This window comes from Lysinibacillus sp. DFXJR4 (assembly GCF_057196045.1).
In genome coordinates, this window is record NZ_JBXUNW010000010.1 from 57,002 (window position 1) to 114,495 (window position 57,494).

Below are 57,494 nucleotides of genomic sequence, written 5' to 3' on the forward strand. Positions count from 1 at the left end.
AATAAAGGTAATGTGCATCGACAAATAGTCAATAATAGTAAAATATTCAAATTAAGAGAAATAATGGGGGGAGTTGCGATGAGAGAACAACTGATTAAAGCTATGCAGCGCAAACAATTAGTGAACATGATGTATGTAGCAAAAGATGGTTCCATAACAAAAAGGCGTGTAAAAGTCATTAAAATTGTTGGTGATTCATTTCAAGCATTTTGTTTTACCAGACATGCCAAACGTACTTTTTTGATCAGTAACGTTCTAGCCGTTATTCCTTTTGTTAGTAGGGGACGTGAAGTTGTATGAATTATGAGAGTATGCCCAACAGACCTATTATGTGTATCGATATGAAATGCTTTTACGCCAGCATCGTAGCGATGTTACATGGGCTAGATGTTTTAAAGACTCCAGTTGCAGTAGTAGCCAATTTTGAACAACCAGGTAGCGTAGTGCTTGCTGCATCCCCCTTAATGAAAGAAAAATTTAGTATCAAAACTGGTAGTCGTCGTTATGAAATACCTAAACATCCTGATATTAGATTGTTTGAGCCTAAAATGGGTTTTTTTATTCAAATGTCGATGACGATTACAAAATTGATCTCTAATTACGTCCCAGTTGATGCTATACATGTGTATAGTGTAGACGAAAGTTTTGTTGATTTAACCGGCACTGAAAAGCTTTGGGGTTCACCTGAAGAAACGGCTAAGGAAATACAAAGGGCTATTCTTGACCAATTTAATATACCTAGTGCAGTAGGTATGGGACCAAATATGTTAATAGCCAAACTAGCCTTAGACCTTGATGCAAAGAAAACTGGTTTTGCCCAATGGACTTATGGGGATATTCCAAAGAAATTATGGCCTGTACGACCTCTATCCGAAATGTGGGGCATAGGAAAACGAATGGAAGCCAATCTAAATGCTATGGGGATACAAACAGTTGGTGGTTTGGCTAATGCTGATCTAAAAGAATTAGAAAAGCGCTTTGGTGTCATGGGCAATCAACTCTATCACCATGCATGGGGAATAGATCTATCCATATTAGGGGAGCCGTTAATAACAAACGGAGCTTTAAGTTTTGGGAAGGGTCAAATGCTGATGGGGGATTATCACACACGAAAAGAAATCTCGGTAGTGCTCCTTGAAATGTGTGAGGACGTAATGAAGCGAACGCGGGACGCAGGTTATGTTGGCCGTACAATTAGTATGGGTCTTTCTTATAGTCATAATGCCATGACCAAAGGATTCCATCGATCTAAAACGATTGCCGTACCAACAAGCGAAACACTTGTGATGTATAAAATTTGTCTTGAATTACTGGATAAACATTTTGCAGGTGAACCAGCTCGGCAGTTATCTGTCCGAATATCCAACCTGGAAAGAGAGCATAGTATCCAATTAGATTTATTCGATGATCGTAAGCCACAGCGTCAAATAATCGGCCCTACAATGGATGCAATACGCAACAGGTTTGGAGCTACCTCCATATTAAGAGCCGTTTCTTTCACAAAAGCTGGTACAGCTATTAATCGAGATCGCTTAGTTGGTGGTCATTTGGCATAGGAGTGATTTATGAATGATACAAGACAGAGGTAATATTAAATGGGCATCGATGATGTTACCGGAGCATTTAGAGCTTCTTAGAGAATATAAACAACAAGAACGTACAGAACAGCCGAGAGAATTGACTGAGTGGGAACTGGAAGAACTACAAAAAACAATTGATCAAGCTTTTAATCAGCAATTGGACATAAAATTAGACGTGTGGAAGGACTACAAAATCACACAATGGACTGGAATAATTAAATCGATGAATACTAATGAACTCATACTTGAAACACTACTTAAAACAAAAAGTATTCCAATCCAAAGTATTCAATCAGCTCAACTGGACGCTGATTACTATGATTAAAGCCGACGAAAGACAATTACTTCATAAGTATCTTTTGTTAGAACTAGCAATTAAATCATTGCAGGTTGACTATCATAAATTAGAACAGTTTAAAATGAAAACTGTATTTCTCCCAATGATGGATTCATTGCTAAAGAATCTAAGACAAGAATATTTTAACCTCAAAAGAGAACTTGCACAAAAACGTATACGAGTAGTAGGTTGGCAGCCAGTAGATGAATACTTTAGTGACGTGCAAGTTGCCACTGCAGGTAATGATGTAGTACTTCGTTATGCAAATCAGGCTCTTAAATCACAGGTGGAAAAGTTGTTGATTAATCATATAAGTGTAGCTTTAGAATAAAGACTGATTAAAAAATTTTATTTCCATATTTATCAACAAATGAAAAAACACTCCATTTTGAAAAAGATTGATCAAAATGGAGTTAATCGTTCCAACTAAGTATGAGATGTTTAGAAAGAAATTTGATCAATTAAATGAGCCTAATTCAACTAAGCACCCCAATTAGTTTAAGGTGAACTTATTAAACAATCCCGCTCTATTTTTGAAGGACACAAAATTATTAAAAAGTAACGACTGCATACATACGTTTTTAATGAGTAAACTAATAAAGTACAAATGATTCGTTTAGTTTCATTCTTCAATAAATGTTGGGTAATTTGGATATATAAGGGAGTTATTATTAAGAAAAGAAGGGGAGGTACGAGATGTTCGATCAAGTTGCGTATTTTATTTTTAGAGCCCTATTAATTCTAACGGTTTTGGTTGTTGTGGTTGGAATTCCTCTTGGGGATACACTGATTAGAAAAAAATAAGACTGCATCTAAATGGATGCAGTCTAGGTTTTTGATTTTAGATCTTATTACGCTTATATAATTTTGAGGAAAAATCTTTTCACAAATTGATATTTCTTTTCATTGCTTCAGATATCCCTCTAGTTTGTTCATCCTTAATTTTTCCTCTTCATTCTATCCAGAACTTCCAGAACAGCAATTAATAAGATAAGAACAGTAGATAATAATCACCTTGTTTCTTAGTTTAAGGTACAATTCTTCCCAAGGTAAAAATCATCAAGACATTAAGTATTAAAAAATCACCTCTGAGCAAGCATCAAAAACGATTCAACAAGCGATTTACGAGCAATTTTGCATCCCCTTCGCAATCGGTATGGGATCCAATATGCTAATGCCTAAATTAGCATTAGATTTAGAGGCTAAAAAATCTAGTTTTGCTACAAGTACGGCAATCATACGAAATTGCTTAGTAGGTGGACATTTAGCATAAGGAATGAACGAGATGATGTGGGATAGCAGAACAATGAATGGATGGCGATGATGTTTCCAGAGCATCTGAAAGAATGGAAGCAATGAGTTGCCACGTAAATTTGCTGAATGGGAGCTGGAAGAATTACAGCAAAACATAGAGCGCGTTTTGGTACAAAATAAAAATATTATGTTAACTAAAGCTAACTATTTGCAGTGGACCATTCAAGCCATTGATGAGGAGCATCAAGAGCTATTATTAGAAACAATTACAAACACAAAGCCTATTCCTTTACGTCAAATTTATGCCGCACGTATAGAAGATAATTATAATATTAACAGCGAAGTTTACTGCAGCAATATCTATGCTGGATTTAGCAGTAAAATCATAGGGCAGAGTACTTTAAAATGAGGCTTGTTTTGTGCCTTTAATGGATGCCTTGATAAAGAATTTACGAAAGGATTATTTCCAGTTAAAGCGTTAGCTAGCCCATCAGCAAATACGAGTAGTGGGCTGGCATTGCATCGATGAATAGTTTAGTGATGTGCCAATTGCGTACTGCGCTATACCAATCAAGCATTAAAACGTAAGTTGAAGAACGATCGCTGCAGTGATTACAAAATCACTCATTTAAGCTTACATAATGAGTGATTTTGTAAAATTAGTGTTGGATAATGAATTCAGACGAATCACTATGCCAAGAACTCCATAATCCATTCATATAAATTCGAAAACGACTAAATATGTAATTTCATCACTATTTGCTCACCAATAGGTCCCATTTTTCTTTCCCCATGATCAACAAAGCCCACTTTTAAATACAAGTTTTGAGCAGGAATATTTTTATGGTTCACCACTAAAACGACTTCATCACATTCCTTAAATTCCCTTTTAATAAAGTTAGACAGTGCCAGCATGCCCTTTTTGGCGTATCCCTTTCCTTGTTGCTTATGGTCAATGGAAAATGCTGTAAGTAACATAGCGTTTGGATTGCTAGAGTACTCTTTCACTCTCTCTGTTGAATGAAGAACAAAAAATCCAACTGGTATATTGTCACTTAAAATAATAATTGGGTACTGTCCAACCATTTCTATAGAAATATCCTTTGGAAGGGCCGTAAATTGAGATTGCTCATCTGGAAGATCAAAGTCATGTAAAACATCTACATAATCTTTTGAGAAATGTACTAATTCAAGTGTGTTTATAGCTTGCATAAAAATGACCTCCTTTTTTCGTATTCTAATACAGGAACAAACGTTCGTCAACAGGGGGGATCTAAAGGAAGTGTACCTTAATAAAAAAATCACTCAAAACAATAAGGGAAAGGGGGTCACTTGGACAAAAGTAACCCATACCATTTCCTATCTATTTAAGGATTTTTATAAATCATCTAATTTTACAAGTTCGCCATTCGTAGCATTGACTGAAAATCCACAATCTAATTTTCCGCACAAAATATATTGTGCTAATCGTTTATCGTAGACATAAATAGGTGTAAGCTCAAGATGATTTTTCAATTTATCAAAAGCTTGATTTTCGGTAACTGTCCTTTTTTTGACGGTAGTATAAGCTTCAAATGTGTTTAACATAAATTGATTATCCATACTATTGATTGCTTGTAAATTTTCCGCATCAATAATAACAAGTAGCTTTCGTTTGAAAATAAAATGGGAATGCTCATTATATTTTAATGTTGCATAAATATAGTTATCCTGACGATAAAGTGTTTTTAATATCCACTTCCCTGTATCATTCGGATATTCTTGACGTAAAAAATCAGAAACGGTGCTTATACACTGTTCTTTTTCAGAATTTGTAATTGGTAGTAAATTCGGATGACGCTCCTTAGATATAACTTGTTCTATCGTGATATTATTGGCAAATGTAAGGGAAGTTTTTTCGAATGATTGATTGGTCGGTGAATCCCAATAAATAATTTTATCGATTGCCAGTTGTATCTTATCATTTACAAAAAATTCATAGGGGATTGTCCTTGTTAAATCATTTGTTATGTAAATTTCCTCTAAGCCATAAAAGGGAAGAACTTGCTTCTGCTTCTCTAAAGGAAACTCGATAAGCTTTATTTGTTTTTTTGACAAATCAGCAACTTTTTCTAAGGATAGTGCAGGAACGTCTTGTTTAAATTTATTTTTGGGAGGAAATTGACCTATAGCTGAAAAAAGGGTCAGCTGACCATCCTGATTATATTTAATCTCAATAGAGCCAGATGGTGACACAGGAATACCCATAAAACATTCTTTAAAAAATAATCTTCCATTTCCTTCTTCCACTAATTGGAACTGCTCATTATAGGTAAGTCCAGTTTCCTCCTCAATCCATTGAATAATATCCTTTGTGGAAGTGCTGACAATTATGTTTTTTTCAGCAAAAGATTTGTTATCAACGAACAAGATACTTTTAAGCTGACCGGTATGCACATTTATATCGATAATTGCAGTTCCTGGTGGATTTAAATCATCCTCCTCAACCTTTTTAGCATGAGAAGGAAGCCATTCTGTAGTGAGTATATAGGTTGTATCTTCAAATATATCTAAGCTTCTACGGAATGAAGAGGTATGTAAATAATAATTAGTTAATCCGAATTTTTCTTTTGTTGCAGTGATTAATGCCTGTATTTTTTGTTCCATATAATAACGCTCCTCGTAATAATCTTTTCAATCGTTATACGATAGTGCTATTGGAAAAGTTTCGAAATATAAAGAACAAAAATGCGTAATCATCAAAAAAGCTGTAGCGTACGGTAGCGCTACAGCTTCAAGTGACCTATTTAGGTTAGTCAGTAAAGGCATTATAACATATAGTTCGAAAAACAAACAATAACAAAGCTAGGAGACTTCTGTATCTGCCGCTATGCTTTCAATACAAAAACATTTGTTGTTGTTGTTGTTGTTGTTGTTGCTGTCGCTACGCTTTCGCACAGTAAAGAATTGCTGAATGAAGATAATTTACAAAAGGTAGTAAAATTATCTAATAATACTCTTGCCAAAATAGGAATGCTTGTTCTAATATATTGACAAACGAATGTTCTTATTCAAAGGAGAGGTGAACGGGACTATGGCAATGTTACAATTAAAAAAAGTGCATTTAGAGCGAGATGAATTTGAGCTTGAGGAAATAGCGTATGCATTAAGTGAGGCAAAGGAAGAAGGTAAAATTAAAGTTTTTATAGTCCATCAATAGCAAGAACCTTTAACAGGTATGGTGATGAAAATGGATGCAAACACCAAGTTAATTCATATTCAAAATGAAGCTGGGGACGTTTATAAGGTACACTTTTTGGATATTTTAGAGGTTTTGAGTGCTGAATAGAAATATATTTTCAGAGACAATTGAAAACAGTCATTGACTGTCCATTTATATGTAGAGCAAAAGTTACCTTAACATGATAATGTAGAGAAAGTGTACCGATAAAAGGGTCACTTGACCAAAGTGACCCAAGCCAACAAACCAGGAAGTGCAAAGCTAATTTGCTTTACACTACTATTAATATGTTTAATAGCTTTTTGTATCTAGTGAATTGCCTGAAAATTGAATAATAAAAATAGTAGAGACTACAAAAATGAATCAAATAAATATAAAGCCGGGTACATGTAAATAAGTATCCGGCCCTTTAAGCTATTCTTTAATTGTTTCATCAAACTTTTTTCGACCTGGATTTACTTTATTGACATAAATAGTGAGCTTACTAATAGAATCTTCTGTTAAAGGTATTTTCCCATTGCTCTCATATTTTTTCCACGCTTTAACGTTTTTACGATATAGTTTTTCAGATAAACGGAAAATGTCTATATCCTGTTTTAAGCCCTCTCGATAGGTTGTTAATATATCTTTTTTTACTTGCTGTTTAATTTTTTTTCGAATTTCATTTCCAGAAACTTTTGTTTTAAAGCCATTTACAGTAGCATTAAATTTCACATTCACTTCAAAAGTGACTTGATTATTTTGAACAATTGGCTTTACGTCAAGACTTATTTTTTCTAGATCTACTGTTAGGTAATCTCCTTCCTCGTCTAATTGAAAGGTAACGTCTCCTCGATTTTTTTGATCATGCATCCATTGAAGCCCTCTCGCAGCCTTCCCATTAATAAAGCCTTTAAATCCATCTTTTGAAAGTACGCCAACACCAGTAAAGGCAGTTTCCATTGTCTGTCCATTTGTAGTGCTCCAATTTCTGTTGATTGAAACAAAAGGAATACTTATTTCATGGCCAGGTTCATTTAAATTGATCACTAATGTCCGTAAATCAACAGGTTCTATCATTGTTTCTAATTCAATTGTATACAATGGATTACTTAGTTTGGAAGCCGTAAGAGATTTGTTGAATATTGGTGTAATTAGGAGAACTTCCTCAATAGGTTCTTTGGTAACGTAGGTCAATATTTGATATCTTGTTTCCCTATGCCGCAAAAAGCTGTCAATAATAGAGATGGCATTTTCGCTTTTCATAGCATCCTCAGAGAAAAGAATATAAGACATATGTCCCCAGAATACTTTTTGGTCAATGGAACGATATAAGTTAAAAAAGGCCTCTTCCATCGTTTCCCCTTTCGCACGACCAATTTCCGCTTGTATCCCTTTAGGAGCAGGATTCTCTGACTTGGCAACATTGGCGAAGTTAATTAATTGCATATAAATTTCATATTGATCATCTTTAAAATCAACACCAATGCCGAGAACATAGTACATTCTTTGAGGCTCGGAAACATCCCAGCAGCCAGAAAGCAGTAATGTAGCAACTAAACTTGATAGTAAAATAATTTTCTTCATGTATTCATCCCATTTTTTGAGGTACTCATACTTTTATGATACGTTTTTAGTTTAGACAAAAAATGTGAGGGTTATAAGCCTAGAAAAGTATTGTACGGATGGAGGGAAAATTACGATTCAAATCTTTTTCGGGTAATTGATTTCCTAAAGGGAGAAAAAAAGAATCTATTTTGAATAAAGACAATCAAAATAGATTCCAATATTTTAGTTTGTTTTTGAACTACATTTGTGGGGCTTCCATACCAAACTTTGCCCATTCCTCTTTTGCTGGACCATAAATACCTGGAACAGTTAATCCTGCCTGTCGCATAAGGACAGTTAATTGTCCTCTATGGTGACTTTGATGTTGAAGTAAGAACAACAATAGTGATCCATTTGGCATTTGTTGACCGATGAATTCAATACATTCTTCCATTGTTTGGTCAGACCATTGTGATTTTAAAGCCTGCACAAGTGCATTGCTTGCCTGTTGATAGCTGTCCGCGATAAATTGAGCCGAGGAGGGAACAGGAAAATCTTTAGCTGGCGCCTCAAATATTAAATTTGTATTGGAAGTTATGACCCGAATAGCCGTAACAATATGCCAAGCAATTCGACCTAATGTCCAATTTTGTGAAGTAATTTCCTGCTGAAGTGATTCATCCGTTAGATTATTGAGTAATTTTTGCGTGGCACCGGCTTCAAACTCCCAAGATTGCAAAAAATGATCTACTGTTTGGAACATAAAAATCCTCCCTTAAGTTAAACGTTATCTTTAATTATACTCTCTCTTGAGTGGAATGGAATTGTATTTTTTGCAAATTTTATTTATTATTCCTCTTTAATCACAAAAAAAACACCACTAAAAATTAACATTGTACCAAGCCAAAATGAAAATCCAATTGTTTCATCTAACAGTAGCCAACCTAAAAAGGTTCCGACAATTGGCTGGAAGAAAAAGAATAATCCGCCACTAGAAGCATTCATTAATTGAAGCCCTTTGTTCCACAATAAAAAACCACCAGCAGTAGAAACAATACCTAAATAAATTAATCCGCCTGAAATTGTTGGCTGCAAAATACTAGATATATCTAAATATTTTAATCTAGGAACAACAACAGGAGTTAGTGAACACACAGCCACCAAAGATGTATAAGTAGTAGTAACAATCTGTGAATATTGCTGTGGAATTTTCTTCACTAAAACGGACATGAGTGCCCAAGTCAACGCGGCAACTAATAAGTGATATCCACCTAATTGCTGGCTAACATCGATTTGTCCATTTCCAACAATAATGCCAACGCCAATTGTTGCTAGTACAATGGAAAGACATTTTTGGAAGGTTATTTTTTCTTTCAAAATAAAGCGTGCAAACAGGACCATAAAAGCAGGTGTAGTGGATGTAATAATAGCACCCATTTGAGCAGTAGAAAGCATTGTACCTATTTCCTGTGTGACAATCGAGATCGTATTACCAATCAAACCAACAAGGAAAATCATTAACCAATCTCTTTTAGCTATAGCCCATGATTGCTTCATACAGATACCAATAGTAGCCAGTGTAATGACAGCAATCACATAACGAATCCACACAAGTTCCAAAGGTGGAATAACCTCTACAACTACTTTTACGACAACATACATTGCCCCCCAAATACTTGCTGCAAACGATAAAAAAAGGGCACCTATTATTTTATTATTCATGTTTTTTCCTCCGTTTTTCATAGAAATCTATGTCCTTAACGGAGAAAAACTCTTCTACCGTTAAGGAAGAAGAATTGTTGGTACATCCTGTTCAAATAACGGAGAAAACATCATGTAAATCAACTCCAATCTATTTATATTTTGGTTAATTATAAATTAAATGAACGAGTTTGAACAGAATTAGCAAATGACAATTAGATGCGAGTACTTGGATTTTTTGCGTATTTTATTAAATATTTTAAGCATCCTATGATATAGATAGGAGTGAAAAAATGAAAGATGTAGGCTACTTACAAATAGCTATTGAAACCATGATAACCTTTTTTGTTCTTCTAGCCTTGACTCGTTTCTTAGGTAAAAAACAATTAAGTCAGCTGACTTTTTTTAATTATGTTACAGGGATAACAATAGGCTCCATTGCTGCAAACATGATTGTTCTAAGTACAAAAGATTATTTGAAAGATTTACTCAGTCTTGTAATTTGGTGTTTACTCACTATACTTATTGGTTATATCAGTCTTAAGTCAGGAAAAATTAGAGTAGTTCTAGATGGTCAGCCTACAATTGTAATAAAACACGGAAAGATAGACAGAAAGGCATTAAAAAGAACAGGCATTAATATTGATGACTTAACAATGATGACTAGACAATATCAAATTTTTTCTATCGCCGAAATAGATTATGCTATTTTAGAACCTAATGGGACACTTAGCATTCTCAGAAAACCAGAGTTTCAAGGAGTACAAAAAAGAGATTTTAAAATTTATCCTACAGCTCCAGCTTTTATACCTATAGAAATCATAACAGATGGAAAATTATTATTGAGAAATTTATTAGAGGTTGGCAAAAGTATAGATTGGTTAAATAATGAATTAAAAAAGGCTAATATAAAAGAAATTGAAGAGGTATTTTTTGCTGAAATACAATCAGATGGAAGTTTATTTATACAGAAATTTTAGATCAGGATTCACTAGTTAATTAAATTCTGGTCATTTTAATATCGATAATGTTTTGTAGGCTATAAACTACATAAATCTATTTGTTAATCCCCAAATATTGCATGTGTAACAAGTATAAATCACTCTAAAAGGGAAAAAGTATAAATTGGAGGTGATTATTTTGACTGACAAAAAGCAAAAACAAAGAGCATTAAATCAAGAAGAATTTACAGAGGATTTGAGTCCTGATGATTTAGATGTACGTGAGGAGAATAATCTTACAAAAGAACAAAGTAAGAATTCAAATCAAGAGCAATATTCCAAACAAAAAGAATAGAATAATGATTGCTATACATTTTTAAGTAGTTCATGATGAAGTGACTATCAAGTTGCTTCGTCATGATTTTTGGATTGAAAATTAATAATTTTCAAAAAAGTATTGACTAAAGGGGGAGTTGCGAGTAGGATGAAATATATGTATTCTTATTGATTTAATAAGAATTAAAAAAGGAGAGATGTAAAATGGCGGTCACAACATTTAAGGCAAGTACATATTTAAAAGATAAAGTATTAGTAGAGGCCAATGTAAGGGGACATAAAATTATAATAGATGAACCAAAAGAATTAGGTGGAGATGACCAAGGGGCAAATCCTGTAGAACTTGTTCTTTCTGCATTAGGTGCGTGTCAATCCATAGTCGCAAGAATTTACGCAAATAAATTGAAGATAGATCTAAGAAATTTTTGGGTTGAATTAGAGGGAGACCTTGATATAGATGGATTTTTAGGAAAATCTGATGTAAGACCTGGCTTTTTAACGATTCGCTACACTTTTCATATAGAAACGAGTGCACCAGAAGAAAAGGTGGAAGAATTTAAAAAAATTATTGAAGCACATTGCCCAGTGGGTGATACGATTGCAAATACTGTTAATCTTGTTTCTTCAGGCATTGTTATTGAAAATACGATCGCTTGATGGCTTCTTTGATATATAAACTTAGACTATTTTTCTATAGCTCTTGTCTCATTTAGGGACGAGGGCTTTTTATAAGGTCTTGAAAAGCGAAGAAGAAGTTGATATCAGCGGAATCAAGGAATCTGAAATAGAAAATCACTCATTAAAAATAATGAGTGATTTTTTATTGTACTCGGCAAAAAAAATTCTAAAAACCGTTTCTCTCCCACATAAGCACATAACAAAATTCATATAAATAAAAATAAAATCTAAAAAATTTAGTAGTTATAGCTAGCCTATTCGCTTGACGAGTAAATCATGCTAAAAATTAAGAAATTCTTCAGATTCTACTAAGGAAAAATTTAAGATTACCTTTTTATACTTATAATATAAGGAAATTAACGAAACCATTTGAAGATTTAAAACGTATTGGTAGTAGTAAAGAATATTGAAGTAGGTGAGGAAATGTCATACACCATTTACATAGTACTAACAAAAACAGGTACATTATTATCGAAGGCTATCGGGATGTACACTGGAAAAGAAATGAATCATGCATCCATAGCGTTTGATGAAGAACTTTTTGAAATGTATAGCTTTGGGCGAAGGCAACTAAATAATCCGTTAAGTGGTGGTTTTTTGCGGGAAAATGCAGAAAGAGGACTATTTGAGACAGCAGATTGTGTCGTCTATCGTTGCAGAGTCTCGCATTATCAATACTTAGAAATGATGAAGATCGTCCGTTATATGTATTGGAATCGAGATCGCTATAAATATAATTTTATTGGCCTCTTTGGCGTGATGATGCAAAAAGAGGTTCGCAGAGAGCGTGCTTATTTTTGCTCGCAGTTTGTAGCAATGCTATTAAAGGTGGGAGGTTTAAAGATATATCAAAACCCTGCTTTAATGACGCCACATTGTATCGCTCAATTACCGTATTTAGAAGAAGTTTATGCTGGAAAGCTTGCAGACTATTTACATAATGTGCGAACGCCAGCTATGTTGTATGGCTAAAGAAAAATAATTGCCTAGCTATTTCTCATGATTCAGCGGGCATACAACTGCTCATTGAGCCGTGGGAATACCACGGCAAAGGGTTTAGATTATAAAGGAGCTTTTGGAATGAGCTAAAAAAATTGGGATGCCATTAACTAGATCGTAATTGATTACTATAAATCATTAACTAAATTATCCCCTCAGGCAATGTTGATTTGCCTGAGGTTTTTTTAGTAATATTTACCTCACCTAGAATGAAAATAAACCTAGATACTGGAAAGCTGAAAATGAGTCCTATTCCTGTTATAGAGCTATCATAATATTGGTATTATAAAATACTAGATTAGTATGTTCTTATATTGAAACAACACCGAGGAGGATGGGTAGATGAGTGAAGAGGTTACAGCAGTAGGTTGGGATGCGATTGATCAAGCACTATTACAGGTGTACGGTGAGCAGGAGCCAAGCCATTATGGAACAATGATTCCATATTCACTAGGTGGAGAAGATCCTTTGGATGGGATTAGTGTCTATAAAAGTGAAACACCAATTCCGCATTGGCATTTTATTACATATGGGTTTTCGGAATTATATGAAAAAGAATTTGAAAATAAGGAGTACAGCGGTTATGGATTTGAATTGACATTTCGATTGGCGCGTAACGAGAACGAGGAGGAGCCACCTGCTTGGGCCTTAAATTTACTACAAAATATGGGCAGATATGTTTTTAATAGTGGCAATGTTTTTAGAGCAGGAGATTATTTAGATGCAAATGGTCCTATTTGTCTTGATGCCGATACGCAATTAACCGCGCTGGCCTTCACACATGATCTAGAGCTTGCTGAAATTGATACGCCAAATGGTAAGATGGAGTTTATCCAAATGGTAGGTATTACAGAGGATGAGTTAGAAGCGATGCAGACGTGGAATACACTTGGTATGCTAGAGGCGGGCATCCAACAAATACCAAACTATATCACTGATTTATCACGAGCTTCTTTGTTACAAAATCCACAAATTGCAGAGGTCGCTGAACAGGGAATGGAAAAAGAGGGCTCCAATACGGGCTTTCTTTTTGTAAGTCAACTGGCATGGCAAGTGGAGAAAAAGGGTTGGTTTAACAAACAATCTCATGTCATTCAGTTAGGGGCAAAGCAAGCAGATGTCATAAGTAAATTACTACGTGGACGAATTTTAAAAGACAGAAATCTTAGCTTAGTTGGTCAAAATATAACGATTATATTTAAAGCAGCTGATCAAGTAGGCTATCATGAGGACGAACAGGAAATTACGATTACATTGAACAGGGCAGCGGTGGATGAGCTAAGTAGAAAGCTAGTGCCGCAAGAGAGTCAATTTGAATTAACGTCTTTAGCTGGTGTCAGCTTTCAAATTTTGAAAACGCATATTAAAAATCAAGAAGGAGAGGTTGTGAAAACAATCGGATAAGATTGATCTCTTGCTAAAACTATCGTTTTTAGCGAGAGATTTTTCTCTAGGTTTGGAAAAAAGTTTGTGTGATTTGTAGCAGCATGTAGAGCATTTCAATAGCTAGTTCACACTGGAACGGGCGGTGTTCGCTTTGGAGAGGGAAGGAGGCCATTCGCTAGAGAAGATGAAGTTCTGTTTTAGCTCCTACTTGTAAAAAAGGAGCAAAATTCTGATGGACTGAAGCCGTGTCTACGGTTTCATTAAACATCATAAATAAGGGAGGAGCAATAAAGTGGGAGCATGGGGCTACAAAGCTTTGGAAAGTGATGAGGGATTAGATGTAGCTGGTTTTTTACAGGACTATATTGAAAATCAAATAAATTCAAATCATTTATTGTTAACTGACATTATCAAGGCGATGAAAAATGATGGCTTTTTTGGAGAAACCTTTAACGACATAGATTTTTTTTATGATGTTAGTGCCATGGCATTAGCAGAAATCTATATCACCTACCTCGATACAGGGTATTTTCTGAGTGATGAAAGTAAATGTGGAAATGTGCAATCTTTAACTTTGATAGCTGATGAGGATGCTTTGATATTTATCATAAGATATTTGACTGATATTAGAGATGAGGTGCCAGATAAGCAAGGTAGTAGAGAGATTGTAGAATTATGGCGCGAGTCTAAAAGTTGGCATGCGTGGCAATCAAACCTAAACAATCTTATTCTTAGAATTGAACAAGAAATTAGCCATTTGCATTAAAAAAATAGATTAAATAAACAATTAATGCACATTTTTTATAAGAAAGTGCGTTACCTAAAAAGAGCATTAACTGATGAGGATAAGATAAATATTCAATTTAAAAATAATATTGAGGAGATAAAATTAAAAGATTTATATGATTTCAAGATTGATTAGAGAAATATCATTTTTTTCTATATGATAATTGTAAGATTATGTTCGTTACGAGGAGTTTTACAAGGCACTACAAGAAGAACGCTATCCTCATGAAGATATAGGAGCAGCAAATGAGAGAGTATGTACTGGTAAAAATTAAAAAATAATGGATTCGTGCCAAAGGACCACGAATCCATATAACAGAAATCATATAAAAAAGCTAAGTAAGGAAAATAAGATGGAGATGCCGAGAATAGGACCAACGATTTTCATATGTCTTTTTCGCCCCATCACAACAATGGCAACATATTCGCGAATCATCGCGTTTGGCCAATAATAAAAGGCCGTTTTCGCACCAATGCCCTGACTGTTTAAGCCAGCAAGTCTTGCATAGATACCTGCACGAAATAAATGGAAATTATTTGTCGCGAAGATACTATTATAGGCCTCACCTTGTTTACTATCATCCATAATCTGTTTTGAAAATAACATATTTTGATATGTATTAACAGATTGCTTCTCTTGCAATGTATGCTCCATGGGAATACCTTTTTCAATTGCGAATTTTTGCATTGCCTCGGCTTCTGGGAGGCCCTCATCAGGACCTTGTCCACCAGAAAAGATAATTGTTGGTGGTGAGGTAACTGCGGCCTGCTTATGATAGAAATCAATTGCCTTCTGAATTCTGCTAGCTAAAAGTGGTGGAACCTTGTCATTAATTAAGCCACTACCTAGTACAATAATATAATCTTGATTTAACCTTGGTCGATTGAATTGGTATAGAAAATAGGCTGATAAAAAATTAGACAAGTGAATAAAAAAATAAAATGTGATAAGAGAGATCCCTCCAAAAATCGGTTGGAGGTGGCTTGAAAATAAGCTTGCTGGATAGATAATTGGTAATAATATAAATAATAAAATACCCAGCGCCACAAGTAATGTTAAAGAATTAGCCAAACGTCTTCCCTCTCGTTTCATTAACACTCTTGCATTTAAAAATAAACCAAACATTAAAGCAATAATTGCAAAGGGAATAAGGACAATTAGGGCGATAAGTGGAATGATGACAATCATCCTTAATAAATATTGATCAGATGCTAAGGATGCAAAAACGCAGAATAACAGAAAAGAACAAATAAAAATATTAAATAGCAGACCGTTGATGATTTTTCTTGGGTCTTTCAAATAAGAAATGAGAAAAATGATGAAAAGGATAAGCGGAATAATTCCAAAATACATAAAAACATGCACCTCAATGATGTAATGGGTTAATGGTATCTTTATATTATAAGTATTTATTGGATGAAATCAACTACTGACAAAATGAAAAGGAGTATCCTGGATATACTCCTTCCATGTTGTTAGTTTCTATTTTTTGTGAGAATTAACATAATTGATATACTCATTGCGAGTAAGTCCACCAGTTTGACGATTAAATTCATCATACGTGATGTTTGCTGGAAAGCCAAATTCAGCTAATACTTGCTGGCGTTCTTTTTGATATTGTGGGTGATCCAGTGATCCAAATTCATCATCCTCTCTTGACTTCAGCCAATCATTAGAAACTCCTACACAAACGCCGTGATTAGTAGTTTTAAGCGAGGTTATGGACTCTGGCTTACTAATGGTTCCAGTGCCCCATGAAAGGCGGTATCGAGGCTCCTTGCCATGATCAATAGTCAAACCATACCCAATGGGGAATACAATATCAGATTCAGTTAATGCTTTGTGTCCGACCTTTTCATAGCATCCTCGCATAAAATGATCATCCATCACAATTCGCGTTTGTGCGGCTAAAGGAGCGGATATGATTTCATCGAGATGAGGGGAACGCTCTGTTGTTGTATGCAAATAAGGTCGGATAAATAATGGCATTGTCATGACGTCATGCCAAATACTATCCTGGGCAAATAGATTATCCTTTTGCATTTGACGCAAATCCCCCACCACAAGGACATAGCCATCTACGAACAAATCTATCTCTACACGAAAAATATCTCCTGGAACAGCTTTATAACGTAAACTTTTCATACCTGTTAATTTTTTAAGCTTGTCTGAATAATCCGTTGGTAGCTGCAAAGGAAAACGGTCTAGCCATTCTTTGACGTCAGCCTTAGTTGTTAGGTGTTCAAAGCCAGTTAGTGGAAGCTGGTAATAGGTTTTGGCATTTCGAACCATGATATTACAACATATATGGTTTTGATTGCCTAGATTAGCAGAGAAGACAACACCTGTTGCTTTTACTGCGGAAATATTTGTGTAATTTAATTTCTTTTCTTTTCCTCGAGCAGTTTGAGGGACTATAACCTCACGATTACGTGTTAAAATATTTACATCTGCTTCTTGAAAGTTATACTCATTGATGAATATTCTTTTTTTTATGAGATCACCTTCAAGACAAATAAAATAATCCTCTCGAATTTGAAGCGTGTCCCAATGATCTTCAATGATATGTAGTCCAAAATAAGGGCGCAATGAATTCGTTAACCAACTTGTAAATGCTGACAATTGGATTTCCTCCTACTTTGAGTGATGATGTCAAGTATACTGAAATCCCATTGTTACGAAAATAGCAGAATTGAAAAATGGCTAAAATAGTCCTATTAGTACAGGAAGGCTAATTGCTTTAGAAGCAGATAAAATACAAGGATTGATTCTATGGGACCTGACGTAGGAAACACTATCGCATGTTAATTTTGTTATAATTTAACGATAGAGGTGAGATGAAAAATGAAAATTATGACGATTGAAGGTGTACCTTATGAGTGGATCTACCAATTACAGGAAATACATGCGCATGTCTTTGATGGTGCTAATTTGCCAGTAGAAAAGTTAGAGAGAAAAGAGGGCCTACTTTGTCTATTGGCGATTGAGGCTAAACGTATTATTGGCTTTAAACTGGGCTATATCCATCCAGATGGTGTTTTTTATAGCTGGCTAGGCGGTGTTCATGCAGCAAAGCGTGGTCAGGGAATTGCTAGTTTGCTTATGCGTCAGCAGCATACATGTATATTGGCAATGGGCTTTAAAAAAGTTCGTACATATGGTAGAAATGAGCGAAAGGCAATGCTTATCACAAATCTTAAACACGGATTTGATATTGTTTCAACATTTGTTGATGACAAAGGTCGACATAAAATAGTATTTGAAAAATTATTGGAATAGGAGTTTTAACATGAAGGCATACTTAGCAAATGGATTATTTTCATTAGGAGATCGTTTAGTAAATGAGCAACTAGCTGTGGCTATAAGAGACGCAATATCAAGTATTGAATTGTATGTACCACAGGAGAATGATGCCATTAATGATAAAACAGCCTATGCGGATAGTTTAGCCATTGCACAAGCAGATTTAGAGATGCTACAAAAAAGTGATGTGCTTGTAGCTGTTTTAGATGGTGTGGAGATTGATTCTGGTGTGGCGGCTGAAATTGGTGCATTTGCAATGCTGAATCGACCAATTATCGGTGTCTTTACAGATGTTCGCCAACAGGGAAGAGATAACATGCAAAAAATAGAGGCACTTGTAAGGGATGGCATTGAAAACCAGTTTGTATATCGTAATTTATTTGTAGTAGGCTTGATAAAACGCAATGGAATCATTACAACTTCCATTGAAGAAGCTGTCAAAGCCATTCAAAAATTTAACAAATAGGAGGCAATTTGTATGCTACTCTCAACAACAGATGCTGTAGCAGGGAAGGAAATTGTAGAAACAATTGGCTTAGTAAAAGGTAATTCTGTACAATCAAGAAATATTGGTCGTGATATGGTGGCAGGACTTCGTCATATTGTTGGTGGAGAAATGAAGGAGTATGTAGAAATGCTCGTCCGTTCTCGAGAAATAGCAACTGGTGCAATGGAGGAAGAAGCCAAAAAACTAGGCGCAGATGCCGTTGTAGGGGTAAGATTTTCGACATCCTCTGTAATGGAAGGTACCTCAGAGGTATTAGCGTATGGAACAGCCGTAAAATTAAAGAAATAAATAATGAAGGGCTTCAATCAACGAGATTGGAGTCCTTTTTATCTTCATTAGCAATTCAATTCTTTACTGTGCGAAAGCGAAGCGACAGCAACAAGGTTTTATCTGTGCGAAAGCGAAGCGACAGCAACATGGTTTTAACTGTGCGAAAGCGTAGCGACAGCAACATGGTTTTAACTGTGCGAAAGCGTAGCGACAGCAACAACAACAATAAAAGTTTTTTGTATCGAAAGTAGCAGCAGATGTTTTATGCGCGTAAGTCAAGGTGTAATTTATTGTAAAAATATCCTTAATTATGACAAAAATATAGTTTGTTTAGTCTGTTGTATGACGAATTTTCGTTAAATTAGTATAGTACCAATTATATCAATAATATAGAAATTTTATAGTGAAAAGGACTAATAGTGTCCAACTCAATTTGTATAATAGAGAGGTAATGATGAAGAAAGAGTGGGATATATGGTAGATTCACAACAAAATAAAGGCTATCGCGTTATTTCTATGTTTGATAGATTGATGGATGGTCAAGGAATAAACAAAAAACAAGAGGCATTTACACATCAAGTTGGTGAAAAAACCATACAACGCGATCTGGATCAAATTCGAGCGTATATTGAAAAGGCTAAATTGAACTGTCATTTAGAATATGTGCGAGCAGAAAAGGTCTATAAGCTAACAAATATCGGAGAAAATATTTTATCGAAAGAGCAAGTTTTAGCGATAGTCAAAATTCTTATTGAATCAAGAGCGTTTTTAAAATCTGAAATGAGTGAGATTATAGATAAGCTTATTTCGATTGTTGCGGCTGATAAACAAGAGTTTATCCATAATATTATCTTAAACGAAAAGCATTTATATGTAGATTTAAATCATCGGAAGTCTTTACTTCAGGTAATTTGGAATCTTTCAGAGGTCATTCAAAAAAAGAAAACAATTCAAATTGATTATTTGTGTGAGGGAGAAACAATCCCTGTGGTAAAAATAGTAAAACCACTTGCTGTTATTTTCTCTGAGTACTATTTTTATTTAATTGCCTATGATAGTAAGCATGAGAAGGATTTGCCGATTGTCTACCGCGTCGACCGTATACAGCATCTGTTGGAGCTTGATAAAAAATTTAAAATACCCTATGCTGAACGTTTTCAGGAGGGGGAATTCCGCAAGCGTATTCAATTTATGCATGCTGGTGAGCTTATGCATATTAAATTTATTTTTAATGGCTCATCTCCGCAGGCTGTATTAGATCGTCTACCAACAGCTAAAATATTTTCCAATAAAGATGGACACTATTTATTTGAGGCTGAGGTTTTTGGACGTGGCATTAAAATGTGGCTGCTTAGTCAAGGCGCGAATATTGAAGTAATAGAGCCAATTGAGCTAAGAGAGGAAATGATTGAAACCATTCGTTCAATGCAGCAAAATTATCGTTATATATAATTCAACACTCATCGAAAGGAAAAAATCCGCTAAATCTTCTAAAAGACGAAGCGGATTTAGATATTTACAATAATTATTGAAATAGTTCTTCAATAAAATTTAACTGTAAATCCCCTAAAAATTTGTAATCTTTCATATAGTTTTCTTCATATAAATAAACAAGTAAATTCTTCGAATTATCTAAGCGTAAGCCTATTTCACGTTCATCATTTATGTGTAACGTTAACCAATATACCTCGTCATCTTCAGCTTTATTGAAGCGTATTTTACGAAGTGATTGGCCGTTAAATTGCTCCATAATTTGATGAATAAGAGAGGCATCGGTTATCGTAATGGTTTTTTCATCTGAGCCACGAATAATTTCGATTTCATTTACTTGCTCAATATCAAGTCGTTCTATTACCTCCTTATCAAAAGTTGAATCTCGTGTTATGAATAATGTTGAAACGAAGAGGATGATAAGAGGTAGAAGGATACCAATTAGTAGTTTATATCTTTTTTTCATGTAAAAACTCCTTAAATTCAAAAAATTCACACATATGTATACTTTTCCACGCTATAATTGAGCATATACTGAATTGATAAAGGATGGCAATAAAATGACACATAATTATGAAGAAAAAGAGCTATTTTATCCTGACGGCACTGTAATGTATCGTGGTGGTGTGAAAAAAAACGATTTTGGACATGACATTTATGATGGTAAGGGGACATTATTCGATCAAGACGGGGAACTATTATTCGAGGGTGAATTTGCCAATCACATGAAGCAGGGAAATGGCATTATGTATTTAAAAGGTCAAATGATTTACCAAGGTGAATTTATTCAAAACAAAAAACAAGGAAATGGCATTTTATATAAAGATGGACATATTTATTACGAGGGTCATTTTCGTAATGATTTAATGGATGGTTATGGAATTTTATATTATGAGGAAGATTTGATTGCGCCGTTTCTGGAGTTACGAGCACAGTATCCCCATTTAGATCAGCCGCAATATGAAGGTGATTTTGTCCATGGCATGAAGAAAGGAAAAGGAAAACAGTATTATCCAAACGGCTTTTTACAATATGAAGGTGATTTTATATGGAATCATATGCAGGGGGCAGGAAAGCTTTATTATGCACCTGAGACTCCAAGTGCAGAGGAGCTGGTGAGTGGGGTATCTACACTTCAATACGAAGGGTATTTCTTTGAGGATACAAAGCATGGCAAGGGAAAGATTTACTCAAGACTAGGTGTGCTTGAGGCGGAGGGCCAATTTAAAGAGGATGCTATGACAGGGCATGGTACTCTTTATTATGGTAGTGGACAGGCGTGCTATATCGGTGAGCTTGTAAATGGAGAAAAGCATGGCCGCGGAGATTATTTTAATGAAAATGGCAAGATTATTTATAGCGGTGAGTTTATTAATGGTGAACGGTTACGGATAACACCGGAAATTGAGCGAGAAATTGAGAAATTACAACAGCAATTAGATAATCTTGTTGGACTTCCAAATGCTAAGAAGGAATTACATAACCTCATTAACTTTATTAAAATTCAAAGCTTACGTGTCGATCATGGATTAACAAGCTTCCCAATAACTTATCATCTTGTCTTCTCTGGTAATCCCGGTACAGGGAAAACAACAGTTGCTCGAATTATTGGTCAAATCTATAAGCATCTCGGCGTTCTTTCAAGCGGCCATTTTGTAGAAACAGATCGCGCGGGCTTAGTTGCAGGTTATGTTGGTCAGACAGCTCTAAAGGTACAGGAAGTAGTCAATAAGGCAAAAGGCGGCGTGCTTTTTATCGATGAGGCCTATTCACTGGTTAATGATAAACAAGATGCATTTGGGAAGGAAGCCATTGATAGCCTATTAAAGGCAATGGAGGATCTACGGGATGATTTAGTCGTTATTGTAGCGGGATATACAGAGCTGATGGAGGAATTTCTATTAGCTAACCCAGGCTTTAAATCACGCTTTAATCATTTTGTACAATTTGATAATTTTAGCACAGAGGAACTTTATGATATTTTTGCTATGCTATGTAAAAACAATGATTATCAATATGAAGAAGCATTTGCAAACCATATGAGAGATCAACTTCACAAAATTCCGATTGAGTCGATTCCTAATTTTTCAAATGGGCGATATATTCGAAATTTATTCGAAAAGCTAGTAACTATCCAATCAAATCGTCTAATTCAGCAAAACAATATTACCAAGCAAGAGCTTATGACATTTGCAGAGGATGATATTTTACTCGGTATTACAGAAAATCTATTTGATAATACATTTTAATAATGATAAGGACCAAAGTAGCTTATAGTAAGGTACTTTGGTCATTTAAACTAAAAAAGGGGATGACAAATGAAAAAGCTTGTGACAATTATTTTAGTAGGTGCTTGTATTTTGCCAAGGGTATTAACTATCAATATTACAGTCAGTAATAGTATAAAAATTCTCAAAAACAAACCAACTGAATAATTGACAAGTAATAAGAAAAGTAGTAATCTAACACAAAACATACGCTATCGTATTTTTATGGAGAAATGACTATGCAATTAACAAGGGAAGATTGGATTAAGGCTGGATTACAACAACTAGCTGATGCAGGAATACATAAAGTTCGAATCGAAGCACTTGCCCGCTTACTTAAGATTAGCAAAGGTAGCTTTTACCATTATTTTCGTGATCATCAAGAGCTGTTGGATGCAATGCTCGATTATTGGGAAATACATGCAACAAAGCAGATTGTTCAAAGTATGGAGCAGGAGCAGGCTACGTTGGAACAGCTGCTACGTATTAGCTTTAGCAGAGATAAAAAAATAGAGATTGGCATTTATGCATGGGCTAAATATGATTTGGCTGTTGCAGCAAGATTAGTCGAGATTGAAGAGCAGAGAATTGCTTGTGTGGCAAAATTATATCGGAAAATAGGCATGGATGATGTTGAATCATTAGATCGGGCAAGATTAGCCTATTTGACGTATGTGGGGTGGATGACAAGGTTTGAAGCAAATCCCCATTTTGAGATAGAAAAAATGCTAAGATTATTAATGCATATTCACTAAGGTCCCTAATATGGTGTAAACCCTTATTAGGGACTACTTTTACACTATAACATACGGTAGTGTATGTTTTGTTAAGTTATGATGGAAAAGAGGAAGGCAACCATGACAACAGTAATAACATTTATAGCAATTGGTCTTCTGTGGTTTATCAGTGTGCTTCATATTTATTGGGCTTTTGGAGGTCGATGGGGAACAGCAGCAGTCATTCCGATAAAAAAGGGAGAACAACAGCCTATTTTTAAGCCAAGAAAGCTTGGGACCATACTTGTTGCTGTTCTTATTTTGCTGGCTAGTTTCATGTTAATTTTTCAAGCAGGTTACTTAGAGAGCCTTCAGACAAGTGCTCTTACTAAGATTGGAAGTATCGTATGTGCTACCGTTTTTATGATTCGAGCTATTGGTGATTTTAACTATCTAGGATTTTTTAAGAAAATAAAGCATTCTCAGTTTGCTCGATATGATACTTGGATATACAGTCCTTTATGCTTGTTCTTGGGCTTAACCTATATTATTCTGTTATTTTGAGAATACATAGGAGGAAATCAGAATGAGTCAAACGATTTACCTATTTCGCCATGGTGAAACAGAATTTAATTTACAGGGTCGTTACCAAGGTGAGCTTGATTCACCTTTAACTGAAGCTGGCATTCAGCAAGTACAGCAAAATGCATGTATGCTAAAAAGTATCATTGGCAATCCTCAAGAGTGGAAAATTGTATCGAGCCCATTGGGAAGAGCCATGCAAAGTGCTGCGATTATCTGTGAAACAATAGGATATGATGTTCAAAATGTTCAGCAGGACAAACGATTAGCTGAAGTTGCTGTCGGTCAATGGGCAGGACTAACAACGTCTGAAATTGAAAGTACTTGGCCAAAACGCTTTCACAAAGGAGACATTTATAGCTGGTATTTTCATGCACCAGATGGGGAAACCTATGAAGCTGTTACAAGTAGAATAAGTGATTGGCTAGAGGAGATACAGCGCGAACCAAAAGTAATCGCGATTTCACATGGCTTAACAGGACGAATTTTACGTGGGCTTTATGCTGGCTTAGGAAGGGAAGATGCCTTAAAGCTAACAGTATCACAGGATATGTTCTTTAAATTATCAAATAACACCATTACCACGATCTATTCAGATTTTGATGATTTTTATCTTCATTAAGCAGAAGACTCCCACCTCTACAGGTGGTAAGATGAATGCGGTTTGGGTTCCTTTTCAGTGGGTGTCCAAGCACCTACTGAAATAGCGGAACTCGGTCTAAATCCGGACGCAATTACGCCAAGGCGAAATTGATTAGGTCGTATCTTAAGAAATTCTTCATAAATTACCTACAGGAATATTCAGAATTGCCCCCTATTATAATGTGTGGGGGGCGTTTTTTTATGAAAAAATTTGTCTTATTTTGTTGTATCTGTGTGGCAGCTTTCCTTTTTTATTATCTTGATAACACTTCGGAAAATGCACAAATAGAGCTACCTACATTACATAGTAAAAATGCTTTGCTGCTGAACGAAAAAGGGGATGTCCTATATGAAAAAAATGCAGATGCCATTATATATCCAGCCTCATTAACGAAAATTATGACAGCAATTGTGGCTATTGAGGGGAGTGTCAATCTTCAAAAGCAAACCATTGTTGAACCACAAACCATTACAAAATTTACTGCACAAAATGCTTCTATGGCTGGTTTTAAGGCAGGTGATTTTGTAACGATGGAGGATTTATTATATGGTACCCTGCTAGCCTCTGGAGCAGATGCTACAGGAACATTGGCAGATGCTATTGCAGGCAGTGAGGAAGCTTTTGTGACACTTATGAATAATAAGGCACTGGAATTGGGGATGGATAATACACATTTTGTTAATGCAAGCGGACTACATGATGACGCCCATGTTTCAAGTGTGCGTGATCTTAGTAAATTATTTCGTTATGCTATTGAAAATCCAACCTTTTATCAAATTTTAACCTCTAAAAGCTATATAACACATGTTCCAAATGAACTGACAATATCAAGTTCGCTTTTTATGAAAATAGCTGGAGCTGATGGGGCAATCGTTGGAGGGAAAACGGGCTACACGCCTGAAGCGGGTCTTTGTTTAGCATCTATTATCGAAAAAAATGGTAAGCGTTATCTCTTCATTACAACGAATGCAGCAGGGCAAGCATGGACGCCACCACAGCATATTGAAGATGCCCTAACAGCCTATGAAGCAATATAGGAGGAAAAAAACATGAAAAAATTAGCAACTTTTTTAGTCCTAACAATCGTCTTATTAGTAGGATGCACCACACAGGCACCGGAAAAAGAGAAGGCTGCTTGGGAGCCTTTTATCGGCACATATGTGGGGGATCATATGAAGGTCAGTAAAATAGCAAATACTGTATTCATGCATGGGGATACAGTTGACCATTTTGATTTAAGAGGGGAGGTATTACGTGTCATTTATCGAAATGACAATGAGGCTTTAAATAGTTGGTTTTCTTCTTCCACATCAAAAGAGAAAGCATTGGTTTATAATGCAATGATGGGTGCAATTTTAGTTCCAAATGCACAGGGCTATGGCTTTGAAATCGATGGAGAATTATATGAGGTTCCTAGAGATGAGCTGATAACTGAAATGGAGTCTCTTTTCCCGACGTTACCACATGGAAATGATTTTTTTGAGGAAGAAATCGTTGAAGAATTTTTAACAAAACATGAACAAACTATTCAACAATATGCAGTTGATCCCAGCTACCAAAGCATATTGATGAAGAAATTTTTAATTACAAAAACTAGTTGATTTTTACTATTTTTTGGTATAATCTATTATTCTATCATGTAAGTAGAAATCTCTATTTTTCAGAACAAACACGCATGTGAAATGACATCTATGATAATATAGGACGGTGGAGAACAATGAAAAAGCTTTTACCCTATGCTATTTTTTTGACATTTTTAATTAGCTTTCTATTTGTAGCAGATGCAAATGCGGAGGGTGCATCACCAATCCAGCAAATAACCAAAGACTCAGCTGTATATGTTGAACCTTCTGTAGATAGTGCCGTAATCGGTCAGATAGCAAAGGGTAGCTATGTAAAAGTTGTATCTATAAGTGGGGAATGGGCATCCATTAAAGGGCAACAGCTGGAGGGCTACGTAGAAAAGACAGCATTAGCAAGTCTGACATCTGAAAAGTATATAGTAGCTAATAAGGGTGGAACATCTTTATTTACATATCCTAGTCCTAGTTCACAAAAAACAGGGCAGCTTTATGAAAATAGCCTAATTTATGTATACGGATCAGCACCCGGAGGTTGGTCCTTTGTCCAATATGGTCAGGAAATGGGCTATGTAGCAACGAATTCTTTAAAGAAGCCAGTTGTAATTAAAAAGCAATTAAATGTTAAAAATGGAGCTACCCTTCGTTTAACAGCTAGTCCTAGTGGTGAAGTGCTTGGTACAATTGCAAATAAAACAGAAGTGCAGCAATATACAATACTTGCTGGCTGGGCCTATGTAGAAACAGATACACTAAAAGGTTATGTCAAGGCTTCAGAGCTAGTGGACATTAAAAAGCTAGATAATAAAGTCTATAATAAAGGTGTTCAAGTAGCAAAAGGGGAAAAGAAACGAGTAGCATTAACATTTGATGATGGTCCAGATGCAAAGGTTACGCCACAAATTTTAGCAATACTAAAAAAATACGATGCTCATGCAACCTTTTTTATGGTTGGTAAAAACGTTACTAAAAATGCTGCATTAGTGGAAAAAATATATGATGCAGGACATGAAGTAGGGAATCATACATGGAATCATTCTAAATTAACCAACTTATCAGCAGGAAGTGTCAAGCAAGAGGTGGATCGAACAAGTAATGCTATTTATGCAGCAATTGGTCAGTACCCAACAGTTTTCCGTCCACCTTATGGTGCCACGAATGAGCAAGTTCGTTCTGTAATAACAATGCCCTCCATTTTATGGTCAATCGATACACTTGATTGGAAGCATCGCAACGCTGATAAGATTTTAGCGTATGTTAAAGCATCAGTGAAAGATGGAAGCATTATTTTAATGCATGATATTCATCAATCAACAGCAAACGGTCTCGAAAACGTTATTCTTTACTTGCAAAAGCAAGGCTACGAATTTGTTACTGTTAGTGAAATATTACAATAATAAAAGCCCAATAAAAGAGCCGTGCAATCTGTCAAAATAGACGATTGCACGGCTCTTTCATTATTTAAATAAATTAATCGTTGTGATAATGATTGGTATACCAAAGACATCGATTAAAAATGCCCCAACGATTGGTACAACAAGAAATGCTTTTTTCGATGGACCGAAGCGTTGGACAACAGCTGACATATTAGCCATTGCATTTGGTGTTGCTCCTAAACCATGACCTGCAAAGCCTGCAACCATAACCGCCGCATCGTAATTTTTCCCAAGTAATTTAAATAATACAAAAGTACTGAATACAACGATAAAGAAGACTTGTGCGAACACAATAATAAATAGTGGAAGTGCTAAATCGGCAATTTCCCATAATTTAATGCTCATGAGTGCCATTGAAAGGAAAATACCTAATGTCACATCACCGATTAAAGAAATGCTTTTCATGTTAATCGCTGCTGGCTTTACTTTATCCATAATATTACGTACGATTACCGCAACAAACATGGCACCTACATAGCCCGGTAATACAAAGCCTGTCGCCTCTGAGAACAATGTTCCAACATACGTACCTACAGCCATACAAAATGTAATGATTATTACCTGTGAAAAGAATGAATTAGATGTAATTTGCTCATGTTTATTTTCATAATCTATTTCTTCTGTTTCTTGTTCATCAGGAGTTAAATTATACTTACCGACTAAGTACTTCACAATAGGGCCACCAATTAAGCCACCAGCAACTAATCCACATGTAGCTGCTGCTGCACCAATTGTCATGGCAGAAGAAATACCTAAGTCTTCTAATGTTTGTCCAAACGCTGCCGCTGCACCATGCCCACCTTCCATGGAGACAGCACCCGCCATCATACCAATTAATGGATGGATGCCCATTAGGGATGCAAGAGATACACCAATCACATTTTGCATCAGTGCAAGGAAGCCACACGCTAACCAGTAGATTATCAATAACTTACCACCTAGCTTCACTAGTTTAAAGCTTGCGCCTAAGCCGATTGTTGTGAAGAAGGTAATCATGAATAGGCTTTGCAAAGATGTATCAAGAGAAATTTCTAAGGTACCAGTTGTCTTTAAAATAGTTGCTAATGCGGCAAATAATAAGCCCCCAACAACTGGTGCTGGAATGCAAAAACGTTTTAAAAAGCTGATTCTGCTTATTAGCCAGCTACCTAAACCTAATAGGGCAGCTGCTAAAAAGATAGTTGTAATTTGATTAAATTCGATCATGAACCTTGCCCCTTCAGTAAGTTATTTAGTGCTTCATAGACAAAATAAGCACCTAATTTAACTGTGCGTCCGTTCTCATCAAGAGAAGGATTTACCTCACAAATATCAAAAGAATGTGTCTTTGGATGTGATGTTACCTTTTGCAGTATTGTGCGTACAGTCGTTGTGTCAAGCCCAAACGGAGAGGGCGCACTAACACCTGGTGCAAAGGCAGCATTTAGCACATCCATACATAGCGTTAACAGCACATAATCATGATTATCCATGTAGTGCTGAAGATCATTGAGAATTTGCACTTTATTTTCAGCTGTCATATTTTCTTCTAATATATATTTCACATGTAATTCATCTGCTTTTTCAAATAGCTCATTAGTATTGCCATAGCGCTGAATGCCAAGGACCAAATAATCAGTATATGGATCCTGCTCTAAAATTTGACGGAACATGGTACCAGAAGATGGCTGTTCATCATAAGGTCGTAAGTCAAAATGTGCATCGATATTGACGATGCCGATTTTGGCATCCTTTGGCAATGCTGCACGAACTCCTAAATAGTGACCATATAATGTCTCATGCCCACCACCAAGCACAACACATTGACATTTTTTAGTGAGTAGTGTTTGAACAATTCCACCTAGTTCACTTTGTGCATCCTCTAATGCATGATTGAGGCACAGAATATTGCCTACATCAATTACTTGCTGTTCCTCAGTGAAAGTCCAAGGTAGGCTAGCTAATGCGGAACGTAAAGCGTTTGGTCCACTTGCCGCCCCTATTTGACCTTGGTTGCGGCGTACACCCTCATCACAAATAAAGCCAACAATAGCAGCATGCTGATAATCTGAAGCGCTTACATCATTAATCGGAATTCTTTTTACCTTTTGATGTAAACGAAAACTACTCGTATTAGTAGTGGAATCTATACGGCCTTCCCATTGTTTTTGATCTGTCATTGCATACATAACCTTTTAACCCCATTTCCAATATTATTGTAGTGTAAATAATGTTGTAAATTTATTATATATTCACATAATTATAATTACTAATATATAATTATTATTAATCTATAGCTTTTAACTATAAATAGGAGTGATTTTATGTTGGATTTAAAACAGTTACAATATTTTATTGCTGTTACAGAGCAAATGAATTTTTCAAAGGCAGCAGAGAAATTGCATATTTCGCAGCCTTCCTTAAGCAATGCCATTAAGAAATTAGAGCAAGAGATTGGCTCACCCTTATTGAAAAGAAATACAAGAAATCTCCAACTAACAGAAGCAGGTGAACTTTTATATGAACGAGCAAAAGTGATCTTAAAAAATATGGAAGTTTTAAAAATAGAAATGGATGAAGTGATTGTGCATGGTACAAGTGAAGTGACGATAGGTGTGATGGAATCCATCAAGCATTGGCTACCAAAAGTTATTGCAAACTATAAAAGAGACTATCCACAAATGATGATTCATTTAGTAGATATTTTAGGCAGTAAGCGGGTTAAAAAATCACTAAAAAGTTATAAAACACATGTAATTATTACTAATCAGCGGATGGATGATGACGAGCTAGAAGTTCAGAGCTTATATGAAGAGCGTCTTGTTGCTGTTTTACCATTAAATCATCCATTAGCAGAAAAGGATCGACTGACGTTTGCTGATTTATGCAATGAACCATTTATCATTAGTACAGAAGGATTTCAAACGAGGCTTGATATTTTAAGTGCGTTCGAGCAGGCTAACGTAAAGATGAATATTCAATATGAAATTGAACGTTTTGAAACGGCTGTATCGCTTGTTCGAGAAAATTTAGGGATTACAATCTTACCGGAAAATTACTTACAAGGTCCTACCGCAAAAACTATTGTACAAAAAGAAATAGATGGTCCAAATTTACGGCGCAATGTGTATTTAGTATCTCTAAAAAATCGTCATTTACCCCTTGCCATTCGTCACTTATTAGCAAATATAGTGCAATTTTTTGAGTCCTAATCACTAAAAGTAATGTTTTTGTTTTGAAAATTTCCCTACCTATCAAAAATGCTGATTCATGACCAAATTTTCTCTATCATTCAAATTTTTCTGAAATAGATGATTGATTTACAGGAAATATAGCGGTAACATTTAATGTAAGAAATAAAATGAACATTCATTCATTTTTTATCTTCAGGTTGTCACGGATTTTCAAAGGAATGAATAAAAGGATGTTTGCCTAAAATCTCCGCATCCTGCGAAAAGGGCAAACTGACCTGCATCGGTAAAAACGCTACGTTCTGTGGCATTACCGAATGACCGACATCATGTCGGCCTTCGTGCAGTCCTAGGCACAATTCAAAATCCGGATGCAATTACGCTAAGGCGAAATTGATTGTGATGTTCAAACAAAGGGGGGCTTTTCTATGAATTTTTCTTATAGTGAAAAGGTAGTAGATTTACAGGCACGGCTGACTAATTTTATGGAGCAGTACATTTATCCAAATGAGGCAGTGTATGCAGCACAGGTTGATGCAATGGAGGATCGTTGGGGCGCAATTCCACCAATAATGGAAGAGCTAAAGCAAAAAGCAAAGGATGCAGGCTTATGGAATTTATTTTTGCCAGATAGTGAATATGGGGCAGGCTTAACAAATTTAGAGTATGCGCCTTTATGTGAAATTATGGGACGCTCTTTACTTGCGCCAGAGGTTTTTAACTGTAATGCACCTGATACAGGCAATATGGAGGTGCTTGTGCGCTATGGCTCAGAACAGCAGAAAAAACAGTGGCTAGAACCGTTATTACGTGGAGAAATACGTTCCTGCTTTGCCATGACAGAACCAGCAGTTGCGTCAAGCGATGCGACTAATATTGAGGCAAGCATTGAACGTGATGGGGACTTTTACATCTTAAATGGGCATAAGTGGTGGACAACAGGTGCTGGAGATCCGCGTTGTAAAGTCGCGATCTTTATGGGGAAACATAAAGACACTGAAGCACCTATCCATGAGCAACAATCAATGATTCTCGTTCCTATGGACACACATGGAGTAAAAATAGAGCGCATGCTAACGGCCTTTGGCTATGACCATGCACCAGAAGGACATGGGGAGGTAACGTTCACGAATGTTCGCGTACCTGTGGACAATATATTATGGGGGGAAGGTAAGGGTTTTGCCATTGCACAAGGAAGATTAGGTCCCGGTCGAATCCATCATTGTATGCGTCTTATTGGGGCTGCTGAACGAGCATTAGAGGAAATGTGTATACGTGTGCAGGAGCGACGGGCCTTTCATCGACCACTTGCAGATCAAGGTGTGATGCGTGAGCGGATTGCTGAGTCCCGTATCGATATCGAGCAGGCTAGATTGTTAACACTAAAGGCAGCATATATGATGGACACAGTGGGTAATAAAGAAGCAAAAGCAGAAATTGCCATGATTAAGGTGGTTGCACCAAATATGGCTTTAAGAGTTATTGATCGAGCCATTCAGGCTTTTGGTGCTGCTGGAGTTGGACCTGATACAACGCTTGCTGCACAGTGGGCCAATTCTCGTACATTGCGTTTAGCAGATGGACCAGACGAGGTGCATCGCAATACCGTTGCTAAGTTGGAGCTGAAAAAACATGCTAAAAAATTAGAGGAGCTGGTGAAATGACGGTACTGGACTTATTCAGTCTGAAGGGAAAGACAGCCATCGTAACAGGCGGAGGACGTGGATTAGGTGCTCAAATTGCACAAGGCTTTGCAGAGGCTGGTGCCAATGTAGTGCTGTGCTCACGAAAGGTAGAGGCATGTGAAGAGGTAGCAGCAGAGCTAGCCAAATTAGGTGTACAAACCTTGGCTCTTGCCTGCGACGTAACAAAATCAGACGATGTAGCAAACGTGGTAACAAAAACTATCGATACATTCGGCAATATTGATATTTTAGTAAATAATAGTGGAGCGTCTTGGGGAACTCCTGCTGTTGAAATGCCATATGAGGCTTGGCAAAAAGTATTTGATGTTAACGTAAACGGTACATTTTTAATGAGTCAAGCAGTTGGCAAAAAAATGCTGGAACAAAAAAGTGGCAAAATTATTAATATCGCCTCAATTGCAGGGTTAGGCGGTACATTACCAGATTTTATGGATACTATTGGCTATAACGCGAGTAAGGGAGCCGTTATTACCTTAACAAAGGATTTAGCCGTAAAATGGGGGCCTTATGGCGTCAATGTGAATGCGATTGCACCAGGATTCTTCCCAACAAAAATGTCAAATGTTTTAATTGAACGTGGACAAGAGTATTTAATGAGTGCCACACCATTAAAGCGTTTAGGCTCTGAGAATGATTTAAAAGGTGTTGCGTTATTTTTAGCGGCAGCTGCCTCAGATTATGTAACAGGAGATGTTATTGTTGTAGATGGTGGCATGAGCTCAATTATTTAAAGGAGGGTTTGGATGGATACGATACAAGTAAGGGCAAGTGAACGTCTTGATGAAGTGAAATTACAGTCATTTTTAAAAAGGCAATTTCCAGATTTACCAGAAGGTATTCTCGAAATTTCACAATTTAGTGCAGGCCATTCAAATTTGACCTATTGCCTAAAAGTAGGTGATTTTGAAGTCGTTCTTCGTCGACCTCCACATGGACCAGTCGCCAAAAAAGCACATGACATGAAACGTGAATTTACGATTTTATCTGCCTTATATCCATTTTTAGCTGTTGCTCCGGAGCCGTTTGTTTACGTTGAAGACCGAGAAATTATTGGTAGTGATTTTTTCTTAATGGAACGGAAGAAGGGCATCGTGTTAGACACACATTTTCCTAAAGGCATTGAGCATAACGAGCAACTAGCACGCCAGATATCTGAAAAGATGGTTGATTCACTGGTAGCACTTCATGCAATCCCATATCAGGAGACAAAGCTTAAGGAAATGGTCAAGCCAGACGGATTTATGGAGCGGCAGGTACAGGGCTGGATCGAACGCTATGACAAAGCAAAAACAGCACAGTATGCTGAGGTTGAAGCGTTGACAACATGGTTAAAGAAGCATATTCCTACTAACAGTGAGGCAACGATTATTCATTATGATTACAAGCTGAATAATGCTATGTTTTCCAATGACTTTTCTGAAATGATTGGACTTTTTGATTGGGAAATGACGACAGTAGGGGACCCATTAGCTGATTTAGGCGTGGCAATGAGCTACTGGATGCATGCAGATGATCCTAAAATGCTATTATACGCATTAGGAGAACCACCAGTAACGATTTTGCCAGGTTTTTATACACGTCAGGAATTTATACAGCGTTATGCAGAGAAAAGTGGACGTGATGTCTCTGCTATAGATTATTACATTACATTTGCCTACTTTAAATTAGCTGTAATTTGTCAGCAAATTTACTATCGCTATGCAAATGGTCAAACAAAGGATGATCGATTTGCACAGATGGATAAAATGGTAGCCGCACTAATTCAACAAACTTCTAAGGCAATATAGAATTAATTGTAACTTTAATCAGAGAAAAGTGAATTTTATTACACCGACGGTTGCTTTAATTAGCAGCCGTAATTTTTATCAATATTACAGATTATCCGACATTATAATTATTAAATTATATGTTTACACTCGCGCCATACAAATTAAATACAAAAAATCAATTCACGTAAAAATAATTAAAAGAGGGGGAATGCATGTTCTTATTTTATTATGCAAATTTATGGATTAAACGAAAGGGGTAATACAATATTTATTTATTGTTTTTCGATAAAAAAATATTGACTTAGAATGTAAGTGCAGTTACTATATCAATAGCAAGTGTTAAAAATAGATTTCAATTTTGGTTTACTATTTGATAGAGGAGCAAAAGTTCAACGGAGGATAAAGATGAAAAAATATATATTTGCTACTTTGCCAATTTGTTTAGGAATTTTATGTTTAGTTACAAAGGGAATAATTGGAGATGAATTAATGGCAGATGGAACAATTGTGGAAAGAAATTTCTTTTTAATACCATTAAGTTATTTGTTTTTCCTGAGTGGTATAATTTTATTTATATTTGTAGCTACTTTATCAAGAAAGACAAAGATTGCGAACTAATTAGAAGAAGATCAGGTTTACATATTGTGACCTGATCTTTTATGCTTTATTGATTACTCAAATATTTGATCAAGTTTATCACTATAAAACTTAATGGCTTTGCTGTATGCATTTATACCTTCATGATTCGAAGTGGATAAGAGAGTATTTAATAATATTTCCATTGATTTTGAATGATCCTTTAAGTTATAGAGCGTCATAGCATAGAAAATCTTTACATGCTCGGCATCTGGAAAATCATTTATAGCTTGTCATGATTAAATGGTATAATAGATATAAAAAATGCTTGAGGTGAGCATGAATGCTTGAACGTTCAATGGAAAAGACACGGGAATGTAAAATCGAAAGGGAGTGATAGAAGGAAGAGTTTCATAATAGCTCTTCTAAAACAATTAGAAAAGAGGACTATTAGTATGAATAACATCAATTGTGAAGGCTTCGATTTAACATATAGTGTAAAGGGACAAGGGAAGAAAATAGTGGTAATTGGCAGTAGTGTTTATTACCCTCGCTTATTCTCTGAAAATCTCTATAAACATTTTCAATTTTATTTTTTAGATCACCGAGGATTTGTAAAATCACCTCGAGAACTAAAACAAAAGGATTATACATTAGATAAAATTGTAGAAGATATTGAAGCTGCGAGAAAATTTCTCAAGCTAGAGAATTTCATTATTTTAGGTCATTCTGGACATGCATTTATGGCCTTGGCCTATGCTAAAAAATATCCTCAATATATTGACAAAGTTATCCTATTGAATTCTGCACCGACAAATAGTCAAGAAAGACAGCAGCAAAGCTTTTCTTATTTTAACGAAACAGCAGGTCCTGAGCGAAAAAGACAATTTGAGCATGATATTGCTTTTTTAGAAAATGATATTCGGAATGACCCTGAAAGACGTTTTGTCCATATGTGTCTTCGAATGGGAGCACATAGTTTCTATGATTACACATTTGATGCTACAGATATGTGGGAAGGCGTCTATACGAATATGCAAATCATTGATTATCTTTGGGGAGTAGCATTTGCCGAACGCAATTTGATTCACTTATTGGCTGATGTTGAAAAACCTGTTCTTGTAGGGTTAGGTAGATATGATTACTTAGTTGCGCCTGTTTCGCTTTGGGATTCATTAGATGGACTAGACAAAAATGTCAAAAAGGTTATTTTTGAAAAGAGTGGTCATAATCCAATGTATGAAGAACCTGAAACTTTTGATAGAGAGTTAATCAGTTGGATTAATAATAAATAATGGATTACTAAAAACCAGTTATTCTCTAAAGAATGAGAATAACTGGTCATTTTTTTATAGAATACTTTCATTAGATTAAACCGATTTTTCCCTCCTTGAAAACGCCTTGGAGACCAACATCACTTTGGCATAAAGCTCATTTGGAAGAGCCTACTTAGTCCACCTTAAATTTTACGAATAGCCTCAATTCTTTCACAATCTATAATAATAGGCATAGCTGCTGCTCCTATTTGAAGGAAGTACGCACAGCTAGTTGGTTTATCGAAATACAAGAAGTAAACATTTAAAAAATTACCACCTTTTGCAAGAAAAACGTCTACCAATGTTCCAGGATCAAGACATTGTAAAAGATGACAAGGACAGTTCTTGCAATTATTTATTTCTTGACCATGATGATTATTCAGGTTGTCATTTCTCTGTTTTTGCTTAACATCCTTAGAATTATAATATTTTATGTTATAAGTATCGGCTTCATCAAATTCATTATCTTCTGTAGAGCCTTTGTCATGATTACAATAATATGTTTTGGATTGACAGTAACATTTATCAAATTTATGATAGTTGTCAAAATTCCAATTAATACGATTAAGATAACGCTTATCTTCCATACCTTATGTTCACCCTTATTGTTGGAATATTTGCTGTTACCAGTTCTATAATTAGTCTATGATATGAAGGCAACGTAGAACTGGTACAAAGTCCATTTAGGATTTTACTTTTTGAAAATGGGGGAAAACTAAAAATAGCTATTTAATAAAAAAGACTAGAACCACCAAGTGCTCTAGTCTGTAAGAAATTTATTTGCTGGCACCATAGTCCTCTTTAAGATAACCGTATATTTCTAAATCTACTATACCTTTACCAGACCAAAGTGAAGCCTGTCTTATTAGTCCTTCTTTGAGGAAGCCATTTTTTAGGAGTACCTTTTTTGACGGTTCATTCAGTGGCATCACTTCAGCTTGTATCCGATTAATGGCAACCTCTTCAAATAAATATTTTACAATCATATGTACAGCTTCAGTGGCAATGCCTTTACCCCAATACGCCTCAGCTAAATAGTAGCCGATTGTTACCATATCCACTTTCTGATTAAAATCCATTGCTTCAATAATGCCAACCAATGTATCATTCTGAGATTTTTGAAAAATACCCCATTTTACTCTGCTTTTCTTCTGATAGTCTCTATCAAAATGGCCAATCATTTTACTAACAGTTTGAAGATTGTGCTTTGGAATAATTCCGCAAAACTCAAATACTTTTTCATTATCATAAATGTCAAATAGCTTTTGTAAATGGCGATCCTCAATTTTTTTTAGCTCTAGCTTGGATGAACGTAATATTGGAAATTCCTCAAATACCTTTGTTAAATTCATAATGTTCTCTCCTTTGTTACGCTTTAATTGGAATGTAAATTTTCATTTTCATATCGTTTGGATAAGCTGAATTGACTACATCTGTTATTTCAAAATCAGGACCTTCATTTCTTTCATAATTAGAATTTGGTAGCCAAACACCATAAATATAGCGTCGTATATTTTGAATTGCCTCTGAAGTTCCTTTCATGGAAAATACCGCATATTTGCCCTCAGGGATTTCAAATTTGACAAAGCCATTGTCCAGTGATTCCGTATTGCCCGTTACTTCTTCACCAATAATAAAGGAAAATTGTCCATCGTCATGAAAGTTAGTGGATAGTCCATAAGCGAAATTGGGAGTAAGCTTATGAGGAATTCGCTCATAATAATGATTTTTTCCAAAATCAGTGTAAAATTCAGGAATATCTATAAAATATTTTTCATCTAGTAAGGTTGTTTGGTATTCATATCCAATAATAAACTTTTTCTGTAAATAAATCATTTCAGGCTTATTCATGATGAAATCTCCCTTCATTTTATAATCCAAAAAGTTTAGTTTACTTTGAAGGGGAACGACATTTTTTTCTTTTCGATATTTTGCGGGGGTCACACCAATGTAATTGACAAAAGCACGCGTAAAAGCCTCCTGTGAGCTATAATGAAAGGCAATTGCAATGTCTAAAATGTTATTGGTGGTAGTTTCTAATAGTATGGCTGCCTCAGATAACCGCCTATTTCGACAATACTGCTGAACAGAAAAACCAGTAATAGCTTGAAAAAGTCTTTGGAAATGGAATGCAGAGAAATAAGCCTTTGCTGATATATCAGTAATGATTAATTCATCTTGTAGATGCTCCTCAATGTATTCAATAGCGTTTTGTATTCTTTCAAAATAATCCATATCATAGCCCCTTCCTGTCATTAATGATAACGGCAATCGAACATTACCTTTTGATAATTTGTGCTAATATTGCAAATGAAAATGCAAGCGAATGATTGATAGAAATATAAGGGAAGTAAAATCAAGACAGTGCAGCTCTCATTACTAAAATATTATAATGTTGATTACAGTCGAAATTAAATGTATAATTTTGTTATATTTTACTGAAAGCGAGGGATTTATGATGACAGTCAGCTCTATTTTTCTATCAAACAAATTTGAGGTGTGGAAGAACTAAAATTTACTAGATTCTTCTGCATAAAATCGGAGGAATTGACATGTATAGTTATTATGGTCCAATAAGTACAGAGCTTTATGATTTTACGAAACCAGTAGGCCATTCCATAAATGGGGATATTGAGTATTATCTTCATCGTTTAACAGGAACAAATGGTAAGATTCTAGAAGCAGGGGTAGGTTCTGGTCGTTTCCTTATACCTTTATTAGAGAAGGGTTTTGATGCGGAGGGAATTGATTACTCACCAGAGATGCTAGCCTCTTGTCGAAAACGATGCGCAGAAAGAGGATTACCTGCAAGGCTTTATGAAGGTAATTTAAATAATTTTTCATTGCATTCAAAATATGAAGCTGTGGTCATGCCAACTGGGTCATTTTGTTTAATTGAGCAATCGAAGGAAGCAATTGATGCATTAACATGTATATATCATCATTTGGTTCCCGGTGGTCGTCTAATAGTGGACTTGCTACTGCCATTACATTGGCGTACAGGAGAAATTTCTACCTCCTATTATCAGCTATCAGACACCGAGGGAATAGCGTTAGAAAGTAAATCTGTAGAGATGGATTGGATCAATCAAACCACTCTTACTGTTTTAAAATACGAGAAATGGAAGAGTGGGAAATTAGTAGATACAGAGCTGCAGAGATTCCCATTGCGATGGTATGGAATTGAAGAATTTCAGCAAATATTAAAAAATATAGGTTTTTCTAACATAACTTGTTCAGCTGAGTATATCCATAATAAGAAGCCTTCTATAGAAAGTGGATTGGTTACCTTCGAAGCGATTCGTAAGTAATAATTAACAAAAAAGAAATCTGCTCGATTTTTAGTGGAAATAGCTGCTAAGGTCTTGCAGATTTTTTATTTTATCTAGTTTTTAACTTACAATATTTTTATGATAAAGGTAGGTGGGAGGTGGCTGTTTGGATTTTTAAGCAAAAAAGAAAGAGGAGATTCAATTGATAAAAAGTATTGACAGCAGGTGCAGTTTTTAGTAAAAGGGGATGTTCGCCTCTGTAGTCATAAGTGGAACAGCTTACGCAGAATGGCAAGTAACGTTAGAAGGTAGTTGGATTTACAAGGAGTACATACCTAAAGCCAGTGTGGACTAAACTATAGTGGAAGTAAAGCATGCAATGATTGACCTGTACAACTGCACTGAATTTGAATCTAAAGAAGTGGTTTACATTAACAAGGATTATAATAATGACTTTACTGATATTATTTTTTTGCAAGATATCAAAAAGATATCCCTGGTTATAAGAATATTGAATGAAATAAATTGAAACAACATAAAGGGCTACTGTCAGGAAAAAGGGCTTAGCGTTGTAAATCAGCATTTTCCTGACAGTACCCCCAGTACTTCTGCAAAAAGGGGTGAGATGTATCAATCCTCAACAACACACCTAAGACAAAGTACTCAATTAACCTTAATCCTTGGCTTTTTTGTTATGTGATCGAGGTACGAGCTCATTTGGAAAGAGGGAGCAAGTCTGAAACGTTCTACTTTTTATTTTTAACTATTAACAAGGATATAAATTTTTTGTTACATAGATCTATTCTTTATACTAGGATACTGGTAGAGAGAAATAAGAAAAAGCAAAACTCCACAAAAAATAAAGACGAGAGTACTTGGCAGAACAACACTTAAGCCAGTAAACATCCCACCAATTGCCATACCTGAATAACGGATAAAATTAAACAGTCCTAAGGCAGCTCCCCTATGTTCGCTATATTCGTTACTTATAATAGTTGAAAATAGTGGAGGTGCAAACCCAATTGTTAAGCCATACATAAACAATATGATACTTAATCCTATAATTGACTTGGTATGCAGAAAACCAAAGGCAATAATTAACAAGGGAATGAAAAATAAAACAGTGATAAACAGCTTCTTCAATGCAACTTTCTTCTGTATTTTTTTAAAGATAACACTCCCAAAAATCATACTAACAGTTAAAGGTAAGTATAATAATCCAATGTTTTGTAATGATATATGATAATGATCGTTGAGTAATATCGGTAAAAAGACCAGAATGGCAAAGTGTATAAAAAAGACAAAAAAGCCTACAATCATCGTAATAGAACCAACACGATTCAAAAAAATAGCTCGATAGGTTTGGGTAAAGTTACTGGAATTTTCTTGAAGATCATTTTTTTCGTTGTTAGGAAAAACATACATAATAAACATAAGTAATACGGTAGCAATAAGAAAAAGAAATAGAAAAATTCCTTGGTAGCCATAATGTTCGCCTAATATTCCTCCTAATATTGGTGAAACTGCTGGTGCAAGGGTAAGCAGTATTTGATATGTACCGATTGCGCTCCCTCTTGCTTCCCCTTCAAATAAGTGTGAAATCATATTTATCGTAACTAAGGGGATAATACCAGCACCAATCGCTTGAACAATCCTAAAAATCATAAAGAGCAAAAAGTTGGTTGTAAATGCGCAAACAATGGTCGAGATACTAATTAAAATGAAACTAAAGATTAACAACCGTTTTTGATTCTTAGTATCTATCACCGTTCCTAAAAAGATTTGAACCACCGCAATGATAAAAATAAAGCTACTCACAGTGAAATTCACCAAATTAATAGATACGCTAAAAGAATCTCGAATTAGTGGAATGACTGGTGTATAAATATTTTGATTTAAAGAAGCGAAGAAACTGCTTATACTTAACAAATACAATGCTAGTATTTTTGCTTGAGATAGTCGAGACATACACTTTCTCCTTTTACAGCTTTAATGTGACTTAATGTTTTCAGTAATAGCGTTTAAAAACCGAATAATTGTCTCTAACTCCGTTGTATTAAAATTGTTAAAGATACTTAAATAACGATTTTTTGCCTGCTCATGTAATCGATTATGGATAAGTGCAAGCATCTCTCCTGATTTTGTTAGTAAATAATATACTTCTTTTTTATTATCTTCTTGTTGTATTTTTTCAAGAATATTATGTTCCAATAACTTCTTTACTGCTTTTGTAATCGCTGGTTTAGATACATTTAAACTTTCAGAAAGCATAATATTATTCGCCTTTCCTTTCTCTTTGATTACTGCAACGATGTGTAATTGTGTCAGTGTCCAATCGAAAACAATTGCTTCTTCCTGACTTACATTCATTCGTTTTCTTCTTCTGTCAGCTGATTCTCTTTCTGTAATTAATCGTTGCAAAGCTTCAATAGCATCAATTGTTTTATCCATTTGTTACACCTATCCTTATTGTGATTCGATTATTGTTAACCGGTTAATAATTTTGATTGTATATTTCAAATTTTTTTATGTCAACCTATAATGATTTTTTAATGATATTTGGTAGTGAAGCTAACTTAATAGTTAACCAGTTAATCATTCGAATCATTGTTAGATAATTGGTTGGTAGTGTAAAAGGAAAATAATCAACATGAATTCATTTTTAGGATTAATGGAATATAACTATAGTTGTTTTTTGATAGTAGTTTCAATAGCGAAAATATTCATTTTGACCTTTAGAGTAACACTCAGTTATTAAGTTTTAAATTGGCAATCCACTCTTTTTCTTAATTCTTATTCAGCTCAGTATATTCGAAAGTGGATAGGTTACTTTTAAAGCTATTCGTAAGTAATAATTAATAGTTAAAAACTTTTCAGAAATCTGCTCGATTTTTAGTGGGAATAGCCGCTAAGGTCTTGCAGATTTTTTATTTTATCCAATTTTTACTTGCAATATTTTTGTTGTCTGAAGGGAAAATAAGGGTATGCAATTTATGAAGAAAGTAGGTTTAATATGCAGAAGGATATGAATTATGGTGGGGATTTTAAATATATACCAGCAACTTCAATTTGGAGTGGAGACGGTATTGAAGTTCTATCCGATATTTACCAACAAACGGTTCAAATTGTCAATATTATACTTTATGGAAATCCTTATAAGCAGGAATTTGTTCTAATTGATGCGGGTATGCCAAAAAGTGCTCAAGAGATTATTTCTGTTGCAGAAAAGAGATTCGGTGCAAATTGTCAACCGAAGGCATTAATTTTAACTCATGGTCATTTTGATCATGTTGGTGCAATCATTGATTTAATCGATCATTGGGGTATGCCAGTCTATGCGCATGCTTTAGAATTACCTTTTCTAACAGGGAAAGAAAATTACCCTGAACCAGATCCTAATGTGAATGGTGGCCTAATTGCGAAAATATCATCCATTTTTCCAAATGAAGCCATTAATTTAGGAGAGCATGTTGAGCAACTTCCATTGGATGGCAGCGTACCATTTATGCATGGATTCCGCTGGATTCACACGCCAGGACATACACCTGGACATATCTCCTTGTTCCGTGAGGACGATCGAGCATTGATTGCTGGGGATGCCTTTGTTACGGTAAAGCAGGAATCACTCTATAAGGTTTTATTACAGAAAAAAGAAATAAGTGGTCCTCCACGCTATTTTACGACGGATTGGCAAGCTGCTTGGGAATCCATCAAAAAATTAGAGGCATTAAAGCCCTCCGTTGCAGTGACAGGACATGGGTTACCCATGAAGGGCGAAGAGCTTACAAAAAATTTGCATAGACTGGCTACCGAATTTGAACAAATCGCTTTACCGAACCATAGCAGGTTTCTAAATTAATGGTGGTAGTTTAGATCTTTATGAAATAAAGAGTCCTAAATTGGGGGTGGTGTCTGTACTCTTGCTTTTTCAGTAGCATCTTTTAATAAAAGCCTATTGACATAAAAATAAAAAATCGTTATATTCAATTTATTCAACGTTGAGTATAAAAAGGTGATTATTATGACAAAATTATTAGTACTTGCAATGCTAGGGCTAAAACCTATGACTGGCTATGATATTAAAACAATGCTGGAAATGAATGATGCAGAGCGTTGGGGCGGAGTGCTAATTGGCTCTATCTATAATGCTTTAAAAAAGCTTGAAAAAGATGGTTATATAGAGGTAGCTAGTATTGAATCTACAGGTCATAGGCAAAAGGCAATATACCAAATTACTGACAAGGGAAAAGAATATGAGCAAGAATTGATTATTGAGGCACTTGAAAATTCTTCTGTAGTGTATCCAACAACTTTATATTCAGGTATATCATTTGCATTTAAGCTTACTAAAACAAGAGCGATAGAGGCCTTAGAAAAGCAGAAAAAGATTTTGGAAAAGGAAGAAAAGGCAATTCAAGCGGGATATGAGGCAAAACGGCTTGCAATGCAAGGGAATCTACCAGCTTTAACTCAACTGGCGTTTGATCATATGTTAGAAGTTGTAAATGTTCAATTAAAATTTGTCACACAGGCTATTGATATTATGAAAAAAGAAAACTCTCTCGCATGAGGGAGTTAAAATTTATACATATATTCAAAGTTGAATATACAATGTTAATTAAGGAGAGAATTTATGACAAAGTTAATTTCTGCAAATCAATTAACAAAATGCTATAAAACAAGATGTGTTGTCAATCATATAAATTTTGATATTGAAGAAGGTGAAATAGTTGCACTCATAGGCTCGAATGGTGCCGGAAAAACAACTACAATTAGCATGCTTCTCGGTATTGTGCCGCAAGATAGTGGGACAATAGAATATTGGAAATCTGATTTTAAAAAGGAAATCGGGACCCAGCTCCAATCAACACCTTTTTTTGAGGGTTACACAGTGGAGGATAATATCAAATTATTTGCCGCATTCTACGGAATATCAGTTTCCAGTAATGAAATTTATGAAAAACTGGCCGCCTTTGATTTATTGCAAGTTAAAAAAGTGTCGGCTATTAAACTATCATTAGGGCAGCAGAAAAGGCTAGCAATTATCGTGACAACTCTGCACAATCCAAAGCTAGTCATTTTAGATGAACCCTCTGCAGGTTTAGACCCTAGAGGGCAAAAGGAGATTCAACAAATCATTAGAGGGCTAAAAGACCAAGGTGTTACAGTGTTATTTTCGTCTCATGATATGTTGGAGGTCATGAATGTAGCTGACAGGATTTTAATGATGCATCAGGGGAACATCATTGCAAATGGTTCTCCTAGTTATTTAATGGAAAAATACCAAACACATCATTTAGAAGAACTTTTTTTTGAATTAACGAAGTAAGGAGCGAGAAAAATGAAAACAATTTTCTTTTTGAATCTTAAGTCCAGCCTAAAAGATATGTATTTACTGTTTTGGTCTATATTTATGCCATGTACTGCTATCATTGCTTTAAAAATTATTTTACCAAACCTAGCAGGCAATTATACACAGGGGATGATTGCAGTAAGTGTGTTCTTTTACACATTTATGACGACTTCATTTATCGCATTATCACAAAGAAGAAGAGGGGTGTTTCATTTATTGCATGCAACACCGCTTCCCCTATGGAAATATATTGTCAGCGTCTCAAGCTCATGGGCATTAATTGCCATTATCCTATCCTATATCATTCTTTTATTTTCTTTAGTGGTTCATCAACTTACAATTACCTTCAGTTCACTTTTTTATTTGATACCCGTTATTTTAACTGCTTCATTAGCTTTTGTATTTTTAAGCTTTTTTGTATCTAGTCTTGTAAAAAATGAAGGACATTTAAGTATGACAGCAAATATTATAATGTTGCCAATGTTACTGTGCAGTAATGCGTTTCTTACAATGGAAAAGGCGCCAAGTATTGTCCAATTTATTAGTAGGATAAATCCATTCGAATGGTTTTTGAGAGGAATTCAAGGTGCATTTTATCATAATTATCCCGTTTGGGGAGAGTCAATATTGCTTTTATTACTATATCTTGCCTTCTCATTATTAATTTCTATAAAAACATTTAAATATAGTGATCAATAATTTTCAATCTTGGGTGCTTTTACACTTTCGTTCTTGATTGCCGCTTCGCCAATTTTTATTAATAGCGAAGCGGATATTTTACAAAAGTCCTATTTAAAAATGCCTTTAGTGAGACTTTTGTAAGTCCTTATTTAAACTAGTACCAATCCCTTGTGTATTTACAGTGACCTGTACTTTGACATCTATTTCAGGAAATAACGTTGCCCAATTATCTTTGATTTTATTCCAGCCCTTATAGTCCTGACGGTAAAGGATTTCAGCAAATTGCAGGGCATCTACTTTATACGTTTTTTGCAGCGTGTCGAGTGTTTGCTCTAATCCTTTCTTAATTGCCTCACTTGTTGCTTTATTTAAGGCCGTAATGTTTTGTGGTTTTGTTAAATCAATCGTACAATTTACATCTGCTACATTTTGCTCTACCTTAAGCTTTATATTAATTTTAGGATGACCATGCTGTACCCTTCCTGTTATTTTAGCTTCTGAATTTGTTACTTCAGTAGTGAGCTTACCTTTTTCAGGGCAGGATAAAATTTCAAATGTACTCTTAATATGATTATTCATATAGTTATAACTTTTGCTTTCCGCCATTGTTAAAAAGCCTACTAGCTTGTAGTCCTTAAATAAAGCAAAATCACCAAATTTTAGGATTGCAGGATTTTGTATGCGTTCAACATTTGTTTGATTATTTCCGATTGCGCTGTCTCCATGTAATTCAATCGTGGATAAAACGGCACTGTTTCCTTTACCGCTTAAAGAATTGATTAAATCGTCTAAAATAACAGAGTCTGTTGTCCCTATTGCCTTTTCTGAACTTTTCAGGGCATTTAGTATATTCTTAGCAGGGATATCTTCTAAGGGCGTTAAAATACTTAGTACCTCTTTGGCCGTTGTATCGCGGGCAATTAAAATATTGAACTCACTTCTACCCTCAGGATCTCTTTGAAATAAATCCAATATATTATTCATGCCCTCCTCAGCCAATTCTTCTCCAATAATGATAATTTGCGCATGTGAATAGTAGGGCTTTCTTGGTGTTAAAGTGGTCAGCTTTCTTATAGCCTCAAATAAAGATTTTCCAGTAGCATGATACGTGATGACGGGAGACTGACTTGTAGCCTTTTTTGATGCTATTTGTCCAGGATTTACAATCTGTACGGAGATTTCATATTGCTCATTCACTCGATCAACACCTACGGCAGCTACAATTGCTAATTCATTTAACTCTCGTTTACTCCAACAACCACCTAACAAAAGAATGAGAAAAACGAATAGAAGTAGGGATAGTGAGTACTTTATGTTAGGCACCTCCAGTTTAAACCGCAATAATGAATTCATATCTTTATAAGGATAAGCAAAATTATGTAGAAATAATCAATATCCAGATGTAGAAAATGGCTTGTATTTTGGAGGCATGATTATGATAGTAATAAAATCGAAGGTAGTTATAGGATTTTGGGGAATAAGAATTTAACTTTCGAGAAGATTTCAATAAAGTGGGTCACTTATAATAATAAGTGACCCATAGTAACAAAGCTCGGAGGTGTAAGACTAAACCAGCTTACATTACTAGTAATATGAGAAGAACGCTATTTTTGTATAGTTAATTGCCTGAGAAATAAAATAAAATTAACTTGAAATTACTTTAAACCTTCTAACAAAATATTTTTCAAAACCAATATGCTTTTCTGCAATTTGAAATAACGTTATTTTTTCACTGCATGGATATAATGTATCGTTTCAAAGGCAGTTAGATAATCCTCGCGTTTGTTGAAATAAAGATTTTGAATAGCTTTAGGTGTTACATGCTCATAAATAAGTAGATTTGACTTTTCTAAGAGCAATTCCATTTCACTATAAGTAAAGCATGATTTCATAGGTTCACCACTCGCAGCCGCCATTTTTACCATATTGCTCACTCGATCAGAGATTCCTTTTTCTTTAAATAAGTTTTCATCTGCATAATCCATTACGATTGAGCTTCCTGATGGCAAATTTGCAAACAAATAATTGAGCAAGTTTGAGATTTCCTCTTTTGTTAAATAATACGAGACACCTAAGAGGCTAACGAAAGTTTTTTGGTTGTTAAAGCCACTCTCCATTAGACACAGATAGGAAAATTCCTTTGTAAAATCCATTGGTACAAAATGAAGGTTATTAGGTAGCTTGAAATTAGCGGAATCTAATCGATTTTTTTTGAATTCCTGGGTTGCAGGATGATCTATTTCAAATATTTCCAAAGTGCTATCTAATTCTGGATGTCTTAGGCTAAATGTATCTAAACCTGCACCGAGAATTACATATTGCTGTACACCTAATCTAATTTCATTTAATAGAACTTTTTCGCAATATGCGGCACGAGCTAATGGAGTAGGGGAGAGTTGTACTTGGACTATCCATTTTAGGAGCTCTTCTGAATCTCCCTTTAATTTTTCTGCTATATTTTTGTTAAAGAATTGTATGCCTTGTACCATATTTTCTTGGATATTATTAAACTCATGCTTTGTGATTAAATCTTTTGCAAAATAGTCATCAAAAATTTTTGGGGCATCATTTTGACTATGATAGGCTCTGCTAAATGCAGCGATTAATGAAGTTAAACTGGATTCACTTTTCTTCAAGTAAAAACACTCCTATAAAAAAATAAGATTCCCCTGGCCAGGAGAATCTTATTATATAAATTTAATCTATAAAAGTAAATTATTGCATAAAAAAATTTTTTTGTCAAGAATTTAATACCTTTTAACTTCTTTCAGGAGAAGTCTCCCACCTTTATAGATGTGAGATGAATGCGAATTTAAGCTACTTTTCATAGAGTGTTCAAACACCCGCTGAAATAGAGGAACTCAGTCTAAGAACGCCACGTCCTGTGGCAATATATCTGTGCGAAAGCGAAGCGACAGCAACACGGTTTTATCTGTGCGAAAGCGAAGTGACAGCAACATGGTTTTATCTGTGCGAAAGCGAAGTGACAGCAACAACAACAACAACAACACACGACTGAGTGACCAACATCATGTTGCTGCCGCTACGTCAGCACTACGCTTTCGCACAAAAAACATCATGTTGCTGCCGCTGCGTTAGCACTACGCTTTCGCACAAAAAACATCATGTTGCTGCCGCTGCATTAGCACTACGCTTTCGCATAAAAACATCTGTTGGCCCAAAGCCTCAGGTGAATGTCACGAAATCGAAAAGGGTTAATAAAGGATGTTAGCCTAAAATCATCGCATCCATGCGATAATAGCTAACTGACCTGCATCACGCAGGCCTAAGCACAAAATCGATTCCGGACGCAATTATGCTGAGGCATAATTGATATAGCAAGTTCCCTTTTTTAGAATATTATGATAAAATCTCCTTGCTAGAGAATCTAAATTAGGGGGAGATATTATGGTAATTAAAAATAATGCTAGTGAATATAAAAGGGGAAGACGTTTAACTGATAACTAAAGCGTTTTCCTCAATTTGAAAGGGGAAAATCGATTGAATCAAGTATTAGTAATTATTGATGTCCAACAAGCCCTATTAGATGGGAATCATGAAGAAAAGGCTGTTTTTCAGAAGGATCAGCTAATCCATAATATTAATCTTGTCATTGACAAAGCATCAAAAGCAAATATTCCTATAGTATTTATCAGGGATCTTGACGTAGCAGGAGGCACTGGCGAAGGATTCGAAATCCATAATGGCATAAATGTTCCTAGCTATGCAAAACTCTTTGATAAAATGGCTACCAATTGCTTCTATGGTACAAAACTTCTAGAATACCTACAATCTCTAGAAACAGAACATATTGTTGTGATGGGCTGCTCCACGCAACATTGTATCGATAGTGCAGTAAGAACCGCAACTGTTAATGGAATGGACGTTACCTTAGTTGGGGATGGACATTCAACAACAGATAATGATGTTTTAAGCGCAGAACAAATTATTAAACATCATAATAATACGCTCCACGGCCATTACAATGTGGATCATTTTTCAGTTGTAAGAAAAGCGCAAGAAGACTTATTTCATCCTACCCATGATTCTTATAGGTAAGTGAATCAACAGCAACTGCATTTTATGTGTTCAGTTAATTGACAATTCAAAGTCCCATAAGTGCTTAAGGTTTTTGGCCTTCCACGATAGTTGTGGAGGATTTTATTACAATCTATTTTAATGAAACAACTCGAAAAATTTAGCAATTAAAATAAGGAGAACTCCTGCAATTAAGGCACCCGCTAATAAAAAAATTATAAATTTAAATATATCACGAGTTCAATCGTCAATAAATTTCTCCATTTATTAACCCTCTACCTAATTAAGAAAAGGTTATTTCCTGGATTTATGACTTCCTGAAAGCACATTTAATTTCCTTGATTCTATTATGAAGTCAGAAAAGGTAAGTTTTTTAAAATCCATGTAAACTAAGTTCTATGCTATGTGCTTTTTAAATACTGTATGAATTATATATTTAATGAGATTTTAGTGTATATTGGTACAGTAAGCGAACAAATATTTAATTAGGATACGGAGGTGTTCATTTTTGGGGGATTTCAGAGATAGTGTAGAAGTATCTTTTGTTTCAAACTCATTACCATTCGATTATCTTATAGAAGACATTCAAAAACTAGCTGAAAAATTTAACTTCAATCATCAACAACTTTCTAAAATATTAGATTTATCTATAAATGAGTTGGAAGATTTATTAAATCGTAAGGGTAATATTACGAATAAACAACAAGAAAATATTGAGAACAAATTGACTATGCTAAATTTTGGATTTGAAGGTTTTGATGCGAGAGAAAGAGCAACCTTAATTTTGAATGATTTGTTATCAGATTATAAGTTAACTACCGAAACTTTATCAAAAATTATCAATGTGAAAGAAAAAGAACTTATAGATTTCATGAAGAAACAAATAATTGATACAAATGTAGAAATGAAGATATGTGTGAATGTCATCATGCTTCACTTTGTTTTACATCATCAAAATAATTAATCTTAGTATCATTTAACGATAATTTTATTTGTTCAGAATTTGTTTAGGATGATATGTTACTCTATTATTGTCAAGGTTTAACAAACGAACACGCATAAAAAGGCCAGGTGATCACAGATTATTGTGCATCTGGTCTTTTACCATTCACCATAAAAAATCTTTGGGATATCACCGCATTTCTTTAAATGATAAAATAATCAAAAGGTAGGTAAAATCAACAATGATTTCACCTGTGTTTTTTCTTGTGTGTATTTAGAGTAGGGGAGATATCCATTAATCAGATGTAAGTATGAAGTAGTTAATGCAATTGTAGATGAAGAGCATTCTGACGTAGATTTAGTGAAAATGCAGGTATCTTTTTGGCTAAAGCTATACTTGATTATCAATTGATATGTTCCTAAGAGAAAGGGAGAATGATATGACGATATATATTGCATTACTTAAAGGAATTAATGTAGGGGGCCATAATAAAATCATAATGGCACAATTAAAAAACTCTCTTAATCAACTTGCGTTACAGAATATAAGGACATATATTCAAAGTGGAAATATCATTTTTGAATCAAATGAATGTGAGGAAGATTTACAAAAGAAAATTCAAGATAAAATTAATGAGGATTTTGGAATATTCACTACAGTTGTCATTCGAACGGCTGAAGAATTACGACAAATCGTGCGGCAATGCCCTTTTTCAGAGCAAAAAATTATCGAAGCAAGCAATTCATGTAAGGGGGAGTGTCTACATGTCGCTTTCCTGCCAGCCTCACCTGCAATGGCCGATAGTGAGAAGTATTTATCTTTTACAAATACAAAGGAACTTGCTGTGATCCAGGGAAGAGATGTCTATCTTTTATTTTATGACAGTATTCGAAATTCAAAAATTGGCAGTAAATTAGATATTTTGGGTATTTCAGCAACTGTCCGTAATTGGAAAACGCTTTCTAAGCTTATTAAGATGGTTGAAGAGTTCTACTAAATAGTTGGGAAAGCTAAAGTGTCGGTAGGATTTCAAGCTATGGAGATTTCGGTTATGGATGAGGAAGTAAAAGTTCCCTTTAAAATCGGTGTTATCAGAAGAATATCTTTGATAGGGTCCTTTGTACAATAGACCCAAATCTGATACCGGGTTTCTCTAAAACGGATAAAGGTATCCATAACAGGAATACTTCTTTCATTTTTTAAAGCATTTTCCGAAAAAATTAGGTATCTCATATGCCCCAGAGTATTTGCTGATTAGAAGCACGATCCAATTTATATATAGCGTTTTTCCTTTTACAAATCCAACCTCCGAGGGTGCAACATCTGGATTTGGCTGTTCCGATTTTGCTATAGCATCTAAATTAAGAATTTGCATATAGACTTCATTTCGATCATCTTTAAAATCGACGCCAATAGCATCTTTGTGGCTCAGTAATATCCCTGCAACCAGATAGGAGAAGTGTGGACATTACCACTAATGAAAGACTAAATGTAGAACGTTTATTCATTGATTTCCCTACTTTACAATAAAGAAGTTTTGTATTTAAGTTTTGACAAAATAATAACCAATTGTAAGTAGCAATTTTACACAAAAAAATAATCTATTTATTGAGAATGAATTATAAATGGTATAATTAGCTTAATATGGGTTAAAAGAAATCCATTTCTCACCAATAAAGGATGATGAGGTGAATGCATATAGTGTTTCAAAAAAAATTCGCGGGGAGAGGAAAGAATGGATTTAATTATAGTAAGTGTGGTCATGATTCTTTTAGTGGGATTTTTACTCAACATAAAGAAGTCAAAACATAATATAAATGCAAAAAGCCGCTCTGGACATTCAGGCACTGGTACAACAGATTTTATTTCAACGGGTTCAGTAGTTTCTTTACAAGACAACGACAATAATCATTGTTCAGACAACACTTCAAATTACAGTGACTCATCAGACGGAGGTTCTTCGTGTGATTAATTGTCATTTCTCTTTAGTTACTGTGAATAATTTTTGAGCTTAAATTGCCTTTTGATTGTTCAGATTTTGTATAGAGTTATATGATAATCTAAAGATGTCATGAATCAATGAAAAAATGACTAGGCATTCAATTTTGAGCCTAGTCATTTTTTTGAGGAAACCTAGATATTAAAACATAGTGAAAACATGTAGTGTTCAACATAAACCGAAAGAAAAATAATCGGTGTCCGAAAGGTTTACTTTCGGAAATCCACAATTGAAATTTCGGTATAACTATTGATAGGCTAGAAATAACCCAAAGGTAAGAAAATATGAATAGTATTCATAGAATGAGCACTTGTTTTAAAAATAGACTATAAATAAATAAAAAGGAGTACATACTATGAAATATCTAAAGTGCCTCAATTGAATCGATTCATGAAGTCAAAACAACTATTAAAGACCAGCGTTCAATTATTACATTTTGAACCTGGTCCTTTTTTATGGTTATATTGTATTTATTCTTTTATTGTTTCAGCAAATGTTTTTCTTCCTGGGTTTATTTTATTGATATGGATATTGATCTTACTAATTGAATCTTCTGTTAATGGGATCTTTCCATTCTTCTCTAACCCTTTCCACATTTTTACGTTATCTCTATAGAGTACTTCTGATAGACGATATATATCTGCGTCTAATTTTAGCCCCTCTCTATACGTTTCTCGTATTTCTTTTCTCATTTCTTTTTTTATTTTTTTTCTTAATTCATCTGTCGTAACTTTTGTTTTAAATCCATTGATTGTAACGTTAATATTTATATGAAATTCAAATGAAACCTGCTTTTCATTTTTTATGATGGGTTCCACTATAATTTTTAGCTTTTCAATACTTACAGTTAAATAATCCTCATGATTATCTAATTTAATAGTAAGTTCTCCTTGTTTTGTCTCATCGTGAGTCCACTGAAATCCTCTTGCTGAAACATTCTCTATACGTCCTTTAAAGCCATCTTTTGATAATATACCAATGCCTGAAAAGAAGGTTTCTTTTGTGGCTTCCTTTGTTGTTGCCCAATCTTTTTTCATTGTTACATAGGGGAGATTAATTTCATGGCTTGGTTCATCTAATCCAATAACTAGGTCTCTCAGGTTTCTTGGTAATATAAATGTTTCTTCTCTAGTCGGATTTATAGGATTACTTAATTTTGAAACAGCATGCGAACCTTCTAATAGTGGCGTTGTGAGCAATATTTCATTTATTGGATCTTTTGTACAATAGACCCAAATTTGGTACCGTGTATCTCTATAACGAATAAATGTATCAATCGCTGGAATACCTCGCTCATCCTCTAAAGCACTTTCTGAGAAGATCATGTATCTCATATGTCCCCAAAAAATCTTTTGATCACTTGAATTATATAATTTGTATATAGCCTCATCCACTGTCCTTCCTTTTGCATAGCCTATCTCTGCTGGTACAATTTCAGGATTTGGCTGTTCTGATTTCGCCACATCATCAAAATTAATAAATTGAACATACACTTCATACAGATTATCCTTAAAATCAACACCAACGGCATTAATATAATACATCCTTTGAGGTTCATTAACATCCCAGCAACCTGATAATAAGAATGTACTAACTATAATTATGAAAAGGGTTAAAGGATGTTTATTCATATGTATCCTCCCAATGGTATGTGTCGAATCGGATCATGGTTCATTACTATGAACACAGGGGGATAGATGGGGGTAATCATTGTTCATAGTAATAAACCTAATATTGTTTAGTATTGGCTTATTCATAATAAGATAAACAAAAAATCACTTCTAAATCTAGAAGTGACAAATTGTTAAATACTATAGCTCGGATAATAAAGAAAAAGTTTTTGTTCCGAAGTTGTATTCTCTAAAGAGGGTGCTTTTTTATTTGGCATTATGATATAATTTTAACATAAAATTCCTGTAAGATGTTTAAGTGTGAAGGGACAAAAGATATAATTGACAGGGATTTGTTTCTATTAAGAAATTAAAAGAATATTTCAAACCAAAAAGGAGGACATAGTAAATGAGTTCAAGCGTAACGACCACTTGTAGAGACCTAGCTGAGTTATTACCTGCTGCACAAACCGCTTGCCGATTATTATTTCAGGAGTGTTTTAAAGCTGGAATTAAAAATATCTTTATTACAGAGACTTATCGCTCACAAGAACGACAAAATTTTCTTTATGCACAAGGACGTACAAGGCCAGGACAAATTGTTACATGGACTTTAGCTAGCAATCATAAGTCACGGGTAGCTTGGGATATTGCTGTTGGTCCTCCTCATTCCTTATATGATGTAACGACACTCACTCAAGTAGGTGCTATTGCTAGAAAGCTAGGCATCACATGGGGGGGTGACTGGGTTGGTAGAATAGATCGACCACATTTTGAGACTAGAGCAAATTGGAAGATACCAGCAGGCTATAAATTGGAAAACCAAGTCATTGTGCCAAATAGCTGTAAAACGAAAGTTGAAGTAATTGTTGAAAACAAACCAAAGGAGGAAATAAAATTGACGCAAACATGGAATCCAGGTTCTCCGACTATGAAAACTGAAACAGAAAATTTTATTGCACAGGCAGTTAAAGATGGCATTGTTCAGGAATTACATTTGAAGGATTTACAGAATGGTGCAATGACCACTGATCGTCTAATCGGTTTGTACATTACCATTCAGCAAAGACGAAGTAATTTATAAACACTTTCAAGAAAGATTATTTGGTTACTAAATAGCTTGAATTCAAAGATTTGAAGCTGAAGTAAAAATTACATGCAGAGGTTTTACTTTTTGGATCTTTGTGAATGTGTTTAATATTTCTCTTCAGAAAATGCAACCTATTACATTATTAGAGAGTATTTTTTATCAAAAAATTGGTATACGTGCAAAAATTTAAAAATAACAATAGAACTTCCTCCATAACCTATGTATATTTATGGAGAAGGGGGCTCAAACAATGAAAAAAATACTTATATTACCACTAACATTGTTATTCAGTATTCTACTAGTAGCATGTGGCCAAGATAAAGAGAGTGAAAGTGGTAAGAAAAGCGATAATGCTGATAGAGCAGCAGAAGAAACTAAAGATGAATCATTTAAAGTTGATAAAGGACTTTTAAATGTGGAGGTTACAATTCCAGCTTCCCTTTTCGAGGATCAGGAAATCGATTCTGTTATTACTGAAGTGAAAAAAGAAAGGATTAAGGAAGTCATTAAAAACGATGACGGTTCGGTCACTTATAAAATGTCTAAATCCGTTCATAAAGAAATGATGAAAGAGATGGAAAAGGATATTTTAGAAACGATTGAAGAAATTAAAACTAGTAAGGATTTTGCCTCAATCAAGGATGTTTCATATAATAAATCCTTTACTGAGTTTACGCTAACTGTCAATAAAGAACAGTTTGAAAATAGTTTTGATGCAATGGCTTCAATGGGATTAGCATTAACAGGCATGTATTATCAACTTTTTAGTGGTGTTGATTCTGAGAAATTTAAGGTTACAGTTATTTTTAAAGACGAATCAAACGGAGAAGTAATTAACACAATTGTTTATCCAGATGATCTAAATAAGGGTAATTAAATTAAAAAGCACTCTAATGGGTGCTTTTTCTGTTGCTAGTGTAGGAAAAATATACGGACTACATTCAAATCTTTTTAGGGATGTAAAAACATACTTAAATCTAGGAGTATTGATAAAGATTTTTTTATTTACCAACTCTATTTGCCACTGAAAAGTAAACAGTATAAAGTAATGTTGAAAAAACAGAATGACATGACTATCCAGTCGCCCTTTTTATGGCACAAGCCCAAGAAGCAGAAATTAATGATGAATTTCCGATGTTTGCCCATGGACTTTTCAAGAGGGCTTTAGATGCAGGCTACGGAAATCAAGAACTTGGAGCTTTGATTAAAGTATTGAGATAGTGTATTCTAGGAAGAATTGTGATGAATTTTGTGAATTGGTAGTAAAAAAATATGTTAAAGACCACTTTATGGGTGGTTTTAGTTAATGTTAAGGAGTAACCTCTATATAGAAATGAGAGTAAATCTCCAATCTAACATTATAAGTGAAATAATATTAAAAAATTATGAAAATATATTGTTTATTTGATTAACTAGGCTAGAAATGGTAAAGTAAAGGTAACTTTAGGTAAAGGAGGAGAATTCTTATGAAAAAAAGATCTATTCGTTTTTTAAGTATGGGTATAGGATTCTCCACTGCTGTTTTTTTCTAAAATTGATGTTCAAGGGAGAAGTCTGCCCTTTTTTAGAAAAATAGTAACCTAAAGGAGATTATATCAATGAAATCAAAATTAGTTCGAAAAAATCCAATGCAGGTGCCAAATCCTGTTGGGAAATATAGCCATGTAACAATCATTCCTAAAGATGCGACAATGTATGCATTTTCTGGACAAATCGGTGTAGGGCATGATGATCAATTGCCGACAACTATATATGAACAAATCGTCAATACACTAAAAAATATCGAAATTATTTTAGCGTCTGAGGGAATGGATGCCACACATGTTGTGAAGGCAAACATTTGGGCAACAGAGGAAATAGATTGGGATTATTTCGATCACAAATGGGATACTATGTTTGGTGATTCTTATCCCTCAATGACCATTGCCTACGTGTCGGCACTAGGTTTACCGGATATTAAAATAGAAATCGATATATGGGCTGCTAAATAAAGTGAAAAATCGATCATATCCTCCAAAAAGATTATGAAATGTTTTATAACCAGAATGGATTTCTCCGTTCTGGTTTTTCTTTTATGCAGTCAATTTCAGGTGACTGGATAACATCCAAGTTTAATGAATGGGCTTCAGCTCCAAAGGATAGTTAAATGTTCATACTTTAAATAGGCTAAAAAGCTAGAAATTCATGGGGATGCACTAGGACAGGTAATATTGATTGGCCACACTTTGAGGTAAAAACAAACTGAAAGATACCTTCACTTATAAATTAGAAGGACACTAAACATTCCAAGTAACAGCAAAATGAAAGTACAACTAATCAAAAGGATAAAAAAGAGAATTCAAAAATGAACAATTCAAAATGTTCGGTAAGGTTAGGCAACTGATGCAAGAAACTAAAAAAGGGTCACTAGGCTGGGGGGTGACCCTTAA

At 34.9% G+C, this 57,494-nt stretch carries 61 protein-coding genes (1 of these 61 cut by a window edge); 42 read left to right on the plus strand and 19 right to left on the minus strand.

The window, feature by feature from the left end:
- The 5 genes from AC2CGN_RS17770 to AC2CGN_RS17790 all read left to right on the plus strand — a co-directional run.
- Positions 1-300 carry the 3' portion of a hypothetical protein gene (locus AC2CGN_RS17770; RefSeq protein ID WP_484515285.1) on the plus strand. 81 nt of this gene lie to the left of the window's left edge, so 300 of the gene's 381 nt are visible here — the last part of the coding sequence; its start codon lies beyond the left edge, outside the window; its stop codon occupies positions 298-300.
- Entirely contained in the window at positions 297-1,556 is a 1,260-nt protein-coding gene (locus AC2CGN_RS17775; RefSeq protein ID WP_484515287.1) for a Y-family DNA polymerase, read from the plus strand. The genes AC2CGN_RS17770 and AC2CGN_RS17775 overlap by 4 nt, the downstream gene beginning before the upstream one ends.
- A 13-nt stretch (positions 1,557-1,569) precedes the next feature.
- Complete coding sequence (locus AC2CGN_RS17780; RefSeq protein ID WP_286925167.1) at positions 1,570-1,905, plus strand: YolD-like family protein; 336 nt, start codon at positions 1,570-1,572, stop codon at positions 1,903-1,905.
- Entirely contained in the window at positions 1,898-2,248 is a 351-nt protein-coding gene (locus AC2CGN_RS17785) for a YhjD family protein (protein ID WP_286925166.1), read from the plus strand. Before AC2CGN_RS17780 ends, AC2CGN_RS17785 begins: the two co-directional genes overlap by 8 nt.
- 1,029 nt (positions 2,249-3,277) lie before the next feature.
- On the plus strand, positions 3,278-3,580 hold the full coding sequence (locus AC2CGN_RS17790; protein ID WP_484515290.1) for a hypothetical protein: 303 nt from the start codon (positions 3,278-3,280) through the stop codon (positions 3,578-3,580).
- 326 nt (positions 3,581-3,906) lie between these two features.
- Here the strand turns inward: AC2CGN_RS17790 and AC2CGN_RS17795 are convergent, their stop codons facing one another.
- Together AC2CGN_RS17795 and AC2CGN_RS17800 are read right to left on the minus strand one after the other, a co-directional pair.
- A complete protein-coding gene (locus AC2CGN_RS17795) occupies positions 3,907-4,383 on the minus strand; it encodes a GNAT family N-acetyltransferase (RefSeq protein ID WP_286925162.1) in 477 nt (158 codons plus the stop codon).
- 165 nt (positions 4,384-4,548) lie between these two features.
- Complete coding sequence (locus AC2CGN_RS17800) at positions 4,549-5,817, minus strand: hypothetical protein (RefSeq protein WP_484515292.1); 1,269 nt, start codon at positions 5,815-5,817, stop codon at positions 4,549-4,551.
- Between the two features lie 427 nt (positions 5,818-6,244).
- On the opposite strand from AC2CGN_RS17800, the gene AC2CGN_RS17805 reads away from it, so the two are divergent.
- Positions 6,245-6,370, plus strand: coding sequence for a hypothetical protein (locus AC2CGN_RS17805; protein WP_484515294.1), 126 nt, complete (start codon positions 6,245-6,247; stop codon positions 6,368-6,370).
- Positions 6,371-6,805: 435 nt separating this feature from the next.
- Here the strand turns inward: AC2CGN_RS17805 and AC2CGN_RS17810 are convergent, their stop codons facing one another.
- From AC2CGN_RS17810 to AC2CGN_RS17820, 3 genes are all read right to left on the minus strand, one after another.
- On the minus strand, positions 6,806-7,957 hold the full coding sequence (locus tag AC2CGN_RS17810) for a Ger(x)C family spore germination protein (RefSeq protein WP_484515296.1): 1,152 nt from the start codon (positions 7,955-7,957) through the stop codon (positions 6,806-6,808).
- Between the two features lie 220 nt (positions 7,958-8,177).
- On the minus strand, positions 8,178-8,681 hold the full coding sequence (locus AC2CGN_RS17815) for a DinB family protein (protein WP_283868276.1): 504 nt from the start codon (positions 8,679-8,681) through the stop codon (positions 8,178-8,180).
- An 86-nt stretch (positions 8,682-8,767) separates the two neighbouring features.
- Positions 8,768-9,640, minus strand: coding sequence for a DMT family transporter (locus AC2CGN_RS17820; protein WP_484515297.1), 873 nt, complete (start codon positions 9,638-9,640; stop codon positions 8,768-8,770).
- A 272-nt stretch (positions 9,641-9,912) separates the two neighbouring features.
- On the opposite strand from AC2CGN_RS17820, the gene AC2CGN_RS17825 reads away from it, so the two are divergent.
- The 6 genes from AC2CGN_RS17825 (at position 9,913) to AC2CGN_RS17850 (ending at position 14,725) form a co-directional block, all read left to right on the plus strand.
- The gene (locus tag AC2CGN_RS17825) at positions 9,913-10,599 is read left to right on the plus strand and encodes a DUF421 domain-containing protein (RefSeq protein ID WP_484515299.1); all 687 of its coding nucleotides are present in this window, start codon (positions 9,913-9,915) and stop codon (positions 10,597-10,599) included.
- Between the two features lie 160 nt (positions 10,600-10,759).
- Positions 10,760-10,915 (plus strand): hypothetical protein, encoded by a 156-nt coding sequence (locus AC2CGN_RS17830; RefSeq protein ID WP_286925242.1) that lies wholly within the window; start codon positions 10,760-10,762, stop codon positions 10,913-10,915.
- A gap of 185 nt (positions 10,916-11,100) precedes the next feature.
- A complete protein-coding gene (locus AC2CGN_RS17835) occupies positions 11,101-11,553 on the plus strand; it encodes an OsmC family protein (protein ID WP_286925157.1) in 453 nt (150 codons plus the stop codon).
- Positions 11,554-11,961: 408 nt separating this feature from the next.
- Entirely contained in the window at positions 11,962-12,546 is a 585-nt protein-coding gene (locus AC2CGN_RS17840) for a hypothetical protein (protein ID WP_286925156.1), read from the plus strand.
- Between the two features lie 369 nt (positions 12,547-12,915).
- Entirely contained in the window at positions 12,916-13,977 is a 1,062-nt protein-coding gene (locus AC2CGN_RS17845) for a suppressor of fused domain protein (protein WP_429990101.1), read from the plus strand.
- 274 nt (positions 13,978-14,251) lie between these two features.
- Positions 14,252-14,725 (plus strand): DUF4259 domain-containing protein, encoded by a 474-nt coding sequence (locus tag AC2CGN_RS17850; protein WP_484515302.1) that lies wholly within the window; start codon positions 14,252-14,254, stop codon positions 14,723-14,725.
- A gap of 342 nt (positions 14,726-15,067) precedes the next feature.
- Here AC2CGN_RS17850 and AC2CGN_RS17855 read toward each other — a convergent pair whose 3' ends face one another.
- Together AC2CGN_RS17855 and AC2CGN_RS17860 are read right to left on the minus strand one after the other, a co-directional pair.
- A complete protein-coding gene (locus AC2CGN_RS17855) occupies positions 15,068-16,099 on the minus strand; it encodes a YdcF family protein (RefSeq protein WP_484515304.1) in 1,032 nt (343 codons plus the stop codon).
- Between the two features lie 129 nt (positions 16,100-16,228).
- Positions 16,229-17,368, minus strand: coding sequence for an immunity 26/phosphotriesterase HocA family protein (locus AC2CGN_RS17860; RefSeq protein ID WP_484515306.1), 1,140 nt, complete (start codon positions 17,366-17,368; stop codon positions 16,229-16,231).
- A 222-nt stretch (positions 17,369-17,590) separates the two neighbouring features.
- Between AC2CGN_RS17860 and AC2CGN_RS17865 the strand changes: the two genes are divergently transcribed.
- From AC2CGN_RS17865 to AC2CGN_RS17880, 4 genes are all read left to right on the plus strand, one after another.
- The gene (locus tag AC2CGN_RS17865; RefSeq protein WP_484515308.1) at positions 17,591-18,025 is read left to right on the plus strand and encodes a GNAT family N-acetyltransferase; all 435 of its coding nucleotides are present in this window, start codon (positions 17,591-17,593) and stop codon (positions 18,023-18,025) included.
- 10 nt (positions 18,026-18,035) lie between these two features.
- Positions 18,036-18,515, plus strand: coding sequence for a nucleoside 2-deoxyribosyltransferase (locus tag AC2CGN_RS17870; RefSeq protein ID WP_283868264.1), 480 nt, complete (start codon positions 18,036-18,038; stop codon positions 18,513-18,515).
- A gap of 12 nt (positions 18,516-18,527) precedes the next feature.
- On the plus strand, positions 18,528-18,845 hold the full coding sequence (locus AC2CGN_RS17875; protein WP_484515310.1) for a YbjQ family protein: 318 nt from the start codon (positions 18,528-18,530) through the stop codon (positions 18,843-18,845).
- Positions 18,846-19,301: 456 nt separating this feature from the next.
- Positions 19,302-20,279 (plus strand): helix-turn-helix transcriptional regulator, encoded by a 978-nt coding sequence (locus AC2CGN_RS17880; RefSeq protein WP_484515312.1) that lies wholly within the window; start codon positions 19,302-19,304, stop codon positions 20,277-20,279.
- 73 nt (positions 20,280-20,352) lie between these two features.
- Here the strand turns inward: AC2CGN_RS17880 and AC2CGN_RS17885 are convergent, their stop codons facing one another.
- Positions 20,353-20,784, minus strand: a complete 432-nt coding sequence (locus tag AC2CGN_RS17885) for a hypothetical protein (RefSeq protein ID WP_484515314.1) — start codon at positions 20,782-20,784, stop codon at positions 20,353-20,355.
- Positions 20,785-20,878: 94 nt separating this feature from the next.
- On the opposite strand from AC2CGN_RS17885, the gene AC2CGN_RS17890 reads away from it, so the two are divergent.
- From AC2CGN_RS17890 to AC2CGN_RS17920, 7 genes are all read left to right on the plus strand, one after another.
- Complete coding sequence (locus tag AC2CGN_RS17890) at positions 20,879-22,567, plus strand: AAA family ATPase (protein ID WP_484515316.1); 1,689 nt, start codon at positions 20,879-20,881, stop codon at positions 22,565-22,567.
- Between the two features lie 257 nt (positions 22,568-22,824).
- Positions 22,825-23,340, plus strand: coding sequence for a TetR/AcrR family transcriptional regulator (locus tag AC2CGN_RS17895; protein ID WP_484515318.1), 516 nt, complete (start codon positions 22,825-22,827; stop codon positions 23,338-23,340).
- A gap of 102 nt (positions 23,341-23,442) precedes the next feature.
- Entirely contained in the window at positions 23,443-23,865 is a 423-nt protein-coding gene (locus AC2CGN_RS17900; RefSeq protein ID WP_286924170.1) for a DUF3995 domain-containing protein, read from the plus strand.
- Positions 23,866-23,887: 22 nt separating this feature from the next.
- Positions 23,888-24,505 carry a histidine phosphatase family protein gene (locus AC2CGN_RS17905; protein ID WP_484515320.1) on the plus strand — a complete coding sequence of 206 codons (618 nt, stop codon included), beginning with the start codon at positions 23,888-23,890 and terminating at the stop codon, positions 24,503-24,505.
- Positions 24,506-24,726: 221 nt separating this feature from the next.
- Positions 24,727-25,563, plus strand: a complete 837-nt coding sequence (locus tag AC2CGN_RS17910; RefSeq protein ID WP_484515322.1) for a D-alanyl-D-alanine carboxypeptidase family protein — start codon at positions 24,727-24,729, stop codon at positions 25,561-25,563.
- A 12-nt stretch (positions 25,564-25,575) separates the two neighbouring features.
- Complete coding sequence (locus tag AC2CGN_RS17915; protein WP_429990106.1) at positions 25,576-26,127, plus strand: hypothetical protein; 552 nt, start codon at positions 25,576-25,578, stop codon at positions 26,125-26,127.
- Positions 26,128-26,243: 116 nt separating this feature from the next.
- Positions 26,244-27,503 (plus strand): polysaccharide deacetylase family protein, encoded by a 1,260-nt coding sequence (locus tag AC2CGN_RS17920; protein WP_484515324.1) that lies wholly within the window; start codon positions 26,244-26,246, stop codon positions 27,501-27,503.
- A gap of 60 nt (positions 27,504-27,563) precedes the next feature.
- Here the strand turns inward: AC2CGN_RS17920 and gltS are convergent, their stop codons facing one another.
- Positions 27,564-28,748, minus strand: coding sequence for a sodium/glutamate symporter (gltS, locus tag AC2CGN_RS17925; protein WP_286924165.1), 1,185 nt, complete (start codon positions 28,746-28,748; stop codon positions 27,564-27,566).
- Positions 28,745-29,710: a formimidoylglutamase gene (gene hutG, locus AC2CGN_RS17930; RefSeq protein ID WP_429985452.1), complete on the minus strand. Its 966-nt coding sequence runs from the start codon at positions 29,708-29,710 to the stop codon at positions 28,745-28,747. The genes gltS and hutG overlap by 4 nt, the downstream gene beginning before the upstream one ends.
- Positions 29,711-29,848: 138 nt before the next feature.
- Here hutG and AC2CGN_RS17935 point away from each other — a divergent pair, with 138 nt between their 5' ends.
- From AC2CGN_RS17935 to AC2CGN_RS17960, 6 genes are all read left to right on the plus strand, one after another.
- Positions 29,849-30,733, plus strand: a complete 885-nt coding sequence (locus AC2CGN_RS17935; protein WP_429988989.1) for a LysR family transcriptional regulator — start codon at positions 29,849-29,851, stop codon at positions 30,731-30,733.
- A 407-nt stretch (positions 30,734-31,140) separates the two neighbouring features.
- Positions 31,141-32,376 (plus strand): acyl-CoA dehydrogenase family protein, encoded by a 1,236-nt coding sequence (locus AC2CGN_RS17940; protein WP_429982006.1) that lies wholly within the window; start codon positions 31,141-31,143, stop codon positions 32,374-32,376.
- Positions 32,373-33,149 carry an SDR family oxidoreductase gene (locus tag AC2CGN_RS17945; protein WP_429982005.1) on the plus strand — a complete coding sequence of 259 codons (777 nt, stop codon included), beginning with the start codon at positions 32,373-32,375 and terminating at the stop codon, positions 33,147-33,149. Before AC2CGN_RS17940 ends, AC2CGN_RS17945 begins: the two co-directional genes overlap by 4 nt.
- A gap of 12 nt (positions 33,150-33,161) precedes the next feature.
- The gene (locus AC2CGN_RS17950) at positions 33,162-34,205 is read left to right on the plus strand and encodes a phosphotransferase family protein (RefSeq protein ID WP_484515327.1); all 1,044 of its coding nucleotides are present in this window, start codon (positions 33,162-33,164) and stop codon (positions 34,203-34,205) included.
- A gap of 387 nt (positions 34,206-34,592) precedes the next feature.
- Positions 34,593-34,805: a DUF3955 domain-containing protein gene (locus AC2CGN_RS17955; RefSeq protein WP_429985448.1), complete on the plus strand. Its 213-nt coding sequence runs from the start codon at positions 34,593-34,595 to the stop codon at positions 34,803-34,805.
- A gap of 413 nt (positions 34,806-35,218) precedes the next feature.
- Positions 35,219-36,058, plus strand: coding sequence for an alpha/beta hydrolase (locus AC2CGN_RS17960; RefSeq protein WP_484515329.1), 840 nt, complete (start codon positions 35,219-35,221; stop codon positions 36,056-36,058).
- Between the two features lie 164 nt (positions 36,059-36,222).
- On the opposite strand, the gene AC2CGN_RS17965 is transcribed toward AC2CGN_RS17960, so the two are convergent.
- The 3 genes from AC2CGN_RS17965 to AC2CGN_RS17975 form a co-directional block, all read right to left on the minus strand.
- Positions 36,223-36,666, minus strand: coding sequence for a hypothetical protein (locus AC2CGN_RS17965; RefSeq protein WP_484515331.1), 444 nt, complete (start codon positions 36,664-36,666; stop codon positions 36,223-36,225).
- Positions 36,667-36,855: 189 nt separating this feature from the next.
- The gene (locus AC2CGN_RS17970) at positions 36,856-37,431 is read right to left on the minus strand and encodes a GNAT family N-acetyltransferase (protein ID WP_429982001.1); all 576 of its coding nucleotides are present in this window, start codon (positions 37,429-37,431) and stop codon (positions 36,856-36,858) included.
- Between the two features lie 16 nt (positions 37,432-37,447).
- Positions 37,448-38,314 (minus strand): GyrI-like domain-containing protein, encoded by an 867-nt coding sequence (locus AC2CGN_RS17975; protein ID WP_484515333.1) that lies wholly within the window; start codon positions 38,312-38,314, stop codon positions 37,448-37,450.
- Positions 38,315-38,631: 317 nt separating this feature from the next.
- Between AC2CGN_RS17975 and AC2CGN_RS17980 the strand changes: the two genes are divergently transcribed.
- Complete coding sequence (locus AC2CGN_RS17980) at positions 38,632-39,390, plus strand: class I SAM-dependent methyltransferase (protein ID WP_429981999.1); 759 nt, start codon at positions 38,632-38,634, stop codon at positions 39,388-39,390.
- A 750-nt stretch (positions 39,391-40,140) separates the two neighbouring features.
- Here AC2CGN_RS17980 and AC2CGN_RS17985 read toward each other — a convergent pair.
- Together AC2CGN_RS17985 and AC2CGN_RS17990 are read right to left on the minus strand one after the other, a co-directional pair.
- Entirely contained in the window at positions 40,141-41,319 is a 1,179-nt protein-coding gene (locus AC2CGN_RS17985; RefSeq protein ID WP_484515335.1) for an MFS transporter, read from the minus strand.
- Positions 41,320-41,340: 21 nt separating this feature from the next.
- Positions 41,341-41,802, minus strand: coding sequence for a MarR family transcriptional regulator (locus AC2CGN_RS17990; protein WP_484515337.1), 462 nt, complete (start codon positions 41,800-41,802; stop codon positions 41,341-41,343).
- Between the two features lie 562 nt (positions 41,803-42,364).
- Here AC2CGN_RS17990 and AC2CGN_RS17995 point away from each other — a divergent pair.
- From AC2CGN_RS17995 to AC2CGN_RS18010, 4 genes are all read left to right on the plus strand, one after another.
- Positions 42,365-43,210, plus strand: a complete 846-nt coding sequence (locus tag AC2CGN_RS17995) for an MBL fold metallo-hydrolase (RefSeq protein WP_286924151.1) — start codon at positions 42,365-42,367, stop codon at positions 43,208-43,210.
- Between the two features lie 162 nt (positions 43,211-43,372).
- The gene (locus AC2CGN_RS18000) at positions 43,373-43,921 is read left to right on the plus strand and encodes a PadR family transcriptional regulator (RefSeq protein WP_484515339.1); all 549 of its coding nucleotides are present in this window, start codon (positions 43,373-43,375) and stop codon (positions 43,919-43,921) included.
- 63 nt (positions 43,922-43,984) lie between these two features.
- Entirely contained in the window at positions 43,985-44,680 is a 696-nt protein-coding gene (locus AC2CGN_RS18005) for an ABC transporter ATP-binding protein (RefSeq protein WP_484515341.1), read from the plus strand.
- A gap of 12 nt (positions 44,681-44,692) precedes the next feature.
- Positions 44,693-45,403, plus strand: a complete 711-nt coding sequence (locus AC2CGN_RS18010) for an ABC transporter permease (protein ID WP_484515343.1) — start codon at positions 44,693-44,695, stop codon at positions 45,401-45,403.
- Between the two features lie 105 nt (positions 45,404-45,508).
- Here the strand turns inward: AC2CGN_RS18010 and AC2CGN_RS18015 are convergent, their stop codons facing one another.
- Positions 45,509-46,708 (minus strand): Ger(x)C family spore germination protein, encoded by a 1,200-nt coding sequence (locus AC2CGN_RS18015; protein ID WP_429981993.1) that lies wholly within the window; start codon positions 46,706-46,708, stop codon positions 45,509-45,511.
- 398 nt (positions 46,709-47,106) lie between these two features.
- Complete coding sequence (locus AC2CGN_RS18020; RefSeq protein ID WP_484515346.1) at positions 47,107-48,021, minus strand: class I SAM-dependent methyltransferase; 915 nt, start codon at positions 48,019-48,021, stop codon at positions 47,107-47,109.
- Between the two features lie 865 nt (positions 48,022-48,886).
- Here AC2CGN_RS18020 and AC2CGN_RS18025 point away from each other — a divergent pair.
- The 3 genes from AC2CGN_RS18025 to AC2CGN_RS18035 all read left to right on the plus strand — a co-directional run bounded on the left by AC2CGN_RS18025 (position 48,887) and on the right by AC2CGN_RS18035 (position 51,363).
- Positions 48,887-49,444 carry a cysteine hydrolase family protein gene (locus AC2CGN_RS18025; protein WP_429981991.1) on the plus strand — a complete coding sequence of 186 codons (558 nt, stop codon included), beginning with the start codon at positions 48,887-48,889 and terminating at the stop codon, positions 49,442-49,444.
- A gap of 487 nt (positions 49,445-49,931) precedes the next feature.
- A complete protein-coding gene (locus AC2CGN_RS18030; RefSeq protein WP_484515348.1) occupies positions 49,932-50,387 on the plus strand; it encodes an HTH domain-containing protein in 456 nt (151 codons plus the stop codon).
- A 418-nt stretch (positions 50,388-50,805) separates the two neighbouring features.
- Complete coding sequence (locus tag AC2CGN_RS18035) at positions 50,806-51,363, plus strand: DUF1697 domain-containing protein (RefSeq protein ID WP_484515349.1); 558 nt, start codon at positions 50,806-50,808, stop codon at positions 51,361-51,363.
- Between the two features lie 32 nt (positions 51,364-51,395).
- Here the strand turns inward: AC2CGN_RS18035 and AC2CGN_RS18040 are convergent, their stop codons facing one another.
- Positions 51,396-51,599, minus strand: a complete 204-nt coding sequence (locus AC2CGN_RS18040; RefSeq protein ID WP_484515351.1) for a Ger(x)C family spore germination protein — start codon at positions 51,597-51,599, stop codon at positions 51,396-51,398.
- Positions 51,600-52,101: 502 nt separating this feature from the next.
- Between AC2CGN_RS18040 and AC2CGN_RS18045 the strand changes: the two genes are divergently transcribed.
- On the plus strand, positions 52,102-52,338 hold the full coding sequence (locus AC2CGN_RS18045) for a hypothetical protein (protein ID WP_429981988.1): 237 nt from the start codon (positions 52,102-52,104) through the stop codon (positions 52,336-52,338).
- Between the two features lie 497 nt (positions 52,339-52,835).
- Here the strand turns inward: AC2CGN_RS18045 and AC2CGN_RS18050 are convergent, their stop codons facing one another.
- A complete protein-coding gene (locus AC2CGN_RS18050; protein WP_484515353.1) occupies positions 52,836-53,996 on the minus strand; it encodes a Ger(x)C family spore germination protein in 1,161 nt (386 codons plus the stop codon).
- 388 nt (positions 53,997-54,384) lie between these two features.
- On the opposite strand from AC2CGN_RS18050, the gene AC2CGN_RS18055 reads away from it, so the two are divergent.
- From AC2CGN_RS18055 to AC2CGN_RS18070, 4 genes are all read left to right on the plus strand, one after another.
- Positions 54,385-55,059, plus strand: coding sequence for a M15 family metallopeptidase (locus AC2CGN_RS18055; RefSeq protein ID WP_484515355.1), 675 nt, complete (start codon positions 54,385-54,387; stop codon positions 55,057-55,059).
- A 256-nt stretch (positions 55,060-55,315) separates the two neighbouring features.
- Entirely contained in the window at positions 55,316-55,942 is a 627-nt protein-coding gene (locus tag AC2CGN_RS18060; RefSeq protein ID WP_484515357.1) for a hypothetical protein, read from the plus strand.
- Positions 55,943-56,157: 215 nt separating this feature from the next.
- Positions 56,158-56,286, plus strand: coding sequence for a hypothetical protein (locus AC2CGN_RS18065; protein WP_484515359.1), 129 nt, complete (start codon positions 56,158-56,160; stop codon positions 56,284-56,286).
- Between the two features lie 377 nt (positions 56,287-56,663).
- Positions 56,664-57,056 (plus strand): RidA family protein, encoded by a 393-nt coding sequence (locus tag AC2CGN_RS18070; RefSeq protein WP_429981984.1) that lies wholly within the window; start codon positions 56,664-56,666, stop codon positions 57,054-57,056.
- Positions 57,057-57,494: the final 438 nt, after the last annotated feature.

Coding starts and splice junctions, on each gene's coding strand:
- AC2CGN_RS17775 (WP_484515287.1), top strand. CDS start 297: ATGAATTATGAGAGTATGCCCAACAGACCTATTATGTGTATCGATATG.
- AC2CGN_RS17780 (WP_286925167.1), top strand. CDS start 1,570: ATGATACAAGACAGAGGTAATATTAAATGGGCATCGATGATGTTACCG.
- AC2CGN_RS17785 (WP_286925166.1), top strand. CDS start 1,898: ATGATTAAAGCCGACGAAAGACAATTACTTCATAAGTATCTTTTGTTA.
- AC2CGN_RS17795 (WP_286925162.1), bottom strand. CDS start 4,383: ATGCAAGCTATAAACACACTTGAATTAGTACATTTCTCAAAAGATTAT.
- AC2CGN_RS17800 (WP_484515292.1), bottom strand. CDS start 5,817: ATGGAACAAAAAATACAGGCATTAATCACTGCAACAAAAGAAAAATTC.
- AC2CGN_RS17805 (WP_484515294.1), top strand. CDS start 6,245: ATGGCAATGTTACAATTAAAAAAAGTGCATTTAGAGCGAGATGAATTT.
- AC2CGN_RS17810 (WP_484515296.1), bottom strand. CDS start 7,957: ATGAAGAAAATTATTTTACTATCAAGTTTAGTTGCTACATTACTGCTT.
- AC2CGN_RS17815 (WP_283868276.1), bottom strand. CDS start 8,681: ATGTTCCAAACAGTAGATCATTTTTTGCAATCTTGGGAGTTTGAAGCC.
- AC2CGN_RS17820 (WP_484515297.1), bottom strand. CDS start 9,640: ATGAATAATAAAATAATAGGTGCCCTTTTTTTATCGTTTGCAGCAAGT.
- AC2CGN_RS17825 (WP_484515299.1), top strand. CDS start 9,913: ATGAAAGATGTAGGCTACTTACAAATAGCTATTGAAACCATGATAACC.
- AC2CGN_RS17835 (WP_286925157.1), top strand. CDS start 11,101: ATGGCGGTCACAACATTTAAGGCAAGTACATATTTAAAAGATAAAGTA.
- AC2CGN_RS17845 (WP_429990101.1), top strand. CDS start 12,916: ATGAGTGAAGAGGTTACAGCAGTAGGTTGGGATGCGATTGATCAAGCA.
- AC2CGN_RS17855 (WP_484515304.1), bottom strand. CDS start 16,099: ATGTATTTTGGAATTATTCCGCTTATCCTTTTCATCATTTTTCTCATT.
- AC2CGN_RS17865 (WP_484515308.1), top strand. CDS start 17,591: ATGAAAATTATGACGATTGAAGGTGTACCTTATGAGTGGATCTACCAA.
- AC2CGN_RS17870 (WP_283868264.1), top strand. CDS start 18,036: ATGAAGGCATACTTAGCAAATGGATTATTTTCATTAGGAGATCGTTTA.
- AC2CGN_RS17875 (WP_484515310.1), top strand. CDS start 18,528: ATGCTACTCTCAACAACAGATGCTGTAGCAGGGAAGGAAATTGTAGAA.
- AC2CGN_RS17880 (WP_484515312.1), top strand. CDS start 19,302: ATGGTAGATTCACAACAAAATAAAGGCTATCGCGTTATTTCTATGTTT.
- AC2CGN_RS17885 (WP_484515314.1), bottom strand. CDS start 20,784: ATGAAAAAAAGATATAAACTACTAATTGGTATCCTTCTACCTCTTATC.
- AC2CGN_RS17890 (WP_484515316.1), top strand. CDS start 20,879: ATGACACATAATTATGAAGAAAAAGAGCTATTTTATCCTGACGGCACT.
- AC2CGN_RS17895 (WP_484515318.1), top strand. CDS start 22,825: ATGCAATTAACAAGGGAAGATTGGATTAAGGCTGGATTACAACAACTA.
- AC2CGN_RS17900 (WP_286924170.1), top strand. CDS start 23,443: ATGACAACAGTAATAACATTTATAGCAATTGGTCTTCTGTGGTTTATC.
- AC2CGN_RS17905 (WP_484515320.1), top strand. CDS start 23,888: ATGAGTCAAACGATTTACCTATTTCGCCATGGTGAAACAGAATTTAAT.
- AC2CGN_RS17910 (WP_484515322.1), top strand. CDS start 24,727: ATGAAAAAATTTGTCTTATTTTGTTGTATCTGTGTGGCAGCTTTCCTT.
- AC2CGN_RS17915 (WP_429990106.1), top strand. CDS start 25,576: ATGAAAAAATTAGCAACTTTTTTAGTCCTAACAATCGTCTTATTAGTA.
- AC2CGN_RS17920 (WP_484515324.1), top strand. CDS start 26,244: ATGAAAAAGCTTTTACCCTATGCTATTTTTTTGACATTTTTAATTAGC.
- gltS (WP_286924165.1), bottom strand. CDS start 28,748: ATGATCGAATTTAATCAAATTACAACTATCTTTTTAGCAGCTGCCCTA.
- hutG (WP_429985452.1), bottom strand. CDS start 29,710: ATGTATGCAATGACAGATCAAAAACAATGGGAAGGCCGTATAGATTCC.
- AC2CGN_RS17940 (WP_429982006.1), top strand. CDS start 31,141: ATGAATTTTTCTTATAGTGAAAAGGTAGTAGATTTACAGGCACGGCTG.
- AC2CGN_RS17945 (WP_429982005.1), top strand. CDS start 32,373: ATGACGGTACTGGACTTATTCAGTCTGAAGGGAAAGACAGCCATCGTA.
- AC2CGN_RS17950 (WP_484515327.1), top strand. CDS start 33,162: ATGGATACGATACAAGTAAGGGCAAGTGAACGTCTTGATGAAGTGAAA.
- AC2CGN_RS17955 (WP_429985448.1), top strand. CDS start 34,593: ATGAAAAAATATATATTTGCTACTTTGCCAATTTGTTTAGGAATTTTA.
- AC2CGN_RS17960 (WP_484515329.1), top strand. CDS start 35,219: ATGAATAACATCAATTGTGAAGGCTTCGATTTAACATATAGTGTAAAG.
- AC2CGN_RS17965 (WP_484515331.1), bottom strand. CDS start 36,666: ATGGAAGATAAGCGTTATCTTAATCGTATTAATTGGAATTTTGACAAC.
- AC2CGN_RS17970 (WP_429982001.1), bottom strand. CDS start 37,431: ATGAATTTAACAAAGGTATTTGAGGAATTTCCAATATTACGTTCATCC.
- AC2CGN_RS17975 (WP_484515333.1), bottom strand. CDS start 38,314: ATGGATTATTTTGAAAGAATACAAAACGCTATTGAATACATTGAGGAG.
- AC2CGN_RS17980 (WP_429981999.1), top strand. CDS start 38,632: ATGTATAGTTATTATGGTCCAATAAGTACAGAGCTTTATGATTTTACG.
- AC2CGN_RS17985 (WP_484515335.1), bottom strand. CDS start 41,319: ATGTCTCGACTATCTCAAGCAAAAATACTAGCATTGTATTTGTTAAGT.
- AC2CGN_RS17990 (WP_484515337.1), bottom strand. CDS start 41,802: ATGGATAAAACAATTGATGCTATTGAAGCTTTGCAACGATTAATTACA.
- AC2CGN_RS17995 (WP_286924151.1), top strand. CDS start 42,365: ATGCAGAAGGATATGAATTATGGTGGGGATTTTAAATATATACCAGCA.
- AC2CGN_RS18000 (WP_484515339.1), top strand. CDS start 43,373: ATGACAAAATTATTAGTACTTGCAATGCTAGGGCTAAAACCTATGACT.
- AC2CGN_RS18005 (WP_484515341.1), top strand. CDS start 43,985: ATGACAAAGTTAATTTCTGCAAATCAATTAACAAAATGCTATAAAACA.
- AC2CGN_RS18010 (WP_484515343.1), top strand. CDS start 44,693: ATGAAAACAATTTTCTTTTTGAATCTTAAGTCCAGCCTAAAAGATATG.
- AC2CGN_RS18035 (WP_484515349.1), top strand. CDS start 50,806: ATGACGATATATATTGCATTACTTAAAGGAATTAATGTAGGGGGCCAT.
- AC2CGN_RS18040 (WP_484515351.1), bottom strand. CDS start 51,599: ATGAGATACCTAATTTTTTCGGAAAATGCTTTAAAAAATGAAAGAAGT.
- AC2CGN_RS18045 (WP_429981988.1), top strand. CDS start 52,102: ATGGATTTAATTATAGTAAGTGTGGTCATGATTCTTTTAGTGGGATTT.
- AC2CGN_RS18050 (WP_484515353.1), bottom strand. CDS start 53,996: ATGAATAAACATCCTTTAACCCTTTTCATAATTATAGTTAGTACATTC.
- AC2CGN_RS18055 (WP_484515355.1), top strand. CDS start 54,385: ATGAGTTCAAGCGTAACGACCACTTGTAGAGACCTAGCTGAGTTATTA.
- AC2CGN_RS18060 (WP_484515357.1), top strand. CDS start 55,316: ATGAAAAAAATACTTATATTACCACTAACATTGTTATTCAGTATTCTA.
- AC2CGN_RS18065 (WP_484515359.1), top strand. CDS start 56,158: ATGGCACAAGCCCAAGAAGCAGAAATTAATGATGAATTTCCGATGTTT.
- AC2CGN_RS18070 (WP_429981984.1), top strand. CDS start 56,664: ATGAAATCAAAATTAGTTCGAAAAAATCCAATGCAGGTGCCAAATCCT.